The organism is Sporolactobacillus shoreae, assembly GCF_004684935.1.
GTDB classification, from domain to species: Bacteria; Bacillota; Bacilli; order Bacillales; family Sporolactobacillaceae; genus Sporolactobacillus; species Sporolactobacillus shoreae.
Window position 1 is genome coordinate 1 of record NZ_SRJD01000024.1, and the last position, 44,288, is coordinate 44,288.

A 44,288-nucleotide genomic window follows, 5' to 3' on the forward strand; every position below is an offset into this window, starting at 1 on the left:
CATACAAAGGAGTGGCTCCTTTTTCATTAATTTTAATCACCCAATCAGTGAAAATGAGAAAATCGTTACAACACTGAGTAAGTAAGCATTTTAGCTAATCAAATAGATTGGCCGTGAATAATTCAGGATGGATGTTTCTTTTGTACTATTAATATTGTTAACGCTATCATTATAATGAAGTAGCAATAGTATTCTAATATGGAGCTAAAGAGACAAAGAGGCTAAAATCAATGAAATAAAATATGCGCCCCACATTTCGACAAAATTTTTGTGCAACTTGTTATATTCTTATGGGTGAAAATGATGAGCTATGGTCGCCCGTTTTTTTAGACCATTTGAAGGCTCTCACAGAAAGGATCTGCAGCTATGACAATGACAAACCGCAAAAATAAAAGCACGCTGAATCAGGTTATAGGAAGTGTTGTGATCCTGATTGGTTGGCTTATTTTAATCGCCGACATCATCGGATCAGTCGTGCTATGGACATTGTCTCAGAATTTAATCGTTATTGTTTCAGGAATTTTAATTGCTCTGGGAGCTTTGTTCAATATTTACCTTTTCTCAAAAGAGAAATCGAGAGACGAGTAGGTGGCTGACATGATGTATCGATACGGGAAGCATTTTCCTAAAGTAGATTCGAGTGCCTTCATTGCTCAGGGAGCTCGAATTATTGGGGAGGTGGAACTGGAGGCAAATACGTCCGTCTGGTTCAATGCGGTCTTGAGAGGCGATGAGGCGGGCATTTTCATCGGTGAAGGATCGAATATTCAGGACGGGGCCGTCGTGCATGTGGACAAGAACAGCCCCGTGAGAGTTGGTAAAAATGTAACCGTTGGCCACAATGTCACCCTGCATGGGTGTACGGTGGAGGACGGGGCTCTGATCGGAATGGGCGCAACGATTTTGAATGGAGCCGTCATCGGACGTGGGGCTCTGGTGGCTGCTGGGGCACTCGTTCTGGAAAATCAGGTTGTTGAAGCGGGGACACTTGTTGCCGGGGTACCGGCCAAGATGCGGAGAGAACTGACGGAAGAAAATAAGGCTTATCTGAAATATGATGCGGAGCACTATATCGAGCAGGCGAGACGATACATGGATATGAGGGTGGGCGACGAGGATTAAAAGAGATTTATTCTATATTCTGTTCCATCTGCATTCTGATCTCCTTGATAATCATCGCGACACAGTCCCTGATCGGTATATCTGAGGTGCAGGGAATACTGATTTTAGGATGATGAAGGGGTATCAGATATTTTCGGCATGAAAGATCTGTGAAGGCATGAACCATTGACCTTGTGATTTCGCCCTGGATGGAACCAGGCTCAATGATGCCGATCGGAGCGATCATGCCATCGATCGACTCGCGGCGGCAGAAGGAGCAGAACCCCTTTTCACCGCTGATTCCCATGTCCGCCCCGGCACGCACCATTTTCGATGTAGCAAATGTGTTGGTCCCGAGGGCGATGATGGTCAGGTCTTGCGGCAGCTCCTGGCGAATTTTTCTGATCAATGACTGGCCAAGCCCCGCACCTTGGCCATCAAGCACTGCTATTTTCATTTCTCAATCCTCTCTGACAAACGGTTGTCACAAAATTTATTACGCGCTTACTTTTTATTATTATATAATAGGAGACAGTTGATTTCCTCATCTGATTTTTTTGGAGGCACGGATCATGAACACAATTAAAGTCGTCAAACAGCTCCTGGAGTGGAACGAGGACTGTAGTAATGACGTTAAAGAGGTACTGAACGAGAAAAAAGTTTTCGCGATTAATATCATGGCCGCTCCCGGTGCCGGGAAGACAAGCCTGATTATCAAACTGATTGAGAAACTGCAGCCGCGCTACAAGGTGGCGGTGATTGAAGGCGACATTGCAGGGCAGGTCGACGCGGAAAAGCTGGATCAGCTCGGTGTGCCGGTCGTGCAGCTTAATACCAGCGGAGCATGCCATATTGAGGCTATGTCGATGAAAAAGATGCTCGGCTATTTTGACCTGGATGACATTGATGTGCTTTTTATTGAAAATGTCGGCAATCTTGTTTGCCCGGCGGAGTTTGAAGTCGGCGAAGACATGAAAATCGGCTTGGTCAGTATTCCTGAAGGTGACGATAAAGTCGTCAAATATCCGCTCCTTTTTTCCAAAGCGGACCTGGTTGTTCTGAATAAATATGATATGATGCGGTTCTTCGACTTCAACGATCAGCAGGTGGAAGAAGATGTGCGCGGGTTGAATGCGCAGGCGAAGGTTTTTCGGACCTCCTGCCAGGCTGAAGATGGAATTGACGCTCTTTATGAAGAAATCGCCGGAAGAGTGGGCAAAAAAGTGACAGAATGACAGATTCCCTTTACAAAGGTTGTCTGATTGCGTTAGTATGACAAATGCGGGTCACGAAGATCTGCGGATTTCAAAGCATGAAGAACGAAAAATACGATTGACAGAGCAGCCACGAAGGCTGATTGGCATCCGCTTCGCACGGATTTCGATTAGCGTTCGCGGCTTTTTATTTTGGCTTTGTTAAACTTGTCTGTTGTTTTTCACTCCAGACGCTCGCTTTCCGCGGGCGATCCGTGAGCCTCCTCGCTCGTTGCCCTCGCTGTGGGGTCTCACTTGGCTCGCTGATCCCGCAGGAGTCTCGCGCCTTCCGCTCCAATGAACGGAGGGGCAAAAACAACATTGAATTTAAACATAGCCTTTATTTTAAAAGGAGGAGGCGCAATCATGCATATTCCGGACAACTATCTGAGTCCGCAGACGTGTTTGGTCATGGGTGCTGCCATGGTTCCCGTACTTGCGGTTTCCGTCCGACGAGTGAAGACGAAGATGTCTGAAAGCAGGCTGCCATTGATTGGTGTCGGCGCGGCGCTTTCCTTTCTGATGATGATGTTCAACGTGCCGGTTCCGGGAGGTACCACGGCTCATGCTGTCGGCGGTACGTTGCTGGCGATTATTCTGGGTCCGGAGGCGGCGTGCCTGGCCATCGCCGCCGCACTGTTGATTCAAAGTCTGTTTTTTGGTGACGGCGGCATCCTGGCGCTTGGCGCCAATCTCTTCAATATGGCTTTTGTCATGCCTTTTGCGGGTTACGCCCTTTACCGGTTCCTTTCAATCTGGCTGAAATCGGAAAAAGGCCGGATGGTTGCCGCGGCCATTGCCGCCTATGTCGCAATCAATCTTGCCGCACTCTTTGCGGGCATTGAATTCGGCATTCAGCCGTTGCTTTTTACAGATGCAAAAGGCCTGCCGCTATATTCACCCTATCCGCTTCAGGTCTCAATTCCTGCCATGCTGATTCCGCACCTGACCTTTGCGGGAGCCGCTGAAATCATTTTCACCACGGGTGTTCTCGCTTTTGTAGAAAAAGTTTCACCGGAGACTTTGCATCAATCCGGTCCTGTCGCCTATAAAAAAATGGCTGGACTCCTTCTTTTTCTGGTCATGCTGACGCCGCTCGGTCTGCTGGCCGCGGCGAGCGCCTGGGGGGAGTGGAACAAACAGGTTCTCAGCCGCTCGCTAGGCTACCTTCCTTCTGGGATGGCTCACGGATTTGACTATCGGGCGATGATGGCCGGCTATCGAATCAGCGGCATTCCGGAAAGCCTCGGCTATATCCTTTCAGCCGTTGCTGGCTGCGCCATCCTCATTATTGTCTTCAGAGTGATCCGATTTAAAAAGAAAAAAGATGTGCGGAGTTGAAACATGAAATGGAGTTTCCTGAATGGCTGACCCGGAATGATGATTACATACCTGACGGGAAAAGAGCCTCATTCATTGAAAAAAATATTAAGGGCCTTGCGGAAATCCTTGCCGGTCTCAGGAGCAGGAGAAGAAGTGGCGGTATCCTGAACCGGGTGCAGCCGAGAGTTAAGCTTCCAGCCGTGGTTTTTTTGATTTTCCTTGTGTCACTGAGTAGGAGTCCTTCATTTGTCTGGCTGGTCTCCGTCAGTCTGTTGGTATTACTGAGTGTTCTACCGACTCAGCTCCTGAAAAGAATACTCGCGCTCGGTGTCATGTCGGCGTTGTTCACGTTTGTTACCCTTCTGCCAGCTCTGTTATTCGGCTTCAGCAATCATATTGAACTGATTGTGGCCAAGGTCTGGTTGACCGTTTCTTTTTCAGGCCTGCTGGCGCTTTCCACGTCCTGGTATGAAATGACCGGTGCATTGAAATTTTTTCATATGCCGGATCTTTTCATTCTGATTCTTGACATTACCCTGAAGTACATCGCGGTTCTAGGAGATTTTGCGCTCGCCATGTTTTATGCGTTAAAGATACGTTCTGTCGGGCACTCGGAAAAGGGCGCGCAGTCTTTAGCAGGGATCGCGGGGACCCTTTTTCTCAAATCAAAAACCATGGCTGACGATTTGTTTGATGCCATGACCTGTAGAGGATTCACGGGGACATACAAAAGAAGAATGAGGCCGGCTTTTCATCTGGCAGACGACATATGCTTTGTATTTATCGGCTTGCTCATTGCGGCCTTTTTCATTTTTGAGTGAGGATGAGAAAAAGTGATTGAACTGAAAAACATATCTTATGCCTATCCCAATCAGTCTCAGGCGCTCAGCGATGTATCCCTCCGAGTCGAACAGGGTGAAGCGATCGCTCTGATTGGAGCCAACGGAAGCGGTAAGTCGACACTGATGAAGCTGATCAACGGACTGATCCTGGCAGATTCTGGGGAGTACCTGTTTCATGGTACGGCGATTAACGCAAAAAAGTTGAAAGATAAAAAGTTTGCGAGGCAGTTTCATAAAAAGGTCGGCTTTATTTTTCAGAATCCGGACACCCAGTTGTTCTGCAGCAGCGTCCATGATGAGATCGCGTTCGGACTGAATCAGATGGGCATGGCTGAATCGGAGGTCAGGCAAAGAGTCGAAGACACGATGGAACTGCTTCAGATCAGTGAACTGTCAGACAGAGAGCCTTATCACCTGAGCGGAGGTGAAAAGAAGCGTGTCGCGATCGCTGCGGCAGTGGCACTTAATCCCGACGTCTATGTTTTTGACGAGCCGATGAATAACTTGGATCCAAAAACCAAACGCTTTCTTCGTCAGTTTATGATTAGACTGAATCAATCAGGCAAAACCATTATTTGCTCCACACACGATTTTGCCTATGTGGACGGCATTTTCCAACAAGCCGCTGTTTTCTCCGCCAGTCACCGGTTGATCCGGGTTGATGATTATGAAAAAGTCATGCGGGACAAGGACTTTTTAGTTGAGCAGAATATCATTTAGTCCGTCCTCATTTTTTCCTGTCCGGTTTGTTTGACTGCTTGTTTAAATGATTGACCTGATCGGATAAGTGATCAACCTTCCTGGATAGTTCATCGATCGTCACAATGAGCTTTTTGAGATCTGCTTCATCGGTGCCCTCATGCTCTTTGGTGACCGTGAAAAAATCAGTAATGGTACTGGTTAACAAACCGATAAAACCGATACCGCCAATCATTAGGATGGACGCAATAATTTTTCCGACAAATGTCCGTGGATAGATATCCCCGTAACCGACCGTTGTTGCCGTAGTGATCGCCCACCAGAGTGCATTGGACAAAGATATTTTTTCCACCATCGAGTAGAGTAGGGCACTCAGTACCAGAATAACCACACTGATTGAAAATAAATAGATAACACCTGTGGAATAAATGAATTGATGAATGCTGCCGGTGAACTTTCCATCAATACCAAGAACCACAAATATGTGATGGTAACGCAGGATGCGAACAATTCTGGCCAATCGAAAAATGACGAAAAGCGGATGCATGGGGATAAGTCCCAGAAGATCAAATGCATTTTCGATCAAGAAGTGTTTTTTGTCCTGAGCGGTGAACAATCTGACACAGTAATCAATGACAAATAGCAGAAGGATGCCGTTATTGATGTCGTTATAGGGGAAATCAATCATACTTATCTTATGAAAAAAAGAAAATAAGACTAAAGTAACGGACGACAATATTAAAAGAACAACGATGAGGTGATACATGAATATGAGTTTATTTTTCGCCATGATTATTTCTTCCTTTTAATGGATCAATAATTCCACAAACAATAATACGTCAATGATTGGATCAATAAGGGGTGAATGGCCCAAATTAGATGGTGCCGTAATAAGTAGAGGAACGGATCGATGTCCTTGTTAATAGATTTCCTATATTAATGAAAACGTATCCATTTTCTCCGGAAATTTTCTGATATAATAAAAAAAGGGAGACGATGTCGTAGAACAGTTTCGAGAGTAACGAGTCGCTGTTCAGTTGTAGCCAGCTCTTGTTGGGAGGGTGAGCATGCTTGGGCATTTAGGATTTTCATCTATCGGGCTGATCTATATGTTAATGCTGGAAGTACCCAACATCATGTGGGCACGGTATAAATCGGAGGGCTATGAGCCTTCAGATGAAAACAAAGTTCTGCTCGTGTTTGAGCGCGCCGGGCAAGTGCTGTGCACAATGACGATATTGTTTTTCAGCGACTACAGCCCGCATTCGTTCGAACCGTGGACTGTATGGTTGTTTGTATCCTCTTTGCTGATGATTTTGTATGAAATCAACTGGATACGATACTTCCGGAGCAAACAAACGGTCATTGATTTTTATCGCAGTTTTCTCGGAATACCCGTGCCGGGGGCGTTGTTACCCGTAGTGGCTTTTCTTTTGCTCGGAATATACGGCAAAGTTATTTGGCTGATCGTTTCGGCGATCATTCTCGGTATCGGTCACATCGGGATACATTTACAACACATAAAGAGTTTAAATGGAAAAAAATGATTGGTCGCCTCAAAAGCGACCACGCCCACGCGAAAGACGGTTGATGGCAAAAACGCACCCAATTTATTCAAAATTTTGATATAATAAAAAAAACGGGAGATGATGTCCGTGAAAATTTTTTTGTTCGGACTTGGTTTAAGTGCACTTTTACTGATCATCGGTGTTCTCACGCCTTACCATTTGATTCTTGCCGGAATCACCGGATTAATCGCCTTGGCCTGTTTACTGATCGTTGGTCTTTTGTCGGAGACATTTGTCAGCGGGGATCGGAATCGTGCCAATTACTGGACGGAAACCCCAAAAGACAGGGGAGAGCGGGTCGGCTCCAGTCTGCGGTTCTTCCTTTTCGGATTGCCGTTTCTTGCGCCCTGCATCCTGCTGTTTGCTTTATATCATTAACGTCAAATTCTTACCCTTCGAAAATCCTCGCTTGCGCTGAGGATTTTTTTAAAAGGTAAGGAAGTAAAAATCTGGCCAATAAAACAAGGCCCTGGATGAGATTCAAAGCGGAGGTGCGAGACGCCTGCGGGAGAGCGAGCCAAGGGAGACCCCGCAGTGAGGGAACCGAGCGAGGAGGCTCACGGATCGCCCGCGGCAAGCGAGCAACCGAAGCGTTGATCCAACATCTCAATAATACAGGGTCAATGATTAGAGATCGGGCGATTTTTGTCCAGTTTTTCTTATACTCCAGCTAGTTGAGAGAAAGGGGCGACCCGATGAGAATGCATCGTGCATCTCCTCCATGTCCCAACTGTTCGGTTTTGGCCACGGGCACATCATATTTCTCAGTGATTTCAAGGACAAGCTGTTCGATCGAAGGCTTCAACTCTTTTTTCTGCATCTCTGAAAAGGTTCCAAGCAGAACACCGCGGCACTTGCGGAACACAGATAATTGATCTAACTGGGCAAGGAGCGAAGCCATGCGCGCGGCGCCACCGCCAAGCGCTTCCAGAAAAATAATTTTCCCCTCCGTGTCAGGGAAAAACCTGGTGCCGGCCAGTTTCAGAAAACAGCGGATATTGCCGCCGATCACGATGCCCTTCATATCGTGGCCCCGCAGCCATCTGTAAGTGAAGGGTGAAGGTGCTGGTTCGCCCATAATATAATCTTCAAAAAATTTCTTCTGTTCCGCGGCAAACAGCCCTGCCAGGTTCTTAATTCGGTAATGGCAGGATGGTTTTTCACTTCGGGCAAAGATGGCGTTATTGACCACGGACAAATCGCTGATGCCGGTGAACATTGCCTGAGATGTGCGAATCGCGGCAAAGTCCAGGCAAGGAAGAATCTGGTTGGCGCTGTCCCCGCCGGACAGATCGAAAATCATTTTCACATCCGGATCATTGAAGAAACGCATCAGTTCGCTGGCACGGTGAGCGGGTGATCCACTGAATGGCTTGTCATTCTGTTGAAAAATGGTTTCGGCCGTTTTTACTCGAAGTCCAAGAGAAGTCAGCGTATGGATCACTTTCCCCACGATTGGCTCCTCTTCCGGCCGCAATCCGTCAGAGCAGGAAGTCAAGCCAACCGTATCTCCTTTTTTCAAGAGTATCATTGCGTAAAAACCTCCCGAATTTTTAGTGATTTAGTCCCCTGAGACGTAGCCCTTTGGGATAAAAATTTTTTAACGTACCGCCGGCGGCTTTTCCCCAGCCAAGTGTGAATCCGTCAATAGTGACTGCTGTCCATCCTTTTAGAGAGGCAGGCGCGGGCAGTGTTTCGCCCCGCAGATAATGATCCCAGTCAGTGCCTGAGGATTCGAGCGGAAAGGTGGATTGGAAGGAGACGGCCGGCATCGCCAACGCCAGTGCGTGGTTTGGTTCGAAACGGTTTTTCTTCTGCTCGCCCAGGTGAAGCCCGGCGCGGATCACTTTCAATTGGCTAAAGTCCGGACAACCGTCGGGCAGAAGAAAAAGCTGATTGCCCGCAAAGTAAAAGGAACCGGCCAATTTTTCAGCCAAAGTCTGCTTCTCAAACTGGCGATAATCCTTCAGCGAGGATTCTTTCACGGATGACACAGGCTTGATTCTTTTCGTTAAGGACGGGCCGTGCTTCTGGAGCTTTGCGACAAAATGTCCTTCTCCGTCCAGATGGTGCGGCCAGAGCCGGGCAGTTTTTCTTAGCTCGGAATTTGCTGAATCCGTCCATTGCGGACGCCCATCTTCAACACCGCCTGTCTTTTCAATGGGTAAGACTTCCATATCCGGGTATTTTTTTAGAAAATGGTCGATCATCTGCTCATCTTCTTCAGGGGAAAAGGTGCATGTTGAATAAACAAGTATGCCTTCTTCACGCAGCATACTGTAAGCATGGTCAAGAATCTGGTTCTGAAGCGCGGCACATTCTCTGACGTGATCCGGACTCCAGTACTGCGCGGCATCCGGATCCTTCCGAAACATGCCTTCACCCGAGCAGGGCGCATCCACGAGAATTTTGTCGAAATTGCCCGGGAAATACTCAGCGAGCCGCTCCGGTGTTTCATTGGTAACCAGGGCGTTTGTGATTCCCATCCGCTCAATATTCTCAGAAAGTGATTTGGCCCGTTTCGGGTAGATTTCATTGCTGACAAGGAGACCACGGTTCTGCATGGAAACAGCGATCTGTGTCGACTTCCCCCCGGGTGCGGCGCAGAGGTCAAGAACACGTTCCCCGGGCTTTGCGTCCAACCTTTCTGCTACAAACATCGCGCTGGGTTCTTGTATGTAATAAAGTCCTGCCTGGTGGAAAGGGTGTTTTCCAGGTTCGTCCGCCTCCTGATAGTAAAATCCGGATGGGCAGAATGGAACCGGTTTTAAGTGGAACTCCGGAAGCTTTTTCAGTTGCTCACCCGACGTTTTCAGCAGGTTGGCGCGTAGCCCGAAAGCGCGTTTCTGGTCATAGGTCTTAAAAAAGTATTCCGATTCCGGTCCGAGCAAACGAGTCATTTTTTCAATAAATGCTTCTGGCAGTGACAAAAAAAGAAACCTCCTTGATGGAAAACGGTTAATCATTGGAAACCGTGATGTGGCGGAATGCGCGAACATCAAAAAGCCCGGTGTCCGTCAGCTTCAGATCGGGAATGACCGGAAGGCTGAGAAATGATAGAGTCAGAAACGGGTTAAACGCCTTGGAAGCTCCCTGAGCGGTTGCCGCTTTTCTTAATTCTTCAAGCTTTTCAGCGACTTCTTCGGCTGGCGCGTCGGTCATTAATCCGGCGATCGGCAGGGCAAGTTCCGCCACTACTTTTCCGTGATTCACAACAACCATACCACCTTGTATTTCTTTCAGCCGCTCAGCTGCAACGATGAGGTCTCTGTCACTGCAGCCAGCGACGACCAGATTGTGGGAATCATGAGCGACCGTTGTTGCAATGGCGCCGGATGTAAGACCGAACCCTTTAACGATGCCCAGTCCGACGGTGCCGAGGCCCTTATGACGCTCAATAACAGCCATTTTAAGCAAATCTTTTTCTTCTGAATAGGTAAAAACACCGTTCAGAACTGGTACTTTTTCAATGCTGTCGCGGGTGACCAGACTGTTTGGAATGATTTCAATCACGTGCGCTTTTTGAGATGGACCGATGTTCATTCGAAAGCTTTCCGGTGTCAGTTCAGGCAGAATGAGCGGGTGATCCGCAGCCTTTATTGAAGCCATGCTTTTGTACACGGGTTTTCCATCTTCAGCAACCAGTTCTCCGCGCACGTAAACCTTATTGATTGAAAAACTGTCCAAATCGTCAAGCAGCAGAAAATTTGCTTCATAGCCCGGCGCAATCGCACCTTTTGCCTGCAATCCATAGCATTCAGCCGTATTCAATGAAGCCATTTTGATGCTGGTGATTGGGTCGAGACCGCTGCGGATTGCCATCCGGACATTGTGATCCACACTGCCCTCCGCAATAAGGTCATCCGTATACTTGTCATCGGTGCAGAACAGGAAGCGTCTGCTGTTAACTTCATTGACTAGGCCGATCAGCTGCGGGAGATCCTTGGCAACAGTACCCTGACGGATCATCACGTACATCCCGCGCGACAGGCGATCTCTGGCCTCGTCTATGTTCACACATTCATGATCAGTCCGGATTCCGGCAGCTGTGTACACATTAATGCCGTCTGCATCCAGCCCGGCCGCGTGCCCGTCAATCCGCCACGTATGCCTGCGGGTCATTAGCAGTTTGTCGACCATCAGCGAATCGGCATTCAGGACCGCCGGAAAATCCATCACTTCTGCAAGACCAAGTACATGATCATTTTCAAAAAGAGGTTCCAGGTCTTCAGCATGAAGTGTGGCCCCGTTGTGCTCAAATGAGGTGGCAGGAACAGAGGACGGAAGCATGACATAGATGTCAATCAGGCTGCCCTTCGCACGCTCAAGCATAAAACGGATGCCATCCGCGCCGAGTACATTCGCAATTTCATGCGGGTCGGTCACGACCGATGTCACGCCGTGGGCGGCAAGCACGCCGGCAAAGGTTCCCGGCGTCAGCATGGATGATTCAATGTGAACATGACCGTCGATCAGCGCAGGGCTTATTATCTTTCCTCCGGCATCCAGAGTCTGTTTGCCCTCATAACTTCCCAGTCCCACAATGATGCCGCCTGTGATGGCGACATCTGTCTCCATCAGTGTTCCGCTGAAAACATCAATCACTTTCCCGTTTCTTATAACTAAATCCGCAGGCTCTTTTTTCGAAGCTGTGCGGATGCGGTGAACCAATCGATCTCTTTCTACAGTCAAAATCCATTCTCCTCTCTGAAACAACGCACTCTGCCGGGTGCACATCTGCCCGTACAAATATATAGATCATTATAGCTGAAAAATGGGACAGGGGGGAGCTGATCGCTTTTCAAGGCATGAAAAAAGAGCCATTCCCCTTAGGAAATGGCTCAAATAATAATTTTGTTTTTCCTCAGATCAAATGGCCGACGGTGTATGTGATAGTCATCGTCAGCGCGCCGACAAGCACATTTCTGAGAATCGCCGGCCAAGCCGGCGCTCCGCCCAGCTTGGCGCTGATGTATCCGGTCAGGCCCAGTGCGAACAGAACGGCGATCACGGTAAATAGAACGCGCATCGAACCCGGTATCAGAGCAATGCACAAAAAAGGAAGAATCGCTCCGATCGTAAATGAGATCATCGATGAGAATGCGGCGTGCCACGGATTGACAAAATCGCCGGGGTTCACGCCCAGCTCCGCAGCCGCGTGCGCTTTGAGCGCATCTTTATTCATCAGTTCGACAGCAACTTTTCGGGCCAGCTCTTCCGATAATCCGTTCTTTTCATAAATTTTTGCGAGTTCATTGACTTCCCCTTCATAATCGTCCCTGAGTTCCGCTTTTTCCAACTCAACTGCCGCTTTTTCTGTGTCCTTCTGTGTGCTGACGGAAACATACTCCCCGCCACCCATCGACAGAGCTCCGGCCACGAGACCGGCCAATCCTGAAATGACCAGTGTCATCGTGTTTGTTGTGGCACCGGCGACACCTATGACAATACCTGCTGTTGAAACGATGCCGTCGTTCGCCCCAAGTACACCGGCGCGGAGGACATTCAGTTTCTGACTCATTCCGTTCACTGCTTGTTCCATAATCTTAACCTCTCCCTGTTATTTGCTTGATTCATCTTTCAAACTGTTGACGAATGAAAATGATTATTTCTAATTGAGAATGGTAATCATCTTCACAACCCTTAAAACGACACATGCTGCCATCCGATTGGATGACAGCATGTTTACGTAAGTTAAAATGATTATTGATTACCGTGTCTCTTTATTCTATAATCAAAAAGTTTTTTTGTCTATGATAACGGCTCAGGTTTTGTATATTTCCTCATTCGGTGAGGGTGAGAAATTTACGGACATCCTGCACACAATAATCCAGCGCCGAGCGCCAGAAATCAGGTTTGTTCAGATCGGCACCCAGATGCTTTTCGGCAAGCTGTTCGGTTGTCATCCTGCCTGTGTCATGAAGCAGGGCGTCATATTTTTCAGCAAAGGATTTGCCTTCTTTTAAAGCACGCACGTAAATCCCTGTACTGAACAAGAAGCCAAAGGTATACGGGAAGTTATAGAACGGCCAGTCTGTAATATAGAAATGAAGCTTGGAAGCCCAGAATGTCGGGTGATAGACATCAAGCGAATCCAGATAAGCCTCTTTCTGAGCCTGAAGCATTAATTCATTCAGGCGGTCGATGTTAACCACACCTTTTTTCCGCTCGGCATAAAAGCGTGTTTCAAAAAGGAAACGGGCGTGAATATTCATCAGCAGCGCAACACTGCGTTCAAGCTTATTGCTTAGAAAGGCCAGCTTTTCTTCTTTGGTTTTTGCCGCAGATTCGGCGGCGTCTCCGACGATCATTTCTGAAAAAGTGGATGCCGTTTCCGCCACATTCATCGCGTAGTGTTGGGAGAGGTAGGGCAGGTCATTCATCACTGACTGATGGTAGGCGTGGCCCAGTTCGTGCGCAATTGTTGACGTATTCGATGCCGTTCCGCTGAAGGTCATAAAGATGCGCGACTGTCCGGCGATCGGGAAACTGGTGCAGAAACCGCCGGGCCGTTTATTCGGTCGATTTTCGGCTTCGATCCAGCGGTTTTCCAGTGCGTTCTTCGCGAAGTCCGCCATTTTCGGATTAAAAGTTCTGAAGTTGTCGACGACAAAGTCCGCAGCCTCTTCATATGAAACCTTTCTTCTGCTGCGGGTAAGCGGGGCGTCGACATCAAACCATGATAATTTTTTTAATCCGAGAAGTTTGGCTTTTCGGTCGAGAAATTTTACGAATTCAGGTTTATATTCATCAATTGTCCGCCACATTGTATCCAGTGTTTTCCGTGACATGCGGTTGTAGTCCAGCGGTTCATCAAGAAAATCGTCCCAGCCCCGCGCCTTGTAAGCAGAGAGGCGGTAGCCCGCAACATGATTCAATGTGGCGGCAAACAGGTCGGCGCTGTCCGACCATGCCGTCTCCAGCGCGCTGAATGCCGCTTTCCGGGTGCCGCGGTCGGCATCGTCGAGCAGATTATCGGCCTGGCTGACTGATAGGGTTTCTTTCCCTTTTTCCGGATGGTCAAACGGGATTTTAATTTTTCCTACGAGCGCATAATACAGATTGCCCCAAGCGTGATAGCCATCGACCGACAGGCTGCCGATCAGTTCTTCCTGTTCGGAAGGGAGCTTCTTTTTTGAAAGGTCCCTTTTTTCCTGAAGGGCGAAATGGACGTCTTTCATTCCATCTCCGGCAAGCTTCTGCCAGTCATGATCTGAAATGGCGCGGAGCAGTGTATTCAGCAGGGTGTCACATGAAGCGAATGCAGCGGACAGGGACTGAATTCGGCTGCTCAGCGTCAGCGCCGCTTCATCTTTCATATTTTGCGCCGTGAGGCATTCGGCAAATGCAGCCGCCTCGCTCAGCCTTTTGTCCAGGTTTTCATAAGTCAGGACACACTCGCGGAAATCATCGGCGTCGTCCGCGTTGAATGGTTTTACGATTGCTTTGAGATCCTTTTTATACGCTGCCATCTCACTTTCCAGTTGATCCAGAAAGTTAATGTAGTCCGATGAGTGGCTGTCACCTGAAAAAATCGGATCCAGATTCCATTGTTGATTCAGTGTTTTCATAGTGTTCTCCTTATTCTTTTTTCTTCACCAATTTTAGCATAAAAGTTGGAGAACAATGCCCCATGGATTTTGTGGTTTCTCCAATTAATTGCTATGATGGGACATAAGCTTGAAATGAACGAAATATGTAAGTAATCGCTTTCGCAGTGATAAAATTCGCGTTAAAATAGGGATGAGAAAAAATGATTCGCGTACTTTTTGTTTGTCTGGGAAATATTTGCCGTTCACCAATGGCGGAAGCCGTGCTTCGTGATAAAGTCAGGAAGGCTGGTGCCGGAGACCGGATTCAGGTGGATTCTGCAGGAACCGGTGACTGGCACACCGGGGATTTGCCTCATTTCGGAACGCGGAAAATATTGAAAGAAGCCGGAATTTCTTTTAACGGCATTCACGCGCGGACAGTGGTTCCTGAAGACCTGGTGCAGTTTGACCGGATCATCGCCATGGATCGGAACAATGAGCGCGATCTACTGCAGCTGGCAGGTAATAATCAACAGTTTAGATACAAAATCAGCCGTTTTATGCAGCTCCTGAATGACAGCGGTGGATCGGATGTACCAGATCCTTATTACACCGGCAGGTTTGATACGGTTTACCAATTAATTGATAAAGGAACCGATGAACTGCTCAGAATTCTAGTGCATCGATAAGAACCGGGACGATTTTTTATTTCACTCTAAGGCTTCTTTTTCCACAATATTAACCGGGTTCTCTGCGCAGACTACAGATATAATCCAATTAGGGATTATAGATACTGCAAGGAGGCAAAGTCTGATGAGCATTTATGGCAACAGCCGGATGGGCAGATTTATGCTGATCGGTGGCCTGGTTGGCTGCGGCTTATCGCTTTTCAGCCGTGAAACACGCGCGGTTTGGGGAAACCGCGTGTCAACTGCGGCCGCGAGCGGCGGCAAGCTGATCCAGACCGTGTACAGGCATCCTGATCAGGTCGGCCGGTATCTGACGGTGACCGGAACACGCCTCAAAGGGCTTGCACGGGAAGTCTCTGAAGATTTCCAGCAAATGATTGATCACGCAGAAAAGGCCCGTTTCAGCACGGGAAATACCTACCAATACGTGATGGAAGCCGGAAATGAGATCGCCGAGATGGCCGGAAAAATCAGGCGTGCGGGACAGAATATCACACGTTATGAAGAACCTGTTCTGATTGACTCGGAAAAAGATGCGCTGCAGCGTCTTGAAAATGAAACAACCGTACCGAATCCCGGTACGATGCCGAAGCATCACACGGCGGATGGAAATAGGTACAAGTCAAGCGTGAGAACGGGATCCGGGAAGAAGAAAAACGTTGGCACTTCATCATTCAATCCCAGATAGAGAAAAGGGAAAAGCTCGGGGATGAGAAATGTGGGGAAAAGAAGGTTAATCAGAGAGACGGAAGTCTTCATCAGGCTTCTCGGCAAACGAATTGTTAATGATCACATAGTGGATCTGGCGGCGACACTGGCTTATTATTTTCTGCTGTCACTTTTTCCACTTGTGATTTTTTTGTTTGCCATCCTTCCTTATCTCGGGCTGACACAGGCACAGGTCATTCCGTTCGTTGGCCAGTACCTTCCAGGGGAAGTCATGACACTGATCAGTCAGAATCTTGGCGGCGTATTTACAAAAAGCGGTGGCCTGCTTTCGATCGGTGTGATTGCCACCCTCTGGCCGGCGTCAGGTGCTGTAAATGCTTTGATCCGCGCTCTGAATCAGGCTTATCATGTCAAAGAAACCCGTCACTTTATCCTGACACAGGTTCTGGCAATATGTTTGACTGTGGCCATGATCTTCGCGATTGCAATGACCCTGGCTATCAATGTGGCTTCGGCGGCGTGGGCCGAAGGACTGTTTCATCGGCTTGGTTTTCCGGATACATTTTCCGATCTGTGGTCGATCGTCAGTACCCTTGTCACATTTGCTGTGATTATTATCATCTTCGCTTTTCTATATATGCTGGGTCCGAATATGCTGCTGAAATTGAGAGATGTCATAATCGGCGCCGTGACCGCCGGCCTCGGCTGGCAGCTGGCATCTTACGCCTTTTCATTTTATGTCCGCTATTTCGGGCACTATTCATCAACTTACGGCACACTCGGCGGGATCATTATATTAATGGTATGGTTTTATCTGACAGCCTTTACCGTGATTCTCGGCGGAGAGATCAATGCAGTTTGTTATCATCTCGATGCGGGCAGGAGAAATAAATTTTTGATCTGAAAGTTGATTTTTTGAATCGGATATTTTTAAGGTAAAGGAACAAGTCGGTCATTGAAAACGGACTTGCCTCATATTTATAGCGGTAGGGGGCATGCCAGTTGAATCAAGGGATATCGGGAAAGCGGGCACTCTTTATTGTATTACTCGCCTGTTACTTAACGGTGCTGCTCATTCTCACGCTCTTCACACATAACTATTATACGTATGGAAAGTCAGTCAACCTGGAAATTTTCAGCAGTGTTCGGCTGATGCTGAGAAGCCGGGATTCTCTGCTGATTTTGAAAAATGTGCTGGGAAATATTGCGCTGTTCATTCCTCTGGGTTTTTTGCTTCCCCTTGTATCGCTTCGAATGAGATTTTTTCTTTTGACTATTGGATGCGGCATTCTTTTCAGCCTGATGATTGAAACGGTGCAGTATTTATTTGCCGCGCGGATTTTTGATATCGATGATCTGCTGCTCAACGCAGCAGGAACAATCATCGGCCGTTTTCTTTACAGCGTCGGCCGCTTTTTCAGATACAAAGTGATGATTTTTCTTTCATGATAATGACAGCAAACGGTCTGCGGCATCCCGGATTCGCATCACACCGCGCTCACCGAGATGGTATTCAGACAGTTGCCCGCGGCTGTCGAACAGATAATAAGCGGGAACAAAACGATTGCCAAAAGCATCCGCCAGTCGATGTCCGTTGTCAATCAGGACCGGTTCGCTGATCACGTATTCGGCGCAGACCCGGGCCACTTCATTAACATCAAGATCATTTTCAGACAGCGGCATATGAATCGCAATGATATTCATGATACCGGAATACCCATCGCGGATTGACTGAACAACCGGCAGCGAATGCTTGCATTTGAAGCAGCTGACCGACCAGAAATAAATCAGTGTTGGTTTACCAAGCAGACTTTCCCGGGTTACCTGCCTGTTCATCCAATGGGTCGCCATTGACAGGTCGGGCAGGATCAGATTTTTTTTCAAAGATCATTCCTCCCAAATGGACCTCCCTGAAGGGGATGCCCTTACAGTTTATGCGGCGCATTGGCGAGCGTTAATCTTTACTTTAATCCGTCACTTTTGAGGGGAATCAGTCACTTTAAGTGGAGCCAGTGATTTAAAAAAATTACTGCGCGCTTCCTAAGTTCTGTTTTACAGACAACCTGTTTTTCCTCGTGCGGATCTTTTGATGGATGACCGAACTGGCCGAGACAATAAGTAACATTGCGGAGATACTATAGAACAGGCCGCCCTTGGGGACAGGCACGATCAGTGAGTTGCTGACAACCGGGCCGGCCATGGCTCCGATACTGTAACAAATACTCATCAGGATATTGCCGAGTGGGATCAGCGGGCGGTCCAGAATGGCACTGACATAGCTCATGCTGAGTGAGTACAGCGAACCGATCAGCATGCCTGCGGCCATAAATGTGATGAAAAGCCCATAATAGCTCCCGGACATGACTCCTGAGAAAGCGAAGGCCGCGGCACCGGATAGTGAAAGTAGTGGAAGAAGAATTTTCCAGCCGATTCGGTCACCGATCATGCCGATCGGAAGCTGTGTCAGAAGCCCTCCGGCGATAAATACTGGAAGAAGCGAAGAAATATCATCCAGACCAAAACCACTTCTCAAAGCGAAAACCGGAAAACTGTTATTGAGAGAGGCTTCCATAAAGCCATATCCGAAGGTCGCGACAAGCCCGGACCATACGGCGGCGGTCGCCCGCCCGTATCTCACAAAACCATTGACAAGGCTAATCTCCTGCTGAACGTTTTTTTCCGGATATTCATTTTTCAGCAGCAGCAGAGGGAACAGAAAGATGAGACAGAGCAATGCGCCCGTTATAAAGGGAACAGCTGTACCGAAAACAAGCAGACGGACGAGCAGCGGGCCTGCGGCAAACCCGAGGCCAAAGGACAATCCATAGATCGCAATATTTCTTCCCCTTTTTTTATAAGGGCTTCCAATTGTGATCCAAGTTTGTGCGGCAAAGTGGAGCATGCTGTCACCAATGCCGACCACCAGTCGCAAAAGGAACCAGAAACCTAAATTAAACCAGAGCGGGAAAAGGCAAAGCGACACTGTGATCATCATCAGCCCCGTGAATAGGAAGGTTTTGTAGCCTAATTTCTGCATGGGTTTTTCCATAAAAGGAAGGGTCAGCAGCATCCCGAGATAAAGCGCGGTCGTTCCCGCGCCGTTGATGATGACGGGCACGCCCTCCTTTTCCAGCAGAGAGGCAATTAACGGAAGCAGCATGCCTTCAGCCGTGCCGCAGATAAACACAGAACCAATTAATAATGATAAACGAAACGAATCATAAAAACGGGAAGTCATTCGAATTTCCTTTCACAAGTGAGTTGGGCGGTTAATGAGGGGCTGACAGAAGCTCATTCAATACAGTTCGGGCCTGCGGTCTTCAAAAACAGGAATGCGGGACCGGATTGTGTCGATGGCAGAAAGATCAATGTCCGCCGTGATCACAGATTCTTCTTCGCCAGCCTCGGCAAGAATCTCCCCCCAGGGACTGATCACCATCGAGTGTCCGGCAAATTCATTATCCGGATCGCTGCCTGCGCGGTTGCAGGCGATGACATAGGATTGATTTTCAATCGCCCGGCAGGTAAGCAAAGTGCGCCAGTGATCCAGCCGCGGTTTTGGCCACTCGGCAGGAATAAAGAGAAGCCTGGCGCCTGAAAGGACGTGTTTCCGTATCCATTCAGGGAAGCGGATGTCGTAGCAGATAAAGCCGGCCGCCTGAACACCGTCAAGAGAAAAAAGGCCGTCCTGATCCCCCGCGGTCAGATATTTTTCTTCATTCATTAAACGAAAAAGGTGGACTTTGCTGTATTCTTTAATACAATTGCCTGCTCGGTCGAAAGCGATGAACGTATTGAATATGCCCTGTTCCGTTTTACGGGCAATCGAGCCAGCGATGATGTTCACCTGATTTTCTTTCGCCCATCCCCCGGCTATTCTTTTTATGTTTTCTCCGTTATTGTCCGTTGTTTCCTGAAGATGTTCCAGATCATAACCTGTGGTCCACAGCTCCGGAAGTAGGATTGTGTCAATGTTTTCCTTTAACACACTGTCGATCATTTTTTTCGACTGATGAACATTTTTCTCTGGATCTCCGAAAGCGACGTCCAGCTGTATGAGTGCAATTTTCATCTTAGTTCCTCCAATAACAAAAAAGGCATATGGATCAGGCTTTACAAATTCCTTTTTTTCTTCGACAATGACATTAACTCTTCTATTTATTATATCCGTAATCAAGCGTGATTGAAAATGATCTAAAATGCTCAGTGAGGTGTGATTTTCATGGTTAACTATTCAAAATCAAATGCCCTGAATCGGCTTCCTAAACAATTTTTTGCCGATCTCGTGGTGAAAACGAATGCCGCCATTGCCAAGGGCTACGATGTCATCAATCTGGGGCAGGGCAACCCGGATCAGCCGACACCGGAACACATCGTGCGCGCGCTGCAGAAAGCCGCAGAGAATCCGCTGTACCATAAATATTCTCCGTTTCGGGGTTACGACTTTCTAAAAGAAGCGATCGCGACTTTCTATAAGCGTGAATACAATGTCGATCTTGATCCGAAAACGGAAGTTGCCATTTTGTTTGGTTCTAAAACAGGGCTGGTTGAAATCGGCGAATGCCTGCTGAACAGCGGAGACACGGTGCTGATGCCTGATCCGGGCTATCCGGATTATCTGTCCGGATTCGCACTGGCCAATCTGAAGATTGAAAAAATGCCGCTTCTTAGAGAGAATGCTTTTCTCCCTGATTACGTGTCGATTCCGGAAAATGTGCTGGAGCAGGCGAAACTGATGTTTCTCAACTATCCGAACAATCCGACCGCGGTTACGGCGCCCGCGGATTTCTTTGAGGAGACGGTAGCCACTGCTGAAAAACATAATATTTGTGTTGTTCATGATTTTGCGTATGGCGCGCTCGGCTTTGACGGAATAAAGCCACGCAGCTTTCTGCAGACTCCAGGCGCGAAAGATGTCGGCATTGAAATGTACACTCTTTCGAAGACTTATAACATGGCTGGGTGGCGCGTTGGTTTCGCCCTTGGCAATCCGAGCGTGATCGAGGCCATTGAACTGATTCAGGATCATTATTATGTCAGCCTGTTCGGCGGGATTCAGGAAGCGAGCGCCCAGGCGTTGCTCGGGCCGCAGGACTGCGTCCGTGAATTGGTCCAGCGCTATGAGACGAGGCGGAATGCGTTCTTTGATGCTGCTCATAAAATAGGCTGGAACGCGGCGCCTTCAGAGGGATCTTTCTTCGGCTGGCTGCCGGTTCCGGAGGGCTTTAATTCCGAATCATTTTTTGAATATGTCTTGGACAAGGCGCACGTTGTTCTCGCACCGGGCATTGGGTTCGGATCCCAGGGCGGGCAGTATATCCGCGTCGGACTATTGACCGAGCCCGAACGCTTGGCCGAAGCCGCCTGGCGGATCGGAGAGCTGCATCTTTTTGACTGAAGCTTTTACAATGAATTTCGCCGGCACATGACGTGCCGGCGTTCTTTTTTTGAAGGACAAGAAAGTATAAAATGATCGATGGATTCAATCTGCCGAATATACATTCGGACTCAGACGCGGAGGTGCGAGACGCCTGCGGGACAGCGAGCCAAGTGAGACCCCACAGTGAGGGAACCGAGCGAGGAGGCTCACGGATCGCCCGCGGCAAGCGAGCAGCCGAAGCGTCGCCGGAAGAAGGCAAAACAATGCGTATCACGGGTTTTTAGGACTGGGCGATTTTTGCCCGGTTTTTCTTAATGGCTCCGTTAAAAATCAATGTTGCTTTTGCTGCTCTATTGATTGGAACGGAAAAGAATAGACAAGTTTTAACAAAGCCTTTTGGATAAATTTTCTCTCCAGTGAAGAGAATAAGGGAAAAAGGAGCGATCCGACATGAAAAACATCCCTTTCTTCCTCTTCTTCTTGGTCATCGCACTCTGTTTTACGCAGGCCGCCCACGCTAAAAACGTACTGACGAATAAGCTTCCCGATCATGTGATTGATATTTCCAAGGAGAATACTTATCCGAATCCATCTCATGACACTTCGGAACTGGTGCCCGGTGGTCCCACGCAATCACTTCTGAAGACAGCAAATGTTCCGATTGAAAATCCGACGCTGATCAAACTCCTGAATGAGTCATCGATCCGCCCCTCAAAATGGTCGATCGGTTATTCGGCTAAAATTTATCTGGGGGAATGGCCGCTGAATTACGTGTCCAATGAAACTTCCGTGAACTGGGAATATAAAAAAATCAATGATAATGCTGTGGACGCCCGGGGCAGCAAAGAAGGACAAAAGTTGCTCTATATTCAAAAGATAGAGACGCGGATTACCGGCGGACTGACGGCGAATGTTCCAAAAAAAGATGAAGTAAACCAGTTGATTATGGCAAAGGCGATGCAAAAGGTACATCTGCCCATCTCTTTTTCAACAATTATCGGAAGTGGTACAAAGATTGACCGACCCTATCAGGTTCAGGCCAAACAGATCGGCCATCTCTACGGGTATGTACCCGCAGTCAATGAAAAAGGGAAAATTACTTATGGCGAGGTTTATCTGGTGCTGAAGGGCGGCAAAGCAAGCCTAGATGTGAAGAACGTCATGCAGCAGGGTATTGGCGCATGGATGCCGATTCAGGATCACGTGTCGCTGCGCTACCTCGCACAATAACGTTCCCCTCCTCGCTCGGTGCCCTCGCTGTGGGGTCTCACTTGGCTCGCTGATCCCGCAGGAGTCTCGCGCCTTCCGCTCCGATCAACGGAGGGGCAAAAACAACATTGAATTTAAACATAGCCAATGAAAAATAAATCCTTTCTGTGCTACAGTTAAAAGTAAAACAGTAGTGTTAGGGGATGGGGACAATGGGGAGAGCCGTGCATTCGAAAAAAGATCAGGTTGTCTATCTGAAGGACAGGATCCGGCTGATCGCGTACATGGTCCAAGCGCTGGACGGCGAGACGGCGCAGGCGGAGGATCTGGACAAACTGCTCGAGATGATGAATGAATTTGAGATCCGGATCCGCCGTTTCCGCGATGACTGGAAGGAAAATCTGACGTGCGATGAACACATAAAATAAAAACGAACAGGTCACTCTAACATCTGAGGGGTGATCGGACTTGAGAAAAATAGTTCTGGCTTTACTTATTGCGGTGATCGGATTTGTCTGGAGCCCGGGGCCGGGATCGGCGGCAGACTGGTATTTTAAACCGGCAAAAAATAATCAGCCGGCGACAACGGAACCGGAATACGAAGCTCTGCTTAAGAAATATGACGGTATTTATATCGGGAATACGACAAAAAAGAATATCTATCTGACATTTGATAACGGTTATGAGGCCGGCTATACGCCGAAAATTCTTGATACGCTGAAAAAGGAAAAAGTGCCGGCGACATTTTTTGTGACGGGCCACTATATTACCGACCAGCCGGCGCTCGTGAAAAGGATGGTCGAAGAGGGCCATATCATCGGCAATCATTCCTGGGGGCATCCGGATCTCTCAAAGGTCAGTGATGAAAAGTATGAGCAGGAACTGTTGAAACTGAAACAGGCCTACACAAAGTTGACTGGCAAGGAAAAAATGATTTACCTGCGCCCTCCGCGGGGAACGTTCAGCGAGCGTTCACTCAGGCTGGCCGATGAAGCCGGTTATGTCAGTGTATTCTGGTCGGCGGCCTATAAAGACTGGGTACGTGACGAGCAACATGGAGCCGACTACGCGTATCAGCATATTATGAACCGGATCCATCCGGGGGCCATTGTGCTGCTTCATACGGTTTCAAGTGACAACTCCGAAGCACTTCCCCGGGTTATTCATGACCTTAAAAAACAGGGCTATTCTTTCCATAGCCTTGACGAACTGATGGCGGAGAAATCACTGCCTGGCCATACCCACTGATTTCTTATCCCTTCTGATGGAAAATAACAATCTGTCAGAAGGCTTTTTGTTGGTTATGTTGAAATTCAATGTTGATTTTGCCCCTCCTGATTGGAGCGAAAAACAAAAGACACGTTTAATAAGGCCCAGCAAAAAAATGTCTTTTTTTGTCATGCAAAGTTATGAACACAATCCACAGATCTATCCACAGGCTTGACAATTATTATAGTTGTTTTTAGTGGATTTCAATGATGTTATCCACACAATCCACATCAGATCGAATAATTATCTACAAAATTAATCACAATTCGACTTTACGCTTTCTTTACAATTGGCGTGGCTTTGTATCAGTTATCCACTTATCCACAGAGTTATTGACAATTCAAAATCTGCTGACCTCGTATATTCAGAATAGTAAATTAAATAATTCGATGACTGTGCGATAATTAAGGTATAATATATAACAATAAAGTCATCGGGGCTGTCATTAAACAGTGTTCCCAGGTAGTCCCTCATCGGGAAATAATACAGATGATTGACGAGAGGATGAAAAGAATGCCTGTGATCATCCAGATCAGGACGGATGAAAAAGAGAAAGGTTTTTATAACATAGAAGTTGCACGCGATGACGGGCAGACAATGACATTGAATGTCCACGAGGATGTTCTGGTACAAGACGAATTGAGAAAAGGGCTTCCTCTGTCGGAAAGCCGGCTGGACGGCCTGCGCCGGGAAGCGGAGGGCATTCGCGCTTACCACGCCGGTTTGCGCTACCTTTCATACCGTATGCGAAGCAACCAGGAAATGCGGCAATATCTTGAAAAAAAGGAATTCAGCGTGGGACAGATCGCTGACGCGCTTCAGCGACTGAAAGATGAGAAATTGCTGGACGATCAGGCGTTTGCTGAATCTTTTATACGAACGAGGATTCAGCTTTCGACAAAGGGTCCTCAGATGATTTATCGCGAACTGCTGCAGGCGGGAGTAGATCAGGAAATTGCTGCTGAATCGGACACTATGTTTCCGGAAGAGGAGCAGATGGATCATGCCAGAAAATATCTCACTAAGCAGTTGGCGTCAGTCAAAAACAAAAAGTCTTCCATGGAAGCCAAACAGGTGCTCTCGCGTCTCTTAATGCAAAGAGGCTATTCACGGAAAATCTCCGACCAGGTCATCGGCGAATTGAAGGAATTTCTTGAGGATAATGAAAAGAGCGCGCTCGCGTATCAAGGCGATAAAGCGATGCAGAAATTCAAAAAATTGACCGGCGCGGAGTTCACACAGAAAGTCAGGGCATATCTTTACCGAAAGGGTTTCCCGTCCGAAGAAATTGTAGCTTTTATTGAAGAGCGGACCGGCGGAAATCTATAATTATGGCTAAGTTTAAATTCAATGTTTTTTTGCACCTCCGTTGATTGGAGCGGAAGGCATGAGACTCCTGCGGGATCAGCGAGCCTTCTGGCCTTGCAGCGAGGGCACCGAGCGGGAGCGCCCGCGGAAAGGAACGCCTGGAGCGAAAAACCACAGACAAATTTAACAAATCCATAATTGAAGTAAATTTAGGCAGGGAAGGGGACAGATAAATGGAACGAAGGTTCAGCGAAATGACTCCATTTGAACTGACTCAGAAAATCGGAGAGTTTACGGATCAGGCACGGAAGGCGGAACAACTCGGCATGGTCAGCGAACTCGCTGTATACGAGCGAAAAATAGATATGGCAAAAGCCTATCTTATGGACCCGGAAAGTTTCAAGGCGGGACAGACCTACTTCATCCGGGATCGTGCGTTCAGAATTCATCATATGAAAGGTACCTTTGCCTGGGGAACGTTGGAGGGCGGCGAGGAACTGCGCGCTTTTCCGATTTCCCTGCTTAAAAAGAAGAAGTGGTCTTCAGGCCGTATATCCGATTCGGTCGAGTGAAACGGCTGGAAAAACAAATCCCGGTTTTTAAGCGCAAAAAAAGCATGTCGTTTATGCGGCATGCTTCTTCTATTCCTGATTTATTTAGACTGGGCAAGCACAAGCTTCTCCCTGAGTTTCTTTTCACTGAATACCCAGCCTGTAAATGAGCTCTCAATTTCCATATCTTGACTCAGCCAGACGGTCGCTGTAAATGGGTACATACCCTTTGAGAAGTAGCGGAGGTCCGTAAACTGAATGACAAGATGGCCGTTCCGTTCGTAAGTGCTCCAGCGATAGATCGGCGAGAATGACAGAAACGCGCGAACATTTTTATCCCGGCTTGCCAGACGAATTCTTTCATTCTCAAAATTGATCGGCTTACGGTCAAATGCGTCGATCAGCGTCATCTTTTTCCCGTCGAGCTTACCAACATAAAAGCGGTCGGGACTCTCAGCAGCCACATGATAATGTGACCAGCGCATCGTCGGCGACAGATAGACTTTGGTCAAATCGGGCAGCTGATTCATGACGTATCGGATCATCCGATGGTGCTGGACACCCCGGAGCACATAATAGATCGCAAGGATTACATAAATGGTGGCGAATGTGACACCCGGATAGCCGGCATATTGCCAGATCATGAACCCCATTATATGAAGGCTGAAAATGAACGGGTCGAAAATATTGATTGTGCCCAGAGCAACCCATTTGCCTGAGATAGGGCGGATTGCCTGAGTTCCGTAGGCATTGAAGATGTCTACAAAAACATGTAGCGAAACGGCCAGCAATGTCCAGAGCACGAGATGACCCGCATTTACTCCCGGGGAAAGCGCGATCAGGAGAGCAGATATGACAAACGGCCAGAGCATCGTCGCCGGAAGGGAATGCGTGATTCCCCGATGGTTGCGGATGTAAGCCGCGTTATTTTTCAGTTTCAGGACGGTGTCAATGTCGGGAATGACAGAACCGGCGACCGCGCCGAGCATAACCGCGTGATACGTTGCCGGATCTCCGGCGATTACCGGATCCAGTGTTGCCAGACCCGCGAGGCCAAAACCCATTACTATGTGAGTGGCTGTATCCATACTTTGTGAAAATCCTCCTTATAATCTCAAAAAGGAAAAGATCATCCGTATACTTTTTCATTTTTGCATAATTTGAGGCATAATGGAAGGGTTATATATGGAAAATGTATCGAAAAAGGTTACAGAAGTTTTTCGGATGGTTCATCCCATTTATATGTTTTTTTGACGTGAAGGATTACGATGGCAGGAGTGAAAGAGATGACCCCCCGACAAATCCGGCAATTTAATCATGATTTGCTGAAATGGTTTCACGAAAAAGGACGCAGTCTGCCCTGGCGTGAAACAAATAATCCGTACTACATCTGGGTATCGGAGATTATGCTGCAGCAGACTCAGGTTAATACGGTAATCCCCTACTACAATCGGTTTATCAGCCGGTTTCCAACGCTCCATGCGCTGGCAGAAGCGCAGGAAGAAAGCGTACTGAAAAGCTGGGAAGGGCTGGGCTATTATTCGCGCGCGCGAAATCTGCAGAAGGGTGTCCGGGAAGTCGCTGAAAAATACAACGGGCAGGTCCCTGATGACAAAGACAAGCTGCTTTCCATCCATGGCATCGGTCCGTATACGGCGGGCGCGTTGCTCAGCATCGCTTTCAGCGAACCGGAGCCGGCCGTCGACGGAAATGTCATGCGCGTCATGTCACGTATTTTTCTGATTGATGACGATATTGCCAAGGCTAAGGCAAAGAAAGAGTTTGAAAATGTGGTGCAGGAACTGATCGCAGAAGCGGATCCGCGAGCTTTCAATCAAAGTCTGATGGACCTTGGAGCGATGATCTGCCATCCGAAAAATCCCGAATGTCCGGAGTGCCCTGTCCGGAATCATTGCAGGGCGTATGACGAAGGTGTTCAGACGGAGTATCCAGTCAAAAGTGGAAAAGCGAAACCCAAAACTGCTGATTATGCCGTTCTGCTGATCAGCGATTCCGAGGGCAAGATTTTGATCGAGCAGCGTCCGGATTCCGGCCTTCTTGCGGGATTATGGCAATTTCCGATGATCGGCGAGTCAGAAGGCGGGAAAGCTGCTGTTCAGAAACTTGCAGGTGAAAAAATCGGACAATCCGTTCATTTGACAAAAGAATCCTTTACACACACACACAGATTCTCACACTTAGTCTGGAACCTGTCCCTGTATTCAGGAGTGATCTGCGATCCGATAATTCCGGGAGAGAGGCAGGAGTGGCTGCCCGTATCAGAGCTTGAAAAGCGGCCGTTTCCTGTATCTCACCAGAAAGTCATTGACTGGCTGAAAAAAAATCGGCGGAATGACACATAATATTTGTTGAAGTTGGCAAAGTTAAAGGTCGTGGAGGTGATACTCGATGGCTAAGAAAAATGTGGGCACAGATGTGGAACAAGTTAAAAAGCAAAATGCCCAGTCTCAGAATGGACAGTACAGCGGCGAATTCGGCAGCGAAACCAACGCTCAGGAAGTCCGTCAGCAGAACCAGAAATCTCAGCAGAATAAACAGTAATCACCTGACATGAAATAAGGCGCTCTGCCCGTAAAAACGGACAGGGCGCTTTATTATTTTATTTTCAGACATTCAATGCCATTAATTTACAATCGGAACAGTTGGAATTTTTTATTGACACCGTCAGTATTAAACTGTAACCTTTTGTCTGTTGTAAAATGTTATAATATGTGACATGTAGGGGAGGTGAACCTTTTGAGCGAAACAATTTTGGAAGTAAAAGGATTGAAAACCTCTTTTTTCACAGATGACGGAGAGGTACCGGCGGTTGATGGAATTAACTTTTCTGTCAATGAAGGAGAAATTCTCGGAATAGTCGGGGAATCCGGCTGCGGGAAAAGTGTCACTTCACTGTCGATCATGGGGTTGCTGCCCTCGCCTCCGGGAAAAATTGTGGGTGGCCAGATTCTTTATAAAGGTGAAGATATCAGCCATGCGAAGGAATCCCGGATGCGGAAGCTGCGCGGCAATGATATTGCGATGATTTTTCAGGAGCCTATGACGTCGCTTAATCCGGTCTTTACTATTGGTGAACAGTTGACAGAAGCCATTCGTTTACATAATCATCTGCCCAAAAAGGAACTTGAGTCACGCGCCGAAGAATTGCTGAAAATGGTCGGCCTTCCGCGCGCGCGGGAGCTGCTGAAGGAATATCCTCATGAACTTTCAGGAGGCATGCGCCAGCGTGTCATGATCGCGATCGCTATGTCCTGCGATCCGAAGGTACTGATCGCCGACGAACCGACCACGGCGCTTGATGTTACCATTCAGGCTCAGATTCTGGATCTGATGGCGAAGCTCAACCGCGAGACGCATACCGCAATTATTCTGATTACCCATGATCTGGGTGTCGTCGCGCAGGTGTGCAAGCGCGTCGTCGTCATGTACGCGGGCAAAGTTGTCGAAGAGGGGGATGTACGGGATATTTTTAACCATCCCAGTCATCCTTACACCGAAGGGCTGATCCGGTCTATCCCGGATCTCTATTCGAAGAAAGAAAAGCTGTATACCATAAAAGGCAGCGTGCCAAAGCCGGGATCAATCAAGCAGGGATGTCTGTTTGCGCCACGCTGTGACTATGTGATGGACAAGTGCTGGACTAATGCTCCCGAGCTTGTCGGCGACAGCCACAAATCTCGCTGTTTCCTTCATCAGGAGCAGGCGTAGGAAGGAGTTCCGACCATGAGTGAGCCGCTTTTGAAAGTGGAGAACCTAAAAAAATACTACCCGATTAAGGGTGGGATTTTCGGAAAAGTTTCAGAAACCGTACGGGCCGTTGACGGTGTCAGTTTTACCGTGAATGAAGGTGAGACACTCGGCATCGTCGGGGAATCGGGCTGCGGCAAATCAACGACCGGCCGTATGATCATGCGGTTGATCGAACCGACTGAGGGCAGCATTCAGTTTGAAGGAAAAGACATTCTTAATATTTCAAAGAGTGAGATGCGTAAGGTCAGAAAAGATGTCCAGATGATTTTTCAGGATCCCTATGCTTCATTGAATCCGCGCCAGACGGTCGGCAGCATCATAGAAGAACCAATGATTGTTCATGGACTGGGCGACCGAAAAGAGCGCAGGGAGCGTGTCGAGGAACTGCTCGAACTGGTTGGCCTCAGCGCCTACCATGCCAAACGGTATCCGCATCAGTTCAGCGGCGGGCAAAGGCAGCGTATCGGCATCGCGCGAGCGCTTGCCGTCCGCCCGAAACTGATCATTGCCGATGAACCCGTGTCCGCCCTTGACGTTTCGGTCCAGTCACAAGTGCTGAACCTGCTCCAGGATCTCCAGAAAAAATTTAATCTGACTTATATTTTTATCGCTCATGACTTAAGCGTCGTTCGGCATATCAGCAATCGCGTCGGTGTTATGTATCTTGGTAAGATTGTTGAAATTTCGGATAGCGAAAGCCTGTACGACAACCCGAAGCATCCTTACACGAAAGCTCTGCTTTCTGCTGTGCCGATACCTGATCCCGATAAAACAGCGGATCGGATTATTTTGTCCGGAGACGTTCCGAGCCCGGCGCATCCGCCAGCGGGCTGCGCGTTTCATGACCGCTGCCCTGTGGCTATGGATATTTGTTCCAAAGAAAAACCGGTAATGAAAGAAATGGAAGACGGGAGACTGGTTTCCTGCCACCTATATGACTGATACGAAAGGAGTGAAATGCAATGCTGTCATACTCTGTCAAACGTTTGCTGATGCTTGTGCCAGTGCTCCTCGGAATGACAATAATTGTTTTCGCAATTATTCATGCCATACCAGGCAATCCTGCCCTGACTATTCTGGGCACAAAGGCGACACCTGAGGCCATTCACAATCTGAATCAGTCTCTTGGCCTGGACCAGCCTCTGTACGTTCAGTATTTTACATATTTAAAAAATATTCTCAGTGGCCACCTGGGGACGTCGATCCAGGATAATACGTCGATCGCAAGTGAAATCTGGCCGCATCTGGCCGCGACGATTGAGCTGTCCTTTGTCGCAATGGTCATAGCGGTCGTGGTCGGAATCAACGCCGGAATTATCAGCGCATGGAAGCAGAATTCCGTTTTCGATTATGCGGCTATGATCATCGCCCTGATTGGTGTTTCCATGCCAATCTTCTGGCTCGGCCTTCTTGAACAGTGGGCTTTTTCTGTGAAATTAAACTGGCTCCCTTCAATTGGACGTACGGATATCATCACCACTGTGCAGCCGATTACAAACCTTTATTTGATTGATACTTTGCTGGAAGGACAGTTTGCGCAGTTCTGGATGGTCGTTCGCCACCTGATTCTCCCGGCGATCGCGCTTGCAACCATTCCGACGGCGATCATCGCCCGCATGACCCGGTCCAGCATGCTTGAAGTTCTGAAGTCCGATTATATCAGGACGGCAAAAGCAAAGGGAGAGCACATGTTCTGGATTGTTTATAAATATGCGCTAAAAAATGCCTTTATCCCTATTCTGACGGTCATCGGCCTCCAGACCGGCCTGCTGCTTGGCGGTGCCATTCTGACAGAAACGATTTTCGGATGGCCTGGCATCGGCTTATATGTTTATAATGCCATTCAGTACCGGGATTACCCGGTGATCCAATCCGGTATTCTGGTCATTTCCTTTATCTTTGTGATGGTTAACTTTATCACTGATTTGCTCTACGGTCTTTTTGACCCTCGAATTAAATACCGTTGATGAAAGAAGGGTAAGAAGATGTCTCAATCCGTACAGAATGGCGCAGCGAAGGATCTGGTGAAAGAGAAAGGCCCTCTGGCCAGCGCCCTGACAGATTTCTGGAGGGCTTTCCGCAAGAACAAGCCGGCAATTGTCGGAGCGGGTATCGTTCTATTCTTCATCGTTCTTGCTGTATTCGCCAGATTCATAGCTCCTCAGGGGATTAACGACCAAAACATCAACATACGGCTTGAACCGCCGTCTGCACAGCACTGGCTTGGCACTGACGATTTTGGGAGAGATATTTTCAGCAGAATTGTCTTTGGTGCCCAGCTGTCGCTTCGCGTCGGATTTCTTGCCGTCATCGGATCGATTATTTTCGGAACACTTCTAGGCGTGATTGCCGGATATTTCGGAAAATTCATCGATACAGTCATATCGCGCTTTTTTGATATTCTGCTGGCATTTCCGAGCATCCTGCTCTCAATTGCCATTGTCTCAGTGCTTGGACCTTCTCTGAATAACGCACTTGTTGCCATCGCCATTGTCAACGTGCCCGTGTTCGGCAGGCTGGTTCGTTCCAGAGTTCTCACAGTCAAGGAAGAAGAATATATCGTTGCGGCTCGTTCCATTGGCATGGGCAACACTCGGATTATCTTCAATCATATTCTGCCGAACAGCTTTGCCCCGGTCATTGTTCAGGGAACGTTGAATATCGCGACGGCGATTCTTGATGCCGCAGGTCTCGGCTTCCTTGGTATGGGGGCGCAGCCGCCGCAGCCTGAATGGGGAACGATGCTTTCCGCTTCCAGACAGTACATCACCAATGCGCCGTGGACGGTTCTATTCCCCGGTCTGGCCATTGTTCTTGTAGTAGTCGGGTTTAATTTAATGGGCGACGGTTTGCGTGATGCATTGGACCCTCGCATGAAAAACTGACATATATTGTCAGAACTTCTTTCATTAAATTTGGAAAATTGGATAAAAGTTGTTTGTCCTATCGTTTTGAATGAGGTACAATGGTTAAGAATTTTATAAACATAGAAATTGGGGGATCACAATGACAAGAAAGTCTGTAACGTTAATACTTTCTGTTTTCATGGCTCTGGCCATGATTCTTGCCGGATGCTCATCCGGCGGCTCCGGCAGTTCTTCCTCAAGTGCGGGAAAAACATTGATTTTCGGACGTGGAGCAGATACCACTTCGCTTGACCCTGCAGTGGTTACCGATGGCGAATCATTCCGTGTCACTCAGAACATTTTTGACACACTCGTCTCTTATGATTACAGCAAGCAAAGCACAAGCATTCTGCCAAGCCTTGCTACCAGCTGGAAAATCACAAACGGTGGCAAAGTTTATACGTTTAACCTTCAGAATGGCATCAAGTTCCAGGACGGCACTCCATTCAATGCCCAGGCGGTTGTTTATAACTTTGATCGCTGGATGAATGGCAAGGCTTCCGGCAAATTCGCTTATTTCCCATCGATGTTCGGCGGGTATAAAGGTGACGCCGGTCTTGTTATCCAGAGTGTTACTGCTCCGAACGCGAACACCGTTGTCTTCACTCTGAAGAGACCGTCCGCTCCATTCCTGAAGAACCTGGCCATGTCGCCGTTCGCAATCTCAAGCCCAGCCGCCATCAAGAAATATGGCAAGAATTATGGCGTAACTGCAGCTGTCGGCACAGGCGCTTATTCCTTTAAATCTTGGAAGAGAAATGACACAATTACTCTTACAAAGAACAAGAACTACTGGAAGAAAGGACTTCCAAAAATCAGCACTCTGATTTTCAAAGTCATTCCGGATAACAGTTCCCGTCTTAACGCTCTGAAAAACGGCGAAATTGATTTGATGGATGGTGTCAACCCAAGTGATGTTGCAGGATTAAAGGGCAACAATCAGCTGCAGGTTTACACTCGTCCGCCGATGAACATTGCTTATTTGGGCTTTAATGTAACGATGAAGCCATTCAATAATGTGAAGGTTCGTCAGGCTTTGAACATGGCTGTCGACAAGAGCGGCATTATCAAGGCCTTCTATAACGGACAGGCACAGCCGGCCGTTAACCCGATGCCGCCGAGCCTTCTCGGATATGACAAGAGCATCAAACCGTATCCATATGATCTGACACAAGCGAAGAAATTGCTGGCACAGGCCGGATTCCCTAACGGATTCACGACAACGCTCTACACGATGTCAAATCCACGTGACTATATCCCTGAGCCAATGAACGTGGCTCAGTCGATCCAGTCGACATTCGGAAAAATCGGCGTGAAAGTCAAAATCGTCACGGTTGAATGGTCGTCTTACATTGACAAGCTGACAAAGGGCGGCGCTCCAATGTACATTATGGGCTGGACGGGTGACAATGGTGACCCTGACAACTTCCTGTACACGCTGCTTGATAAAGATGCGATCGGATCCAATAACTTCTCGTTCTATTCGAACAATCAGCTGCACAACATCCTGATTGCCGCACAGTCGGAAACAAGCGACGCAAAACGTGTTGCTCTGTACGATCAGGCACAGGTGATCCTGCACAATGACGCTCCTTGGGTTCCGCTGGTTTACGCAAACCCTGTACTTGTTGGTAAGAGCACCATCACAGGATACAAACCAAGCCCGACCGGAACAGAACCTTTTGACGCTGTAAATATTAAATAATTTAGCACTTTCATTGAAAAAACCGTCGAACCAATTTGGTTCGGCGGTTTTTTTGCGCTCCTAACTGATGAAAAGTCGCTCCTAACTGATGAAAAGTCGCTCCTAACTGATGAAAAGTCGCTCCTAACTGATGAAAAGTCGCTCCTAACTGATGAAAAGTCGCTCCTAACTGATGAAAAGTTGCTCCCAACGGGCGAAAAGTTGCTCCTAACTCATGAAAGATTGCTCTAATCCGGCAAATGTTGCCTCGAATCATATCCAAGTATTACGAACTACAGGTACTTTCTTCGCCACGAAGTCCGTGTTTTACTAAAAATCGTTTAGAAATATGAAAAAAGGTTATGAAACAAAAACCGACCGCGTGGGCCGGAACAGAGCTATATCTACTTATTTACATAGGTCGTGCTGGAAGGCGTAAATGACGGCCTGTGTCCGGTCCTGGACGGCGAGTTTGCTTAAAATATTGCTGACATGGACCTTGACCGTTTTGAGCGCGATAAACAGTTCATCAGCGATTTCTTGATTGCTTTTTCCCTCTGCCATGAGCAGCAAAACTTCCATTTCGCGCTTTGTCAGTTCCTCGTGCGGCGCTTTGGACCGGCCGCTTTTCATCCGGGACATCACTTTTTCCGTTACTTCCGGCTCGAGCACGGACTGGCCGTTGTAGGTCGCGCGGATAGCTTTGGCAATTTCGCCTGCTTTGGAGGTTTTCAGAAGATAGCTGGTCGCACCGGCTTCAATCGCCGGATACACTTTATCATCATCGAGAAAGCTGGTCACAATAATTATTTTTGCTTCCGGCCATTGTTCGATGATCTTTTTCGTTGCCTCAATGCCGTCCATCTGTTCCATCACCAGATCCATTAAAACAATATCCGGCCTCAGTTTCAGAACGAGAGCGACACCGTCTTTCCCATTAGCTGCCTCGCCGACTACTTCAATATCGGGCTGAGCCGACAGATAGGCGGAAACGCCGATACGCACCATCTCATGATCGTCCACAAAAACAACCTTAATCATTGTTTTCATCCCCCTCGAGTATTGGAACCTTAACTTCAAGACTTGTCCCTCTTCCGGGGACACTGACAAGCTTTAATTGTCCGCCGATCTGTGCGGCGCGTTCTCGTATGTTCTGCAGGCCGTAAGAGCCGGGTTTTGCTGTATCCGGCTGAAAGCCTACGCCGTCATCGGTGATGCGCATGATCGCCATATTTTCCCGCCGTATCAGCATCACATCAAGTGTCTCCGCCTTGGCATGGCGCAGTGTGTTGGATACGGACTCCTGAAGAATGCGGAAAATCTGGTCCTCAATCCCCTTGTCCATGCTCACCTGCTCTATGGTCGAATTGATGGTCATCGGTACCTTCTGACGAAGTTCATTAAGCAGCTGCTCGATGCCTTCCCTGAGCTGTTTCCCGTGGAGCTGGACAGGCCTCAGATGAAGGAAAAGGGCACGCATCTCAAGCTGCGACTGGTGGATCGTCTGTTCCACCAGCTTGAGTTGCCGTGTTTCCGTATCGCTCGACGGCGGACGCAATTCATTGATCGTCGACATCAGCATGGACGCGGCGAAAAGCTGTTGGCTAACCGAATCATGCAGCTCGCGCGCGAGGCGGTTCCGCTCTTCAGAAACGATTTTCTGGATCGCTTTCTCCTCAATCTCCGACTTTTCACTGGCCATTTTCTGAGCGAGCTGGGTCTGTTCCGCCATTTGGCCGCTTAGTTTCTCCAGATGTCTCAGAATGCTCTGGGCCTCCTCGAGGCGGACAGCGTCCGCTTTAACGCCCGGCTTGTCCGGTGCCAGCCCGGTCAGCGAATCATCGATGGAACGGAGCACGCCGCGCCAGTAGATGCCGGAGAAAAAACCCGCCGCGGGGCCGAGAAAGAGCGAGAGAATTGGCACGATAAAGACAAAGGGAAGGTGCCAGATCTGCCGTGTCCAAAGGAGGGACCAGTCATGAATCGGAAAAGTGGCGAAGAAGAGTATTGAAAATATAATCAGGAAGCCTGCCGTGAAAATGATGCCGGTGATCATCTGACGCTTAATGGCTGTCATACGCGCCGCACCTCCAGATTTCCGGTTACTGCGGAAACGACGATGTTCACCTTTTGTTCCGCGGCTTCGTATCCGTCTGTCCGGAAGGCGACGGAGGTGTTAATCAGCCTTGTTTCTTTATGCTCAAAAAACTCGGCCTGGCCGAAAACGACAGAAAATCTGAGCGAGGCCTCAACACCGTAGGGGACGAGAATACGCACTCTCCCAGCGAGGTGGCGGATCAGAATCACCGATTCCTTTTTCGGAAGGATCGTATGGCTGAGGTCGATCAGCGTGTCGCCCGCGCCGGTCTGAATATTGATATCCTGCCACTCATAATCCTGGTCAGGTGTCTCCTGATTGCCGAACCATTTATTTTTTAAGAGAATCGGAAGAGAAACGATACTGTCTTCATCGACGGACTGGTCTCCGAAATCGGGTGCCAAACGCCTTGGATGGCGCCTGGTGCGTATAAACTCGATGACGAGGAGGATAAATAGTCCGAGAATCACCAGCTTAAAAGCCATTAAATTAAAAATGGTAAAAGCGAGCCCGACCACGCCGATCCAGAAAAGGACCTTCCCTTTCCCCAACGCGCGTTTTTTTCTTCCGTAGTAAACCATGGCACCGAATAAAACCATTGGGAAGAGGAACCCCCACCCGTCGAACAAGGTCTGAATGACAATCAGAAAAAGCCCGGCAAGGAGCATAAAGCTGTATTTGTCTGATTTGAATAAGCCAAACATGAGGGTTCACCTGCCCTTCACAAAGTATTCTATGTACAGCAGAAAAAGGCGCGGTTCACGCCTTTTTCCATTCTATCATCCCGATTGCAGGCTTGCCACACTCAAATGGTTCAGGCCTGCGCGTTCTTTTTCTCCAGTTCGCGTTCAAGCTGCCTGATTCGCGCGTCGATTGTGTTGTGGTGGTAGTCCGCGTTTACCTTCTGTTCTAGTCGTTCAAGGTACATTTCACTTTCCTCAAATTTAGAGAAGGATTGTCCGAACGCCTGGCCGGGATGGACGACACGGTCCATACGGCTGTTTGCGTTTGCAATGTTTTCACGGCTCATCAATTCCATCCGCTTGAGATACATGTCTTTCAGTTTGCGTTTCATTTCCGCATATTTCTGTTCCATCTGATCCAGTTGCTTGACTGTACTGTCGTAGGAAGTTTTAAGGCGCGCGGCTTTCTGCGCGTAATCTTCCTGCTCCTTAAGCGCAAACTCATGCAGCTCAGACTCTCCGGCACGCTCGGCGATCTCCGCCTGTCTCAGGCGCTTTTCAGCCATTTCGGAAGCCTCGTGGTACTCTCTGACAAATGTATCTTTAAGTAAGTACTGGCGATCAATCAGTTCGCGCACGCGCTTTACCTCTTTTTCACAGAGACGCAGATGCTGGTTCAGCATAGCAATTGGATTTTTTTGTTCCTTCTGATCCAGAAGTTCATTGATATCCGACGAAATGGAATCTTTCAGACGAGTAAATAGGTGGCTCATTTTTTTTCGCTCCTTTGCAGTTTGAAATCAGGTTCTGTTACATCATTTCTTTCCATTGCTTGTCAAAGTTGTCAAACGGGTCTTCCGGGTCAGGTTTAGCCGTCTTGCGGCTGTTCCAAGCCTTGTACACGTAATAAAGTGCGACGAGTGCGACGATGCCGATGATCGCCGGAAGATTTCCAAGTGAGAAGCCAATCGCGATCACACCGATGATGGCCCAGAGTACTTTGCCTCCTGCAGAATCCGAACGGAAAAACCTCCTGAAAGCGAACCAGAGGATGGCCAGGCTGACCAGCAGACCGATCATAAATCCGATGTGTGAGAGCAGGACGATGAGGCAGATAGCTCCGGCAACGATAAGTAGAAATTTTTTCACTTTGATGTCCCCCTTTCCTTGATTCAATCATATAAAAAATGCTCCGCCTGAATAATGAGCCGGAGCTGTATTTTGTGATAAGGCTTAAGGCGTAATCAAAATCGGACAGGGGAAACCTGTCCGACACAGATCACTACTGCGGTATTAGTCGAACCAGTCCTGGTTGACCTTCATCCGATTTTCTTTCTTATGATACGTTTGAAAACTTCCGACCAGCATATCCAGATGTTCGATGTGCCGGCTGTAATCGATGACGGAGGCGATCAGCGGGAAGAGATCCAGCAAGTCATCCGTCCCGTTCGTTTCGAAGTAAGCTGTGAATGCGGCCGCCAGTTCTGTTTTGTAGCGGAAGTCCTTTTTGGCCTGCTCTTCGTGCCGCTTTTTCCTGATTTTTCCGTCGAACTTCAGAAGTACACGTTCATGATAAGCGACCAACGCATACAACTGCTCCTTCAGGTTTTTTTTGAAATCCGAAGGCATCAGACGGTAGGCGTTCTCGTTGCGGTCCATTTCATCGAGAATACGGTGCAGGAGCCCGGTTGTGGCGATCATTTCTCTGAAAATCACGACACGGCGCAGTTTGACGACACGCAGCTTCCTTGAATAGACTCGCTCTTCCTTGTACCAGTGGTAATAATTTGCGATTTTCAGCTTCTTCACATCAAATGCCGCGCGCTCGCTTTTGATCTTCGTATTGTCCGATGCGCCTTCACCTAGGAGCCGGATCCACTTAAAGAGCTCAGTGGTCTGGCTGACAATACCTTCATATAAATCGTCATCATATCTGGGTGGAAGGATCAGTGTGTTGACCAGAGTCGCCGAACCGACTCCGATAAAAACGAGCACAAATCGTTTCGCGGCATCAATAATGAACAAAGAGATGTTGCTTTCTCCGCTAGACATGATAAAGATTACAGTCACCATAGACAGAGTGACTGTGTCATAAAGGCGGAACTTCAGATGGATGACGATCACAATGACGACGGCAAGTCCGACAACGATCGGGTTTGCACCAAATGAAATCACAAAAAGGATGGCTATAGCAGCCCCGATCAGATTGCCATAAATGTTCTGGACCATTGTACGGTATGATCTCCGGACTGAAGGCTGTGTCGTTACGGCAGCGGCGACACCAGCCATAATCGGCGGCACCAGATTGAAAAAAGCGGCGATGATCAGCGAAATGGCTACGGCAATTCCGGTTTTCAGACTTCTCGCACCTAGGCGCATAATTGGACTGCTCCTTCCCATTCGGGCTAAATATAAAAAAGAGGGGGCGGTAAGTGCCGTCCCCTAGAAATATTGATCACTTTGTCCGGCTGTTTATTTAGCCAGTTCCGATAAGGCGTAATCTACGGCATCAAGCGTATCATCGATATCTTTTTCCGTATGTTCAGTAGTCAGGAACCAAGCTTCATATTTGGAAGGAGCCAGGTTGACGCCTTTCTCCAGCATCAGCTTGAAGAAGCGGCCGAACATCTCGGTGTCCGTATTCTTTGCTTCATCATAGTTTGTCACTTCATGATCAGAGAAATACAGGGTCATGGCACCGACGATCCGATTAATCGCAATCGGAAGGTTGTATTTTTCATTGATCGTGAAAATTCCGTCTTCCAGTTTCTTGCCGAGGCGATCCATTTCTTCGTAGATGCCTGGTGTCTGAAGAACTTCCAGGCAGGCAATGCCGCTCGCCATTGACAGCGGGTTACCGGCCATCGTTCCGGCCTGGTATGCCGGTCCAAGCGGTGCAACTTCGTCCATAATTTCTTTTTTTCCGCCGTAAGCGCCGATCGGGAGACCGCCGCCGATAATTTTCCCCATAGCCGTCAGATCAGGTGTGACGCCAAGATAATTCTGCGCACCACCGTACATAAAGCGGAACGCGGTGATGACTTCATCGTAGATCACGACAGAGCCTGCTTTATGGGCGATTCGGTTGATCGCTTCAAGGAATCCCGGCTGAGGCATCACCATGCCAAAGTTTCCGACGATCGGTTCAACGAGAACGCCGGCGATGTCATCGCCCCATTTATCAAAAGCCTGCTGCAGCGTTTCAACATTATTATAAGGAACAGTAATCACTTCATGAGCTGTGCTTTCTGTGACACCCGCTGAATCCGGTGAACCGAGTGTAGAGGGGCCGGAACCGGCGGCAACAAGGACGAGGTCAAAATGGCCGTGATAGCAGCCGGCAAATTTCAATATTTTTTTTCGGCCGGTGTAAGCCCGGGCCACGCGTACCGTGGTCATGACGGATTCCGTACCAGAGTTTGTGAAGCGGACCTTGGCAAGCGAAGGAATGGCTTTTTTCAGCATGATGGCCAGTTTCGACTCCAGTGAGGTCGGCGTGCCATACAGGACGCCAAGCTCCGCCTGCTTCTTGATTGCTTCAGTAATGTGCGGGTGGGCGAAGCCGGTGATGATCGGGCCGTAAGCCGCCAGATAATCGATGTACCGGTTATCGTCCTCATCGTAGAAATAGGCGCCCTTGCCTTTTTTCATAAACACGGGTGCTCCGCCGCCGACTGCGGCATAAGAACGGGACGGGCTGTTCACACCGCCAACGATATTTTCTAAAGCTTCGTCATAGAGTTTCTCTGAGGTCTTGATGTTCATGAAAAAAATCGCTCCTTAACTTAAAAGATAAAAGGGCACCTCAATAAGGTACCCGGGCTGGTACAATTTTTACCACCCGCTTCAGTATCCGCTAATTGGATGAACTTTACAAGCTGAAGGGATGGAAGAGTTATTCAAACATCCTGTGGTTTATTAAAGAAACAAAGTGTTCAAGTATCCGTGCGGTCAGGCCCCAGATCGTCCGCCCCTGATAATCGAAAAAGGGTTCGATCACTTTCTGGGCGCGGAAGGGATAGTTGCGTCCCGCGATAATCCGGTCAAACGGGAAGTCCTGATTCTTATCAGGCTGGAAGCTGAGCGTATATTTCTCGGGCATCTGTTTCATTAGCCAGGGAAGCGGAATCGTGAAGGTTTCGGCAACCTCGCCCGGGTTCGGACGAAGTGGTGTGTCAGGGTCAAGCACGCCGACGAAAGGATAGATAAACAAATCGGATGTCGCGATGCACGTGCCCATTCTGCCGATCACATTGATCGATTCCTTGGGGACACCCAGTTCCTCACACGTTTCACGGATGGCCGTTTCACGCAGGGAGGCGTCAATTTTCTCGCTGCGCCCTCCTGGAAAGCAAACATCCCCGGGTTGGCGCCGCAACTGTTCCGAGCGGACTTCGAGCAGTATCGACCATGTATCGTGATCGGGAATTAGCGGAATAAGAACCGAGGATTTCTTTGCCACTTCCTCGCCGATAATCGATCCATCGTTCTCGATGCGTCGCTGTATACTTTTTAAATCCATGTTATCACCTACTATTTTACTGTACATTCTTATTTTATCACAATACATCTATATCCCATGGCGTATATATTGAGTTATGGGACTAGTTCTGAGAAAATGAGGGCAGAGGTGATCATTTATGAAGGCGATTGTTCATGAAGGGCATCCGGATTTTGAGGGACTCCGTTTCCGTACCGATTTTCCGGACCCTGAACCGGGCCCAGGCGAGGTTAAAGTTGCTCTGAAAGCGGCGGGACTGAACCACCGGGATCTTTTTATCGTGCAAAAACGCCATCAAGTGAGTGATGGGCCGCTGGTCATCGGATCAGACGGGGCCGGTGTTGTAACGGAGACTGGAGCAGGTGTGACAGGCGTTCACGCCGGAGACGAAGTACTCATTATTCCGAGTCTCAGATGGGACAAGGAATCCCCAGCGCCGCCTGATAACTTTGACATTCTCGGTTTTCCTGATAACGGAACATTGGCTGAATACATCGTTGTGTCTGAGAAACAGGTTGCGCTAAAACCGTCCTACCTTTCTTGGGAAGAAGCGGGCGTGCTTCCTCTGTCGGCACTGACCGGATACCGGGCTCTATTTACAAGGGGCGGATTAAAAAAGGGAGAGACTGTGTTTATTCCCGGAATCGGCAGCGGTGTCGCTACTTATATGCTGCAGATGGCGAAAGCAGCCGGAGCCAAAGCGATTGTGTCATCACGGAGTCAGGAGAAGCTGGAAAAGGCGAAAAAGCTGGGCGCAGATCTTGTTCTTGATAACGATCAGGACTGGGCGGAAGCGCTTGAAGGAAAGTCGGTTGATGTTGTGATCGAAAGCGTCGGTGCGGCGACTTTCAATCGTTCGCTCACCCTGCTTAAACCGGGCGGAACGATTGCCACATTCGGTGCGTCGGCGGGGGATGAAATCCAGCTGGATCTGCGGCAGTTTTTCTATAAGCAGTGGAATCTCCATGGATCGACCATGGGCAGCATTGAAGAATTTCACAAGATGCTGGCTTTGTTTGAAAAGTATGAGATACATTCTGTTGTTGATCAGACCTTTGACTTGAAAAACGCGGTGGAAGCTCTGCAGCGATTAAAAAAAGGCGCTCAGTTCGGAAAAATCGCTATCAGCATCGGCTGATTATAGCAGGGATAAAATAACACGAGTATAAGGAGACCATGCAAATGCTTGAAGCAGGAATAGCGGCACCCGGCTTTACACTGAAGTCGACTGAAGGGCGCGATGTAACGCTTTCGGATTTTCAGGGGAAGAATGTCGTTCTCTATTTTTACCCGAAAGATATGACTCCGGGCTGCACCACTGAAGCCTGTGATTTCAGGGATCAGAACAGCCTGTTTGAGGAGCTGAACACCGTAGTGATCGGGATCAGTCCGGATCCGATTGAAAAACATCAGAAGTTTACGGAAAAGCATCAGCTGCCCTTTACACTTCTTGCTGATACGGATCACTCAGTGGCCGAGCTCTATGGCAGCTGGCAGCTGAAGAAGAATTACGGAAGAGAATACATGGGCATTGTCCGTTCAACCTTCGTCATAGGAAAAGACGGAAAAATTTCGAGGGTATGGCCAAAAGTAAAGGTCAACGGTCATGTTGAAGAAATCTATCAGTTTGTTAAAGATAATCTGGTTTGAATTTTTCTCACAAAATAAAGTATCAGGCAGGAGACCGTCCGTGATTGAACGTTATCATCGGGGCGGTCTCTTGTTATGTTCACAACCATGCGACCATAGAAGTAACAATGGAAAAGCTCTGTTTAAATTCGCTGTTGATCTTGTCACTCTATTGATTGGAGCGGAAGGCGCAAGAGGTACTGAGCGAGGAGGCTCACGGGTCGCTCTGGAACGAAAAAAACAACAGACGAGCAAAGCCAATGGAAAAAATAATCCCCCAATTGAGAAATTTAAAAAGCCGGTGTATCCGGCTCTCTTTTTCAGATGATATACAGAATTATAACGGGTTCAGGAATAAACAAAGTGCTTCATGGAAGAATACAGGGGGAGAAGTGCTGATTATTGACAGGACGATCATGAACAAGGTACACTGAAAATATAATTATAACCATTTTAACTTGATAATTGATTTTGATTACCATTCCATGATTGAAAGCGAGGTGCCTGACGGTGAGTGTAGATACTGACAAAGTGGATAAAGCAATTGACATGCTTAAAGATTCAGGTGTTCGGATCACACCTCAGCGCCATGCCATTCTGGAATACTTGGTGGTTTGTGAATCACATCCGACTGCAGATGAAATTTATAAAGCTCTGGAACACAAGTTTCCCAATATGAGTGTGGCCACTGTATATAATAACCTGCGCGTCTTTAAGAAGACAGGGCTTGTCAAAGAACTGACGTATGGCGATGCGTCGAGCCGGTTTGACTTCTCGAACAAGCAGCATTATCACATTATTTGTACTCACTGCGGAAAAATCGTGGATTTCTTTTATCCCGGTCTGGACGAAGTGGAAGATCTTGCGGCACAGGTCACAGGCTTTACGGTTAACAGCCACAGGCTTGAAGTATACGGGCTTTGTCCTGAATGCCAGAATAAGAAAGCTGAAAACAAAGAAAAGATGAAAGTGACTGAGTGATCGGATCACTTATAGTGGTGAAGTTTTCAGGCCTGTTTCGAATGTCGTTTTTGACATGAAACAGAGCCTTTTTTTGTTTTGCTGGTGAATCAGGACAATATTATCTTTAAATGGCGGTTGACGTTCTCGTCAATGCATGATAAATTATATATCGTTGTCTTTGGACAGGAAGACACCTTTGAAAGTCTTAAAGTAGATATTGATCGATACCTCGAAAAAGGATGATCAGAATCTGTTTGACTTTTCTGGAAATTGGTGTTATTATATTTCTTGTCTTTTTGGACGTCCGGATGAACGAGTGGCACAATTGCTTCATTAAATAGTAAATTTTTTGAGGGATTGACGTATCTGACATTCGGGAGTATAATGTTTAAGTTGCTGTTTGAATGTTCCTTGAAAACTGAACAAAAGCCAAGCGTGATGTAAAGGGTAAACCCCTTATGTCAATTCAATTTTGCTGAGGATCGAATGAACGAAGAAGAAACAAACGGAAGCTGCGGTTTCCGATGCACTATTTTTTGGAGAGTTTGATCCTGGCTCAGGACGAACGCTGGCGGCGTGCCTAATACATGCAAGTCGAGCGCACAGAAGGAAGCTTGCTCCCGGAAGTGAGCGGCGGATGGGTGAGTAACACGTGGGCAA

48 protein-coding genes and 1 rRNA gene are annotated in these 44,288 nt (G+C 48.1%); 30 read left to right on the forward strand and 19 right to left on the reverse strand.

The features are described from left to right. Positions 1–366 precede the first annotated feature (366 nt). Both E4665_RS15285 and E4665_RS15290 read left to right on the forward strand, forming a co-directional pair. Entirely contained in the window at positions 367–588 is a 222-nt protein-coding gene (locus tag E4665_RS15285; RefSeq protein ID WP_135349670.1) for a hypothetical protein, read from the forward strand. A gap of 9 nt (positions 589–597) precedes the next feature. After that, the gene (locus E4665_RS15290; protein ID WP_241654908.1) at positions 598–1,122 is read left to right on the forward strand and encodes a gamma carbonic anhydrase family protein; all 525 of its coding nucleotides are present in this window, start codon (positions 598–600) and stop codon (positions 1,120–1,122) included. A 7-nt stretch (positions 1,123–1,129) separates the two neighbouring features. Here the strand turns inward: E4665_RS15290 and E4665_RS15295 are convergent, their stop codons facing one another. Continuing rightward, positions 1,130–1,558: a DUF3842 family protein gene (locus tag E4665_RS15295; protein ID WP_135349671.1), complete on the reverse strand. Its 429-nt coding sequence runs from the start codon at positions 1,556–1,558 to the stop codon at positions 1,130–1,132. Between the two features lie 115 nt (positions 1,559–1,673). On the opposite strand from E4665_RS15295, the gene hypB reads away from it, so the two are divergent. From hypB to E4665_RS15315, 4 genes are all read left to right on the forward strand, one after another. Next, positions 1,674–2,336 carry a hydrogenase nickel incorporation protein HypB gene (gene hypB, locus E4665_RS15300; protein ID WP_135349672.1) on the forward strand — a complete coding sequence of 221 codons (663 nt, stop codon included), beginning with the start codon at positions 1,674–1,676 and terminating at the stop codon, positions 2,334–2,336. Between the two features lie 384 nt (positions 2,337–2,720). Further along, positions 2,721–3,695 (forward strand): cobalt transporter CbiM, encoded by a 975-nt coding sequence (gene cbiM, locus E4665_RS15305; RefSeq protein ID WP_135349673.1) that lies wholly within the window; start codon positions 2,721–2,723, stop codon positions 3,693–3,695. Further along, positions 3,692–4,498: an energy-coupling factor transporter transmembrane component T gene (locus tag E4665_RS15310; protein ID WP_241654904.1), complete on the forward strand. Its 807-nt coding sequence runs from the start codon at positions 3,692–3,694 to the stop codon at positions 4,496–4,498. The genes cbiM and E4665_RS15310 overlap by 4 nt, the downstream gene beginning before the upstream one ends. Before the next feature lie 12 nt (positions 4,499–4,510). After that, a complete protein-coding gene (locus E4665_RS15315) occupies positions 4,511–5,239 on the forward strand; it encodes an energy-coupling factor ABC transporter ATP-binding protein (protein WP_135349674.1) in 729 nt (242 codons plus the stop codon). A gap of 7 nt (positions 5,240–5,246) precedes the next feature. On the opposite strand, the gene E4665_RS15320 is transcribed toward E4665_RS15315, so the two are convergent. After that, positions 5,247–6,008 (reverse strand): potassium channel family protein, encoded by a 762-nt coding sequence (locus tag E4665_RS15320; RefSeq protein ID WP_135349675.1) that lies wholly within the window; start codon positions 6,006–6,008, stop codon positions 5,247–5,249. A gap of 277 nt (positions 6,009–6,285) precedes the next feature. Here E4665_RS15320 and E4665_RS15325 point away from each other — a divergent pair, with 277 nt between their 5' ends. Then, entirely contained in the window at positions 6,286–6,765 is a 480-nt protein-coding gene (locus E4665_RS15325; RefSeq protein ID WP_135349676.1) for a hypothetical protein, read from the forward strand. Between the two features lie 108 nt (positions 6,766–6,873). Then, a complete protein-coding gene (locus tag E4665_RS15330) occupies positions 6,874–7,164 on the forward strand; it encodes a DUF5316 domain-containing protein (RefSeq protein WP_135349677.1) in 291 nt (96 codons plus the stop codon). Positions 7,165–7,456: 292 nt separating this feature from the next. Here E4665_RS15330 and E4665_RS15335 read toward each other — a convergent pair whose 3' ends face one another. From E4665_RS15335 to E4665_RS15355, 5 genes are all read right to left on the reverse strand, one after another. Continuing rightward, positions 7,457–8,317, reverse strand: a complete 861-nt coding sequence (locus E4665_RS15335; protein WP_135349678.1) for a S66 peptidase family protein — start codon at positions 8,315–8,317, stop codon at positions 7,457–7,459. A gap of 22 nt (positions 8,318–8,339) precedes the next feature. Continuing rightward, the gene (locus E4665_RS15340; protein WP_135349679.1) at positions 8,340–9,716 is read right to left on the reverse strand and encodes an RsmF rRNA methyltransferase first C-terminal domain-containing protein; all 1,377 of its coding nucleotides are present in this window, start codon (positions 9,714–9,716) and stop codon (positions 8,340–8,342) included. A 28-nt stretch (positions 9,717–9,744) separates the two neighbouring features. Next, positions 9,745–11,478, reverse strand: a complete 1,734-nt coding sequence (gene ade / locus E4665_RS15345; protein ID WP_241654905.1) for an adenine deaminase — start codon at positions 11,476–11,478, stop codon at positions 9,745–9,747. A gap of 172 nt (positions 11,479–11,650) precedes the next feature. Continuing rightward, entirely contained in the window at positions 11,651–12,328 is a 678-nt protein-coding gene (locus E4665_RS15350; RefSeq protein ID WP_135349680.1) for a VIT1/CCC1 transporter family protein, read from the reverse strand. Positions 12,329–12,569: 241 nt separating this feature from the next. Beyond that, entirely contained in the window at positions 12,570–14,357 is a 1,788-nt protein-coding gene (locus E4665_RS15355) for a M3 family oligoendopeptidase (protein ID WP_135349681.1), read from the reverse strand. Positions 14,358–14,539: 182 nt separating this feature from the next. On the opposite strand from E4665_RS15355, the gene E4665_RS15360 reads away from it, so the two are divergent. The 4 genes from E4665_RS15360 (at position 14,540) to E4665_RS15375 (ending at position 17,125) form a co-directional block, all read left to right on the forward strand. Continuing rightward, positions 14,540–15,007 carry a low molecular weight protein-tyrosine-phosphatase gene (locus E4665_RS15360; RefSeq protein ID WP_135349682.1) on the forward strand — a complete coding sequence of 156 codons (468 nt, stop codon included), beginning with the start codon at positions 14,540–14,542 and terminating at the stop codon, positions 15,005–15,007. 124 nt (positions 15,008–15,131) lie between these two features. Next, positions 15,132–15,695, forward strand: coding sequence for a hypothetical protein (locus E4665_RS15365; protein ID WP_241654906.1), 564 nt, complete (start codon positions 15,132–15,134; stop codon positions 15,693–15,695). A gap of 21 nt (positions 15,696–15,716) precedes the next feature. Next, positions 15,717–16,580, forward strand: coding sequence for a YihY/virulence factor BrkB family protein (locus E4665_RS15370; protein ID WP_135349683.1), 864 nt, complete (start codon positions 15,717–15,719; stop codon positions 16,578–16,580). 98 nt (positions 16,581–16,678) lie between these two features. Next, positions 16,679–17,125 (forward strand): VanZ family protein, encoded by a 447-nt coding sequence (locus E4665_RS15375; protein ID WP_135349684.1) that lies wholly within the window; start codon positions 16,679–16,681, stop codon positions 17,123–17,125. On the opposite strand, the gene E4665_RS15380 is transcribed toward E4665_RS15375, so the two are convergent. From E4665_RS15380 to E4665_RS15390, 3 genes are all read right to left on the reverse strand, one after another. Then, positions 17,120–17,560, reverse strand: a complete 441-nt coding sequence (locus E4665_RS15380) for a redoxin domain-containing protein (RefSeq protein WP_135349685.1) — start codon at positions 17,558–17,560, stop codon at positions 17,120–17,122. The genes E4665_RS15375 and E4665_RS15380 overlap by 6 nt on opposite strands. A 142-nt stretch (positions 17,561–17,702) precedes the next feature. Then, on the reverse strand, positions 17,703–18,914 hold the full coding sequence (locus E4665_RS15385; protein ID WP_135349686.1) for an MFS transporter: 1,212 nt from the start codon (positions 18,912–18,914) through the stop codon (positions 17,703–17,705). A gap of 57 nt (positions 18,915–18,971) precedes the next feature. Beyond that, positions 18,972–19,748 (reverse strand): carbon-nitrogen family hydrolase, encoded by a 777-nt coding sequence (locus tag E4665_RS15390; RefSeq protein WP_135349687.1) that lies wholly within the window; start codon positions 19,746–19,748, stop codon positions 18,972–18,974. A gap of 150 nt (positions 19,749–19,898) precedes the next feature. Here E4665_RS15390 and E4665_RS15395 point away from each other — a divergent pair, with 150 nt between their 5' ends. From E4665_RS15395 to E4665_RS15420, 6 genes are all read left to right on the forward strand, one after another. After that, positions 19,899–21,074: a pyridoxal phosphate-dependent aminotransferase gene (locus E4665_RS15395; protein ID WP_135349688.1), complete on the forward strand. Its 1,176-nt coding sequence runs from the start codon at positions 19,899–19,901 to the stop codon at positions 21,072–21,074. A gap of 432 nt (positions 21,075–21,506) precedes the next feature. Continuing rightward, the gene (locus E4665_RS15400; protein WP_135349689.1) at positions 21,507–22,286 is read left to right on the forward strand and encodes a YfkD family protein; all 780 of its coding nucleotides are present in this window, start codon (positions 21,507–21,509) and stop codon (positions 22,284–22,286) included. Positions 22,287–22,477: 191 nt separating this feature from the next. Further along, positions 22,478–22,693: an SE1561 family protein gene (locus E4665_RS15405; protein WP_135349690.1), complete on the forward strand. Its 216-nt coding sequence runs from the start codon at positions 22,478–22,480 to the stop codon at positions 22,691–22,693. A gap of 40 nt (positions 22,694–22,733) precedes the next feature. Then, entirely contained in the window at positions 22,734–23,513 is a 780-nt protein-coding gene (gene pdaA, locus E4665_RS15410; RefSeq protein ID WP_135349691.1) for a delta-lactam-biosynthetic de-N-acetylase, read from the forward strand. 534 nt (positions 23,514–24,047) lie between these two features. After that, positions 24,048–24,863 (forward strand): RecX family transcriptional regulator, encoded by an 816-nt coding sequence (locus E4665_RS15415; RefSeq protein ID WP_135349692.1) that lies wholly within the window; start codon positions 24,048–24,050, stop codon positions 24,861–24,863. Positions 24,864–25,075: 212 nt separating this feature from the next. Continuing rightward, positions 25,076–25,414 carry a YfhH family protein gene (locus tag E4665_RS15420; RefSeq protein ID WP_135349693.1) on the forward strand — a complete coding sequence of 113 codons (339 nt, stop codon included), beginning with the start codon at positions 25,076–25,078 and terminating at the stop codon, positions 25,412–25,414. Positions 25,415–25,494: 80 nt separating this feature from the next. On the opposite strand, the gene E4665_RS15425 is transcribed toward E4665_RS15420, so the two are convergent. Beyond that, positions 25,495–26,481 (reverse strand): metal-dependent hydrolase, encoded by a 987-nt coding sequence (locus E4665_RS15425; RefSeq protein WP_135349694.1) that lies wholly within the window; start codon positions 26,479–26,481, stop codon positions 25,495–25,497. Positions 26,482–26,679: 198 nt separating this feature from the next. On the opposite strand from E4665_RS15425, the gene mutY reads away from it, so the two are divergent. From mutY to E4665_RS15460, 7 genes are all read left to right on the forward strand, one after another. Continuing rightward, positions 26,680–27,756: an A/G-specific adenine glycosylase gene (gene mutY / locus E4665_RS15430; protein WP_135349695.1), complete on the forward strand. Its 1,077-nt coding sequence runs from the start codon at positions 26,680–26,682 to the stop codon at positions 27,754–27,756. Between the two features lie 46 nt (positions 27,757–27,802). Next, a complete protein-coding gene (locus E4665_RS15435; RefSeq protein ID WP_135349696.1) occupies positions 27,803–27,955 on the forward strand; it encodes a gamma-type small acid-soluble spore protein in 153 nt (50 codons plus the stop codon). A 195-nt stretch (positions 27,956–28,150) separates the two neighbouring features. After that, positions 28,151–29,122: an ABC transporter ATP-binding protein gene (locus E4665_RS15440; protein WP_135349697.1), complete on the forward strand. Its 972-nt coding sequence runs from the start codon at positions 28,151–28,153 to the stop codon at positions 29,120–29,122. A gap of 15 nt (positions 29,123–29,137) precedes the next feature. After that, positions 29,138–30,106 carry an ABC transporter ATP-binding protein gene (locus E4665_RS15445; RefSeq protein WP_135349698.1) on the forward strand — a complete coding sequence of 323 codons (969 nt, stop codon included), beginning with the start codon at positions 29,138–29,140 and terminating at the stop codon, positions 30,104–30,106. Positions 30,107–30,126: 20 nt separating this feature from the next. Continuing rightward, entirely contained in the window at positions 30,127–31,131 is a 1,005-nt protein-coding gene (locus tag E4665_RS15450) for an ABC transporter permease (RefSeq protein ID WP_135349699.1), read from the forward strand. An 18-nt stretch (positions 31,132–31,149) separates the two neighbouring features. Continuing rightward, positions 31,150–32,049, forward strand: coding sequence for an ABC transporter permease (locus E4665_RS15455; RefSeq protein WP_135349700.1), 900 nt, complete (start codon positions 31,150–31,152; stop codon positions 32,047–32,049). Between the two features lie 121 nt (positions 32,050–32,170). After that, positions 32,171–33,775, forward strand: a complete 1,605-nt coding sequence (locus tag E4665_RS15460; protein WP_135349701.1) for an ABC transporter substrate-binding protein — start codon at positions 32,171–32,173, stop codon at positions 33,773–33,775. A 387-nt stretch (positions 33,776–34,162) separates the two neighbouring features. On the opposite strand, the gene E4665_RS15465 is transcribed toward E4665_RS15460, so the two are convergent. From E4665_RS15465 to E4665_RS15500, 8 genes are all read right to left on the reverse strand, one after another. Further along, a complete protein-coding gene (locus tag E4665_RS15465) occupies positions 34,163–34,795 on the reverse strand; it encodes a response regulator transcription factor (RefSeq protein WP_135349702.1) in 633 nt (210 codons plus the stop codon). Further along, complete coding sequence (locus tag E4665_RS15470; protein WP_135349703.1) at positions 34,788–35,831, reverse strand: sensor histidine kinase; 1,044 nt, start codon at positions 35,829–35,831, stop codon at positions 34,788–34,790. Before E4665_RS15470 ends, E4665_RS15465 begins: the two co-directional genes overlap by 8 nt. Next, complete coding sequence (liaF, locus tag E4665_RS15475; protein WP_135349704.1) at positions 35,828–36,556, reverse strand: cell wall-active antibiotics response protein LiaF; 729 nt, start codon at positions 36,554–36,556, stop codon at positions 35,828–35,830. The genes E4665_RS15470 and liaF overlap by 4 nt, the downstream gene beginning before the upstream one ends. 110 nt (positions 36,557–36,666) lie before the next feature. After that, positions 36,667–37,308: a PspA/IM30 family protein gene (locus tag E4665_RS15480; protein ID WP_135349705.1), complete on the reverse strand. Its 642-nt coding sequence runs from the start codon at positions 37,306–37,308 to the stop codon at positions 36,667–36,669. A gap of 37 nt (positions 37,309–37,345) precedes the next feature. Beyond that, positions 37,346–37,684 (reverse strand): lmo0954 family membrane protein, encoded by a 339-nt coding sequence (locus tag E4665_RS15485; protein ID WP_135349706.1) that lies wholly within the window; start codon positions 37,682–37,684, stop codon positions 37,346–37,348. Between the two features lie 144 nt (positions 37,685–37,828). Then, positions 37,829–38,914, reverse strand: a complete 1,086-nt coding sequence (locus E4665_RS15490; protein WP_167815223.1) for an FUSC family protein — start codon at positions 38,912–38,914, stop codon at positions 37,829–37,831. A 93-nt stretch (positions 38,915–39,007) separates the two neighbouring features. Beyond that, positions 39,008–40,300, reverse strand: coding sequence for a glutamate-1-semialdehyde 2,1-aminomutase (locus tag E4665_RS15495; protein ID WP_135349708.1), 1,293 nt, complete (start codon positions 40,298–40,300; stop codon positions 39,008–39,010). 130 nt (positions 40,301–40,430) lie between these two features. Further along, positions 40,431–41,057 carry an NUDIX hydrolase gene (locus E4665_RS15500; protein ID WP_135349709.1) on the reverse strand — a complete coding sequence of 209 codons (627 nt, stop codon included), beginning with the start codon at positions 41,055–41,057 and terminating at the stop codon, positions 40,431–40,433. 118 nt (positions 41,058–41,175) lie between these two features. Here E4665_RS15500 and E4665_RS15505 point away from each other — a divergent pair, with 118 nt between their 5' ends. The 5 genes from E4665_RS15505 to E4665_RS15525 form a co-directional block, all read left to right on the forward strand. After that, entirely contained in the window at positions 41,176–42,174 is a 999-nt protein-coding gene (locus E4665_RS15505) for a zinc-binding dehydrogenase (RefSeq protein ID WP_135349710.1), read from the forward strand. Between the two features lie 44 nt (positions 42,175–42,218). Next, positions 42,219–42,686 carry a thioredoxin-dependent thiol peroxidase gene (gene bcp / locus E4665_RS15510; RefSeq protein WP_135349711.1) on the forward strand — a complete coding sequence of 156 codons (468 nt, stop codon included), beginning with the start codon at positions 42,219–42,221 and terminating at the stop codon, positions 42,684–42,686. 40 nt (positions 42,687–42,726) lie between these two features. Continuing rightward, positions 42,727–42,993 (forward strand): hypothetical protein, encoded by a 267-nt coding sequence (locus E4665_RS15515; RefSeq protein ID WP_135349712.1) that lies wholly within the window; start codon positions 42,727–42,729, stop codon positions 42,991–42,993. A gap of 221 nt (positions 42,994–43,214) precedes the next feature. Next, positions 43,215–43,646 carry a peroxide-responsive transcriptional repressor PerR gene (gene perR, locus E4665_RS15520; RefSeq protein WP_135349716.1) on the forward strand — a complete coding sequence of 144 codons (432 nt, stop codon included), beginning with the start codon at positions 43,215–43,217 and terminating at the stop codon, positions 43,644–43,646. Positions 43,647–44,161: 515 nt separating this feature from the next. Next, a 16S ribosomal RNA gene (locus E4665_RS15525) occupies positions 44,162–44,288 on the forward strand; the annotation flags it as partial.

Bases quoted from the DNA above. Each gene is read 5' to 3' on its own strand.
- E4665_RS15285 (WP_135349670.1), top strand. From the start codon at position 367: ATGACAATGACAAACCGCAAAAATAAAAGCACGCTGAATCAGGTTATA.
- E4665_RS15290 (WP_241654908.1), top strand. From the start codon at position 598: ATGATGTATCGATACGGGAAGCATTTTCCTAAAGTAGATTCGAGTGCC.
- E4665_RS15295 (WP_135349671.1), bottom strand. From the start codon at position 1,558: ATGAAAATAGCAGTGCTTGATGGCCAAGGTGCGGGGCTTGGCCAGTCA.
- hypB (WP_135349672.1), top strand. From the start codon at position 1,674: ATGAACACAATTAAAGTCGTCAAACAGCTCCTGGAGTGGAACGAGGAC.
- cbiM (WP_135349673.1), top strand. From the start codon at position 2,721: ATGCATATTCCGGACAACTATCTGAGTCCGCAGACGTGTTTGGTCATG.
- E4665_RS15320 (WP_135349675.1), bottom strand. From the start codon at position 6,008: ATGGCGAAAAATAAACTCATATTCATGTATCACCTCATCGTTGTTCTT.
- E4665_RS15325 (WP_135349676.1), top strand. From the start codon at position 6,286: ATGCTTGGGCATTTAGGATTTTCATCTATCGGGCTGATCTATATGTTA.
- E4665_RS15335 (WP_135349678.1), bottom strand. From the start codon at position 8,317: ATGATACTCTTGAAAAAAGGAGATACGGTTGGCTTGACTTCCTGCTCT.
- E4665_RS15350 (WP_135349680.1), bottom strand. From the start codon at position 12,328: ATGGAACAAGCAGTGAACGGAATGAGTCAGAAACTGAATGTCCTCCGC.
- E4665_RS15355 (WP_135349681.1), bottom strand. From the start codon at position 14,357: ATGAAAACACTGAATCAACAATGGAATCTGGATCCGATTTTTTCAGGT.
- E4665_RS15360 (WP_135349682.1), top strand. From the start codon at position 14,540: ATGATTCGCGTACTTTTTGTTTGTCTGGGAAATATTTGCCGTTCACCA.
- E4665_RS15365 (WP_241654906.1), top strand. From the start codon at position 15,132: ATGAGCATTTATGGCAACAGCCGGATGGGCAGATTTATGCTGATCGGT.
- E4665_RS15370 (WP_135349683.1), top strand. From the start codon at position 15,717: ATGAGAAATGTGGGGAAAAGAAGGTTAATCAGAGAGACGGAAGTCTTC.
- E4665_RS15385 (WP_135349686.1), bottom strand. From the start codon at position 18,914: ATGACTTCCCGTTTTTATGATTCGTTTCGTTTATCATTATTAATTGGT.
- E4665_RS15390 (WP_135349687.1), bottom strand. From the start codon at position 19,748: ATGAAAATTGCACTCATACAGCTGGACGTCGCTTTCGGAGATCCAGAG.
- E4665_RS15395 (WP_135349688.1), top strand. From the start codon at position 19,899: ATGGTTAACTATTCAAAATCAAATGCCCTGAATCGGCTTCCTAAACAA.
- E4665_RS15400 (WP_135349689.1), top strand. From the start codon at position 21,507: ATGAAAAACATCCCTTTCTTCCTCTTCTTCTTGGTCATCGCACTCTGT.
- E4665_RS15405 (WP_135349690.1), top strand. From the start codon at position 22,478: ATGGGGAGAGCCGTGCATTCGAAAAAAGATCAGGTTGTCTATCTGAAG.
- E4665_RS15415 (WP_135349692.1), top strand. From the start codon at position 24,048: ATGCCTGTGATCATCCAGATCAGGACGGATGAAAAAGAGAAAGGTTTT.
- E4665_RS15420 (WP_135349693.1), top strand. From the start codon at position 25,076: ATGGAACGAAGGTTCAGCGAAATGACTCCATTTGAACTGACTCAGAAA.
- E4665_RS15425 (WP_135349694.1), bottom strand. From the start codon at position 26,481: ATGGATACAGCCACTCACATAGTAATGGGTTTTGGCCTCGCGGGTCTG.
- mutY (WP_135349695.1), top strand. From the start codon at position 26,680: ATGACCCCCCGACAAATCCGGCAATTTAATCATGATTTGCTGAAATGG.
- E4665_RS15435 (WP_135349696.1), top strand. From the start codon at position 27,803: ATGGCTAAGAAAAATGTGGGCACAGATGTGGAACAAGTTAAAAAGCAA.
- E4665_RS15445 (WP_135349698.1), top strand. From the start codon at position 29,138: ATGAGTGAGCCGCTTTTGAAAGTGGAGAACCTAAAAAAATACTACCCG.
- E4665_RS15450 (WP_135349699.1), top strand. From the start codon at position 30,127: ATGCTGTCATACTCTGTCAAACGTTTGCTGATGCTTGTGCCAGTGCTC.
- E4665_RS15455 (WP_135349700.1), top strand. From the start codon at position 31,150: ATGTCTCAATCCGTACAGAATGGCGCAGCGAAGGATCTGGTGAAAGAG.
- E4665_RS15460 (WP_135349701.1), top strand. From the start codon at position 32,171: ATGACAAGAAAGTCTGTAACGTTAATACTTTCTGTTTTCATGGCTCTG.
- E4665_RS15465 (WP_135349702.1), bottom strand. From the start codon at position 34,795: ATGATTAAGGTTGTTTTTGTGGACGATCATGAGATGGTGCGTATCGGC.
- E4665_RS15470 (WP_135349703.1), bottom strand. From the start codon at position 35,831: ATGACAGCCATTAAGCGTCAGATGATCACCGGCATCATTTTCACGGCA.
- liaF (WP_135349704.1), bottom strand. From the start codon at position 36,556: ATGTTTGGCTTATTCAAATCAGACAAATACAGCTTTATGCTCCTTGCC.
- E4665_RS15480 (WP_135349705.1), bottom strand. From the start codon at position 37,308: ATGAGCCACCTATTTACTCGTCTGAAAGATTCCATTTCGTCGGATATC.
- E4665_RS15490 (WP_167815223.1), bottom strand. From the start codon at position 38,914: ATGCGCCTAGGTGCGAGAAGTCTGAAAACCGGAATTGCCGTAGCCATT.
- E4665_RS15495 (WP_135349708.1), bottom strand. From the start codon at position 40,300: ATGAACATCAAGACCTCAGAGAAACTCTATGACGAAGCTTTAGAAAAT.
- E4665_RS15500 (WP_135349709.1), bottom strand. From the start codon at position 41,057: ATGGATTTAAAAAGTATACAGCGACGCATCGAGAACGATGGATCGATT.
- E4665_RS15505 (WP_135349710.1), top strand. From the start codon at position 41,176: ATGAAGGCGATTGTTCATGAAGGGCATCCGGATTTTGAGGGACTCCGT.
- bcp (WP_135349711.1), top strand. From the start codon at position 42,219: ATGCTTGAAGCAGGAATAGCGGCACCCGGCTTTACACTGAAGTCGACT.
- perR (WP_135349716.1), top strand. From the start codon at position 43,215: ATGCTTAAAGATTCAGGTGTTCGGATCACACCTCAGCGCCATGCCATT.